63 protein-coding genes and 2 riboswitches (1 of these 65 cut by a window edge) are annotated in these 56,445 nt (G+C 41.7%); of the genes, 34 read left to right on the top strand and 29 right to left on the bottom strand.

Annotation, left to right across the window (positions count from 1 at the left end; all coding sequences use genetic code 11):
• Positions 1-128: 128 nt before the first annotated feature.
• Positions 129-284 (bottom strand): hypothetical protein, encoded by a 156-nt coding sequence (locus J7I80_RS18525; RefSeq protein ID WP_214740250.1) that lies wholly within the window; start codon positions 282-284, stop codon positions 129-131.
• A 67-nt stretch (positions 285-351) separates the two neighbouring features.
• Entirely contained in the window at positions 352-831 is a 480-nt protein-coding gene (locus tag J7I80_RS18520; RefSeq protein WP_214740248.1) for a hypothetical protein, read from the bottom strand.
• Between the two features lie 138 nt (positions 832-969).
• Here J7I80_RS18520 and J7I80_RS18515 point away from each other — a divergent pair, with 138 nt between their 5' ends.
• A complete protein-coding gene (locus tag J7I80_RS18515) occupies positions 970-1,782 on the top strand; it encodes a DUF2935 domain-containing protein (protein WP_214740246.1) in 813 nt (270 codons plus the stop codon).
• Positions 1,783-1,870: 88 nt separating this feature from the next.
• Here the strand turns inward: J7I80_RS18515 and tenA are convergent, their stop codons facing one another.
• Positions 1,871-2,542, bottom strand: a complete 672-nt coding sequence (tenA, locus tag J7I80_RS18510; protein WP_214740244.1) for a thiaminase II — start codon at positions 2,540-2,542, stop codon at positions 1,871-1,873.
• An 81-nt stretch (positions 2,543-2,623) separates the two neighbouring features.
• A riboswitch (TPP riboswitch) is annotated at positions 2,624-2,733 on the bottom strand.
• Positions 2,734-2,907: 174 nt separating this feature from the next.
• Here tenA and J7I80_RS18505 point away from each other — a divergent pair.
• On the top strand, positions 2,908-3,123 hold the full coding sequence (locus tag J7I80_RS18505) for a hypothetical protein (RefSeq protein WP_214740242.1): 216 nt from the start codon (positions 2,908-2,910) through the stop codon (positions 3,121-3,123).
• A gap of 209 nt (positions 3,124-3,332) precedes the next feature.
• On the opposite strand, the gene qoxD is transcribed toward J7I80_RS18505, so the two are convergent.
• The 5 genes from qoxD to J7I80_RS18480 all read right to left on the bottom strand — a co-directional run bounded on the left by qoxD (position 3,333) and on the right by J7I80_RS18480 (position 7,675).
• The gene (gene qoxD, locus J7I80_RS18500; protein WP_214740239.1) at positions 3,333-3,632 is read right to left on the bottom strand and encodes a cytochrome aa3 quinol oxidase subunit IV; all 300 of its coding nucleotides are present in this window, start codon (positions 3,630-3,632) and stop codon (positions 3,333-3,335) included.
• A 1-nt stretch (position 3,633) separates the two neighbouring features.
• Complete coding sequence (gene qoxC / locus J7I80_RS18495) at positions 3,634-4,239, bottom strand: cytochrome aa3 quinol oxidase subunit III (RefSeq protein ID WP_214740237.1); 606 nt, start codon at positions 4,237-4,239, stop codon at positions 3,634-3,636.
• Positions 4,229-6,208 carry a cytochrome aa3 quinol oxidase subunit I gene (gene qoxB, locus J7I80_RS18490; protein WP_214740235.1) on the bottom strand — a complete coding sequence of 660 codons (1,980 nt, stop codon included), beginning with the start codon at positions 6,206-6,208 and terminating at the stop codon, positions 4,229-4,231. Before qoxB ends, qoxC begins: the two co-directional genes overlap by 11 nt.
• The gene (gene qoxA / locus J7I80_RS18485; RefSeq protein ID WP_214740233.1) at positions 6,198-7,223 is read right to left on the bottom strand and encodes a cytochrome aa3 quinol oxidase subunit II; all 1,026 of its coding nucleotides are present in this window, start codon (positions 7,221-7,223) and stop codon (positions 6,198-6,200) included. The genes qoxB and qoxA overlap by 11 nt, the downstream gene beginning before the upstream one ends.
• Positions 7,224-7,510: 287 nt before the next feature.
• Positions 7,511-7,675 (bottom strand): hypothetical protein, encoded by a 165-nt coding sequence (locus J7I80_RS18480; protein WP_214740232.1) that lies wholly within the window; start codon positions 7,673-7,675, stop codon positions 7,511-7,513.
• A 123-nt stretch (positions 7,676-7,798) separates the two neighbouring features.
• On the opposite strand from J7I80_RS18480, the gene J7I80_RS18475 reads away from it, so the two are divergent.
• From J7I80_RS18475 to J7I80_RS18435, 9 genes are all read left to right on the top strand, one after another.
• Complete coding sequence (locus J7I80_RS18475) at positions 7,799-8,554, top strand: alpha/beta hydrolase (protein WP_214740231.1); 756 nt, start codon at positions 7,799-7,801, stop codon at positions 8,552-8,554.
• Between the two features lie 21 nt (positions 8,555-8,575).
• Complete coding sequence (locus J7I80_RS18470) at positions 8,576-9,469, top strand: oxidoreductase (RefSeq protein WP_214740230.1); 894 nt, start codon at positions 8,576-8,578, stop codon at positions 9,467-9,469.
• Positions 9,470-9,656: 187 nt separating this feature from the next.
• Positions 9,657-9,884, top strand: coding sequence for a hypothetical protein (locus J7I80_RS18465; protein ID WP_214740229.1), 228 nt, complete (start codon positions 9,657-9,659; stop codon positions 9,882-9,884).
• A 106-nt stretch (positions 9,885-9,990) separates the two neighbouring features.
• Positions 9,991-12,594 carry a bifunctional acetaldehyde-CoA/alcohol dehydrogenase gene (adhE, locus tag J7I80_RS18460; RefSeq protein ID WP_214740228.1) on the top strand — a complete coding sequence of 868 codons (2,604 nt, stop codon included), beginning with the start codon at positions 9,991-9,993 and terminating at the stop codon, positions 12,592-12,594.
• A gap of 196 nt (positions 12,595-12,790) precedes the next feature.
• Positions 12,791-14,194, top strand: coding sequence for a M28 family peptidase (locus tag J7I80_RS18455; RefSeq protein ID WP_214740226.1), 1,404 nt, complete (start codon positions 12,791-12,793; stop codon positions 14,192-14,194).
• A gap of 233 nt (positions 14,195-14,427) precedes the next feature.
• A complete protein-coding gene (locus tag J7I80_RS18450) occupies positions 14,428-14,862 on the top strand; it encodes an Hsp20/alpha crystallin family protein (RefSeq protein WP_214740224.1) in 435 nt (144 codons plus the stop codon).
• Positions 14,863-14,877: 15 nt separating this feature from the next.
• The gene (locus tag J7I80_RS18445; RefSeq protein WP_214740222.1) at positions 14,878-15,072 is read left to right on the top strand and encodes a hypothetical protein; all 195 of its coding nucleotides are present in this window, start codon (positions 14,878-14,880) and stop codon (positions 15,070-15,072) included.
• 1 nt (position 15,073) lies between these two features.
• Positions 15,074-15,430 carry a hypothetical protein gene (locus tag J7I80_RS18440; RefSeq protein ID WP_214740220.1) on the top strand — a complete coding sequence of 119 codons (357 nt, stop codon included), beginning with the start codon at positions 15,074-15,076 and terminating at the stop codon, positions 15,428-15,430.
• Between the two features lie 14 nt (positions 15,431-15,444).
• Positions 15,445-15,735: a hypothetical protein gene (locus J7I80_RS18435; protein WP_214740218.1), complete on the top strand. Its 291-nt coding sequence runs from the start codon at positions 15,445-15,447 to the stop codon at positions 15,733-15,735.
• A gap of 33 nt (positions 15,736-15,768) precedes the next feature.
• Here the strand turns inward: J7I80_RS18435 and J7I80_RS18430 are convergent, their stop codons facing one another.
• From J7I80_RS18430 to J7I80_RS18415, 4 genes are all read right to left on the bottom strand, one after another.
• Positions 15,769-16,467: a YetF domain-containing protein gene (locus J7I80_RS18430; RefSeq protein ID WP_214740217.1), complete on the bottom strand. Its 699-nt coding sequence runs from the start codon at positions 16,465-16,467 to the stop codon at positions 15,769-15,771.
• 289 nt (positions 16,468-16,756) lie between these two features.
• Positions 16,757-17,002: a hypothetical protein gene (locus tag J7I80_RS18425; RefSeq protein WP_214740216.1), complete on the bottom strand. Its 246-nt coding sequence runs from the start codon at positions 17,000-17,002 to the stop codon at positions 16,757-16,759.
• Between the two features lie 182 nt (positions 17,003-17,184).
• Positions 17,185-17,385 (bottom strand): cold-shock protein, encoded by a 201-nt coding sequence (locus J7I80_RS18420; RefSeq protein ID WP_192471120.1) that lies wholly within the window; start codon positions 17,383-17,385, stop codon positions 17,185-17,187.
• A gap of 169 nt (positions 17,386-17,554) precedes the next feature.
• Positions 17,555-19,135, bottom strand: coding sequence for a bifunctional metallophosphatase/5'-nucleotidase (locus tag J7I80_RS18415; RefSeq protein WP_214740215.1), 1,581 nt, complete (start codon positions 19,133-19,135; stop codon positions 17,555-17,557).
• A 226-nt stretch (positions 19,136-19,361) separates the two neighbouring features.
• Here J7I80_RS18415 and J7I80_RS18410 point away from each other — a divergent pair, with 226 nt between their 5' ends.
• From J7I80_RS18410 to J7I80_RS18405, 3 genes are all read left to right on the top strand, one after another.
• Positions 19,362-19,544, top strand: coding sequence for a hypothetical protein (locus J7I80_RS18410; RefSeq protein WP_214740214.1), 183 nt, complete (start codon positions 19,362-19,364; stop codon positions 19,542-19,544).
• An 18-nt stretch (positions 19,545-19,562) separates the two neighbouring features.
• A complete protein-coding gene (locus J7I80_RS23550; RefSeq protein WP_285289157.1) occupies positions 19,563-19,688 on the top strand; it encodes a hypothetical protein in 126 nt (41 codons plus the stop codon).
• Between the two features lie 347 nt (positions 19,689-20,035).
• Positions 20,036-20,620: a GNAT family N-acetyltransferase gene (locus J7I80_RS18405; protein ID WP_214740213.1), complete on the top strand. Its 585-nt coding sequence runs from the start codon at positions 20,036-20,038 to the stop codon at positions 20,618-20,620.
• A gap of 76 nt (positions 20,621-20,696) precedes the next feature.
• On the opposite strand, the gene bioB is transcribed toward J7I80_RS18405, so the two are convergent.
• From bioB to J7I80_RS18390, 3 genes are all read right to left on the bottom strand, one after another.
• Positions 20,697-21,692, bottom strand: coding sequence for a biotin synthase BioB (bioB, locus tag J7I80_RS18400; protein ID WP_214740212.1), 996 nt, complete (start codon positions 21,690-21,692; stop codon positions 20,697-20,699).
• Positions 21,693-21,706: 14 nt separating this feature from the next.
• The gene (locus J7I80_RS18395; protein ID WP_214740210.1) at positions 21,707-22,297 is read right to left on the bottom strand and encodes a biotin transporter BioY; all 591 of its coding nucleotides are present in this window, start codon (positions 22,295-22,297) and stop codon (positions 21,707-21,709) included.
• A 301-nt stretch (positions 22,298-22,598) separates the two neighbouring features.
• Positions 22,599-22,907, bottom strand: a complete 309-nt coding sequence (locus tag J7I80_RS18390; RefSeq protein WP_214740208.1) for a hypothetical protein — start codon at positions 22,905-22,907, stop codon at positions 22,599-22,601.
• A 165-nt stretch (positions 22,908-23,072) separates the two neighbouring features.
• On the opposite strand from J7I80_RS18390, the gene J7I80_RS18385 reads away from it, so the two are divergent.
• The 3 genes from J7I80_RS18385 (at position 23,073) to J7I80_RS18375 (ending at position 25,554) form a co-directional block, all read left to right on the top strand.
• Positions 23,073-24,038: an alpha/beta hydrolase gene (locus tag J7I80_RS18385; protein ID WP_214740206.1), complete on the top strand. Its 966-nt coding sequence runs from the start codon at positions 23,073-23,075 to the stop codon at positions 24,036-24,038.
• Positions 24,039-24,047: 9 nt separating this feature from the next.
• Entirely contained in the window at positions 24,048-24,908 is an 861-nt protein-coding gene (locus J7I80_RS18380) for an MBL fold metallo-hydrolase (RefSeq protein WP_214740204.1), read from the top strand.
• Positions 24,909-25,101: 193 nt separating this feature from the next.
• Entirely contained in the window at positions 25,102-25,554 is a 453-nt protein-coding gene (locus J7I80_RS18375; RefSeq protein ID WP_214740202.1) for an SRPBCC family protein, read from the top strand.
• A gap of 32 nt (positions 25,555-25,586) precedes the next feature.
• Here the strand turns inward: J7I80_RS18375 and J7I80_RS18370 are convergent, their stop codons facing one another.
• Positions 25,587-25,892: a hypothetical protein gene (locus J7I80_RS18370; protein WP_214740200.1), complete on the bottom strand. Its 306-nt coding sequence runs from the start codon at positions 25,890-25,892 to the stop codon at positions 25,587-25,589.
• A gap of 128 nt (positions 25,893-26,020) precedes the next feature.
• Here J7I80_RS18370 and J7I80_RS18365 point away from each other — a divergent pair, with 128 nt between their 5' ends.
• Positions 26,021-26,731 carry a DUF2161 domain-containing phosphodiesterase gene (locus tag J7I80_RS18365; protein WP_214740198.1) on the top strand — a complete coding sequence of 237 codons (711 nt, stop codon included), beginning with the start codon at positions 26,021-26,023 and terminating at the stop codon, positions 26,729-26,731.
• A 390-nt stretch (positions 26,732-27,121) separates the two neighbouring features.
• Here J7I80_RS18365 and J7I80_RS18360 read toward each other — a convergent pair whose 3' ends face one another.
• Positions 27,122-27,991 (bottom strand): TetR/AcrR family transcriptional regulator, encoded by an 870-nt coding sequence (locus tag J7I80_RS18360; RefSeq protein ID WP_214740196.1) that lies wholly within the window; start codon positions 27,989-27,991, stop codon positions 27,122-27,124.
• A gap of 182 nt (positions 27,992-28,173) precedes the next feature.
• On the opposite strand from J7I80_RS18360, the gene J7I80_RS18355 reads away from it, so the two are divergent.
• From J7I80_RS18355 to J7I80_RS18335, 6 genes are all read left to right on the top strand, one after another.
• On the top strand, positions 28,174-29,712 hold the full coding sequence (locus J7I80_RS18355; RefSeq protein ID WP_214740194.1) for a DHA2 family efflux MFS transporter permease subunit: 1,539 nt from the start codon (positions 28,174-28,176) through the stop codon (positions 29,710-29,712).
• 74 nt (positions 29,713-29,786) lie between these two features.
• The gene (locus tag J7I80_RS18350) at positions 29,787-30,125 is read left to right on the top strand and encodes a nuclear transport factor 2 family protein (protein WP_214740193.1); all 339 of its coding nucleotides are present in this window, start codon (positions 29,787-29,789) and stop codon (positions 30,123-30,125) included.
• 255 nt (positions 30,126-30,380) lie between these two features.
• Positions 30,381-30,785 carry a DUF3231 family protein gene (locus J7I80_RS23685; protein WP_353050138.1) on the top strand — a complete coding sequence of 135 codons (405 nt, stop codon included), beginning with the start codon at positions 30,381-30,383 and terminating at the stop codon, positions 30,783-30,785.
• Entirely contained in the window at positions 30,680-31,384 is a 705-nt protein-coding gene (locus J7I80_RS23370; RefSeq protein ID WP_353050137.1) for a DUF3231 family protein, read from the top strand. The genes J7I80_RS23685 and J7I80_RS23370 overlap by 106 nt, the downstream gene beginning before the upstream one ends.
• A 21-nt stretch (positions 31,385-31,405) precedes the next feature.
• Positions 31,406-31,777 carry a hypothetical protein gene (locus J7I80_RS18340; RefSeq protein WP_214740191.1) on the top strand — a complete coding sequence of 124 codons (372 nt, stop codon included), beginning with the start codon at positions 31,406-31,408 and terminating at the stop codon, positions 31,775-31,777.
• Between the two features lie 29 nt (positions 31,778-31,806).
• Positions 31,807-31,956, top strand: coding sequence for a hypothetical protein (locus J7I80_RS18335; RefSeq protein WP_214740189.1), 150 nt, complete (start codon positions 31,807-31,809; stop codon positions 31,954-31,956).
• A gap of 25 nt (positions 31,957-31,981) precedes the next feature.
• Here J7I80_RS18335 and J7I80_RS18330 read toward each other — a convergent pair whose 3' ends face one another.
• Positions 31,982-32,818: a GDSL-type esterase/lipase family protein gene (locus tag J7I80_RS18330; RefSeq protein ID WP_214740187.1), complete on the bottom strand. Its 837-nt coding sequence runs from the start codon at positions 32,816-32,818 to the stop codon at positions 31,982-31,984.
• A gap of 173 nt (positions 32,819-32,991) precedes the next feature.
• On the opposite strand from J7I80_RS18330, the gene J7I80_RS18325 reads away from it, so the two are divergent.
• Positions 32,992-34,359, top strand: coding sequence for an MATE family efflux transporter (locus J7I80_RS18325; RefSeq protein WP_214740185.1), 1,368 nt, complete (start codon positions 32,992-32,994; stop codon positions 34,357-34,359).
• 80 nt (positions 34,360-34,439) lie between these two features.
• Here the strand turns inward: J7I80_RS18325 and J7I80_RS18320 are convergent, their stop codons facing one another.
• Positions 34,440-34,871 carry a DUF4395 domain-containing protein gene (locus tag J7I80_RS18320; RefSeq protein ID WP_214740183.1) on the bottom strand — a complete coding sequence of 144 codons (432 nt, stop codon included), beginning with the start codon at positions 34,869-34,871 and terminating at the stop codon, positions 34,440-34,442.
• A gap of 171 nt (positions 34,872-35,042) precedes the next feature.
• Between J7I80_RS18320 and J7I80_RS18315 the strand changes: the two genes are divergently transcribed.
• From J7I80_RS18315 to J7I80_RS18305, 3 genes are all read left to right on the top strand, one after another.
• On the top strand, positions 35,043-36,056 hold the full coding sequence (locus J7I80_RS18315) for a VanW family protein (protein ID WP_214740181.1): 1,014 nt from the start codon (positions 35,043-35,045) through the stop codon (positions 36,054-36,056).
• A gap of 110 nt (positions 36,057-36,166) precedes the next feature.
• The gene (locus J7I80_RS18310; RefSeq protein WP_214740179.1) at positions 36,167-36,322 is read left to right on the top strand and encodes a hypothetical protein; all 156 of its coding nucleotides are present in this window, start codon (positions 36,167-36,169) and stop codon (positions 36,320-36,322) included.
• A gap of 35 nt (positions 36,323-36,357) precedes the next feature.
• Positions 36,358-36,708, top strand: a complete 351-nt coding sequence (locus J7I80_RS18305) for a hypothetical protein (RefSeq protein ID WP_214740177.1) — start codon at positions 36,358-36,360, stop codon at positions 36,706-36,708.
• 26 nt (positions 36,709-36,734) lie between these two features.
• On the opposite strand, the gene J7I80_RS18300 is transcribed toward J7I80_RS18305, so the two are convergent.
• From J7I80_RS18300 to J7I80_RS18265, 8 genes are all read right to left on the bottom strand, one after another.
• Entirely contained in the window at positions 36,735-36,953 is a 219-nt protein-coding gene (locus tag J7I80_RS18300; RefSeq protein WP_214740175.1) for a hypothetical protein, read from the bottom strand.
• 64 nt (positions 36,954-37,017) lie between these two features.
• On the bottom strand, positions 37,018-37,863 hold the full coding sequence (locus J7I80_RS18295) for a hypothetical protein (RefSeq protein WP_214740173.1): 846 nt from the start codon (positions 37,861-37,863) through the stop codon (positions 37,018-37,020).
• Complete coding sequence (locus J7I80_RS18290) at positions 37,853-38,347, bottom strand: sigma-70 family RNA polymerase sigma factor (RefSeq protein ID WP_251027855.1); 495 nt, start codon at positions 38,345-38,347, stop codon at positions 37,853-37,855. Before J7I80_RS18290 ends, J7I80_RS18295 begins: the two co-directional genes overlap by 11 nt.
• A gap of 285 nt (positions 38,348-38,632) precedes the next feature.
• Entirely contained in the window at positions 38,633-42,085 is a 3,453-nt protein-coding gene (gene metH, locus J7I80_RS18285) for a methionine synthase (RefSeq protein ID WP_214740169.1), read from the bottom strand.
• Positions 42,066-43,928: a bifunctional homocysteine S-methyltransferase/methylenetetrahydrofolate reductase gene (locus J7I80_RS18280; protein ID WP_214740168.1), complete on the bottom strand. Its 1,863-nt coding sequence runs from the start codon at positions 43,926-43,928 to the stop codon at positions 42,066-42,068. Before J7I80_RS18280 ends, metH begins: the two co-directional genes overlap by 20 nt.
• Complete coding sequence (metC, locus tag J7I80_RS18275; RefSeq protein ID WP_214740166.1) at positions 43,928-45,106, bottom strand: cystathionine beta-lyase; 1,179 nt, start codon at positions 45,104-45,106, stop codon at positions 43,928-43,930. The genes J7I80_RS18280 and metC overlap by 1 nt, the downstream gene beginning before the upstream one ends.
• On the bottom strand, positions 45,103-46,218 hold the full coding sequence (locus J7I80_RS18270) for a methionine biosynthesis PLP-dependent protein (protein ID WP_214740164.1): 1,116 nt from the start codon (positions 46,216-46,218) through the stop codon (positions 45,103-45,105). Before J7I80_RS18270 ends, metC begins: the two co-directional genes overlap by 4 nt.
• A gap of 174 nt (positions 46,219-46,392) precedes the next feature.
• Positions 46,393-46,505, bottom strand: a riboswitch (SAM riboswitch).
• A 748-nt stretch (positions 46,506-47,253) separates the two neighbouring features.
• Positions 47,254-48,885, bottom strand: a complete 1,632-nt coding sequence (locus J7I80_RS18265; protein ID WP_214740162.1) for a M4 family metallopeptidase — start codon at positions 48,883-48,885, stop codon at positions 47,254-47,256.
• Between the two features lie 253 nt (positions 48,886-49,138).
• Here J7I80_RS18265 and J7I80_RS18260 point away from each other — a divergent pair, with 253 nt between their 5' ends.
• The 5 genes from J7I80_RS18260 (at position 49,139) to J7I80_RS18240 (ending at position 54,240) form a co-directional block, all read left to right on the top strand.
• The gene (locus J7I80_RS18260) at positions 49,139-50,881 is read left to right on the top strand and encodes a carbon starvation CstA family protein (RefSeq protein ID WP_214740160.1); all 1,743 of its coding nucleotides are present in this window, start codon (positions 49,139-49,141) and stop codon (positions 50,879-50,881) included.
• Between the two features lie 59 nt (positions 50,882-50,940).
• Entirely contained in the window at positions 50,941-51,204 is a 264-nt protein-coding gene (locus J7I80_RS18255) for a cory-CC-star protein (RefSeq protein WP_213367584.1), read from the top strand.
• Between the two features lie 11 nt (positions 51,205-51,215).
• Positions 51,216-52,181: an ArsA family ATPase gene (locus J7I80_RS18250; protein ID WP_214740158.1), complete on the top strand. Its 966-nt coding sequence runs from the start codon at positions 51,216-51,218 to the stop codon at positions 52,179-52,181.
• Positions 52,182-52,296: 115 nt separating this feature from the next.
• A complete protein-coding gene (locus J7I80_RS18245) occupies positions 52,297-52,974 on the top strand; it encodes a hypothetical protein (RefSeq protein WP_214740156.1) in 678 nt (225 codons plus the stop codon).
• A gap of 66 nt (positions 52,975-53,040) precedes the next feature.
• Positions 53,041-54,240, top strand: coding sequence for a thermonuclease family protein (locus J7I80_RS18240; protein ID WP_214740154.1), 1,200 nt, complete (start codon positions 53,041-53,043; stop codon positions 54,238-54,240).
• 157 nt (positions 54,241-54,397) lie between these two features.
• On the opposite strand, the gene J7I80_RS18235 is transcribed toward J7I80_RS18240, so the two are convergent.
• The gene (locus J7I80_RS18235) at positions 54,398-55,177 is read right to left on the bottom strand and encodes a hypothetical protein (protein WP_214740152.1); all 780 of its coding nucleotides are present in this window, start codon (positions 55,175-55,177) and stop codon (positions 54,398-54,400) included.
• Entirely contained in the window at positions 55,167-55,337 is a 171-nt protein-coding gene (locus J7I80_RS18230; RefSeq protein ID WP_214740151.1) for a hypothetical protein, read from the bottom strand. Before J7I80_RS18230 ends, J7I80_RS18235 begins: the two co-directional genes overlap by 11 nt.
• Positions 55,338-55,463: 126 nt before the next feature.
• On the opposite strand from J7I80_RS18230, the gene J7I80_RS18225 reads away from it, so the two are divergent.
• Positions 55,464-56,445 carry the 5' portion of an ATP-binding protein gene (locus J7I80_RS18225; RefSeq protein ID WP_214740150.1) on the top strand. 269 nt of this gene lie beyond the right edge of the window, so 982 of the gene's 1,251 nt are visible here — the first part of the coding sequence; the start codon lies at positions 55,464-55,466; the stop codon falls past the right edge of the window.

Below are 56,445 nucleotides of genomic sequence, written 5' to 3'. Positions count from 1 at the left end.
GTTCCCCGTGAATAACGGTGTAAAACTTAAATTAGGAACAAATTTTAAAAAGGTATATTAGAAATTTTATGAAAGAAGAAACTTGTATTATGAAGAAAAGACGCCCAGATCATCTGGACGTCTTTATTTTACTTTTTATTCACTTGTCTGCCGCTTTTTTTCTGGCTCTGCGATTTCGTATTTCCGACCTGGAATTCTGAGCCCAGTTCGATATCATTTCTTTTATCATGCTTTTCAATTTGTTCTCTTGTTTGATCTTTGTTGCTCATACCTTGTCTGGCCATTCTTTTCAGCTCACTTTCCTTCGAGGTATCTAATAAAGCCTTATTATTATGTTCATTTAACAAAGAATTATTGATTGGTTATATCTGATTCTCTTCGTATTACTTTGTCATAAAAAACCTGGAATCCATATAAAACTAGGGTTTTGAATAAAAACACAATCGAAAGTTGGAATTTTGTTAACCGTACCAATGAGACATAGCCAAATTTCTTGAAGATGTCCAGTCCGTAATAAGTGAACATTGAATCAATTAGGATATTGACCAATAAATAAAGGTTAAATTTTTTATAGGTGTATTTCATGATCCAAAATGACCCTATAAAAAATGGTCCCCAGATTAAGGGCATTTCACCTAATACGTTTGGTTTAATTTTAAACGGAAACCACCACCATTTCCTTTTTTCAGCCAATCTTCCTTCAAACATCAGGTAGATTCCCATGAACAATGTACCGGGCAGGAATTTCCTGAACGTTTGTTTACCAAGCAGAGGCAGTGAAAGCCAGGGCAGGACGGCCATTAAAAATATGTAAAGTTTTAAATTCTTCATAAGCAACTCCTTTTGGAATTGATTTTTTTAGTATCTCCACATCAGGATAAAAGATGAATGATATTAAAAATTTCTATCGATCATCATTTCTTCCTCTTCTGAACAGTAAGTATAAGAAGGAAAAGGAGGGGAAAAGGGATGATTTCTCTTTGGGATGAACATTCATTTTGGCTGGAAATGCTCCAGGATCACGCTTATTTTGTCAGGGACGGTTTGTCTCCGAATGAACCGGAGTATGTAGAAATTGCGAGGCAATTTATAGGGTTATATGACGAACTTTTAGGCGAGTTACAATCGATTCCTCGTCATGCTGGCTACCAGGACAGTCAAATGATTGAATTTTCAAGAAAAGCATGGCAGGTTGTTAAAAGCTATTATGATTTTGAAGGGACACTGCAGTCATTGCGAATTGATAACAAAGTTAACCTTAACCTGTCACCAACCTATTTAAACGGTACACTAAGTGAAAATCAGGAATATTTACGGATATTGAGCTATCTGGCACAAGGCCAGGAACCAGTACGGTTGTCCGTTACACAGGTTATGGACCTTTGGCTTGAAGATCAGCTTGGCCACGCGGTACTTTTTGAAAATCTTCTCGATCCAATTGAAGTCGAAGCTAACATTGCAACGCAGGAGTACAAACGAAGATTCCAGTTATACATTGTGCAAAATCACCATTTGAAAAATTATCTGCGGGTAAAACAGCCAGGCTTTGCCCGTCAGCAGGAATTCATCTATGAAGTAGGAAAGACGACGCTGGAAATGAATCAATATATTAGAAAGATGGTGGAAAAGTACAAGAGTAATACACTTTTGAATAAAACAAATCTCCGCTTTCTGGAGCATCACTTTCCAGAAACCTGTTACTTTCTTGCCAGTTTAAGCTATTATGAACCAAGGCTGCAGGCAGAAGTCGGCAATTGTTCCTTGTCAAAGCCCTCTTTTTAAGCGAAAAACAAAAGAATGGTGTGAATCGACTGGTTTCATCCTGAATTAAAAACAACGGGAAGAATCCCGTTGTTTTTTACGTTCGTTTTTACAATGCGACAGGCCATTTTTCTTGATTGTAGGCCATGTCCCAAAACATGAATTCATACTGGCTGCTGATGATAAAATGCTGTTTCATTTTTTCTTTTTCCATATTTGACGCTTCCATTGCCAGTTGATCAAGTCTGCTTAACTGCTCATTTACCAATTCACTGAACCATTCTCCGCCATATGCTTGAATCCATTCTTGATAAATTTGGACATTTGGCGTGGATTTCTTTAACGATTGTCCAATTTCATGGTAAATCCAGTAGCATGGCAGGATGGCTGCTATTATTTCGGCCAGGCTTCCGGAAGCAGCAACCCGATAAAGATGGGAAGTGTAAGCATAGGCAGTCGGAGAGGGGATAAACTCCGCTAGTTCTTGTTTTGTTACTTCCAGTTGCTTTAGAAAATTTTCATGCAAACCAAGTTCAGCCTCATAAGTACCCATCGAATGGGCTGCCATTCTCGAAGTGGTGAACAAATCAGCTGCTCTTGACGCTCCGATTGCCTGTATCCTGGCAAAATGGGAAAGGTAATAGGAATCCTGTAAAACATAATAACGAAAGGATTCCAATGCTAAATTACCGTCTGCAATTCCCTGTACAAAGGGGTGATGAAAATTTGCCCGCCAGATTGGATCAGCCTGTTTCTTTAACTCATCTGTAAAACTCTTCATTAAAAAGCTCCTCCTCTTCCTATTTAGCCCAATAAAAAAACCACTTTCGGAAAGAAAGTGGTTGTATTGGCACAACAAAAAATGTCCCAAGGTCCACTTTCCTACGCTGGTGTAAACCAGATCAGGTTCCAAGGGTCTCAAAGTTTCACTTTAATCTCAGCCTTAAATTAAAGGCACCCCTAGTGGTAAAAAACGGATATTAATATTTCATCTGTAATCATAATAGCATGGCTGTTTAAGAGTCAAGAAATTAAGGAAAAAATAAATTGTGAAAAAATTTGGTGCTAATTGTGAACATTATGTGACATTTGTTTATAAATTCTGTTAATATAAAAAATACATACGAAAAAGTGGGGGATTGAGAAGTGGGAAAACTTCTTATGTATTTTTATTTAATCGTTGGATTGTATTGTCTGGTAAGCGGATTCCTGGCATTGATGTCACACGGATTCCAGCATGCAGTATTATCGTTGTTTCTGGCGGCATTTAACTTCGCGATGTTTTCTTTATTCAGGAAAGAAGGTAAGCTGCCACGATTGCGTTTGATAAAAGGACGGAAAAGCGAGATGGCTAAAATTTAATTCATCCCGATAATTGAAGGTTGGTTGAAGTAGAGTCTGGTTCGGACAAAATGACTTTCGCTCTAGCAAAAGTTGTCCGAAGTAAGGGAAAGTTCGGACAAAATCTAGCTACCTCAACCGAAAGTTGTCTAAATCAACATCAATTATTCAAAATGAGCCCACAAAAAAACCAGGTCACCCCCCTAGAGGATGCCTGGTTTCATTTCATATTAATGTGAGTGTCCAGAAGTCATGACCCAGATGGATCCTGCAACAATGACGACTGCGATAAAAGCTGAATAAATGATATTGATATTATTGGTTACTTTATCATCGCCTTCATTAATGTGCATAAACATGTATAGCTGGATTCCAGCCTGTGCAACTGCCAGTGTGCCGATGATCCACATGACTGCCTTCATTGAAAGTGAGCTCTGAAGGGCAATCCATGCTGCACCGAACGTCAGGACGAGTGACATGAAGAATCCGATGACATGGCTGATTAGGAAGCCTTTTGAATGCTTATCCATTTTACATCACCAACCCTTGTAAATAAACAAATGTGAAGATGAAGATCCATACGACGTCAAGAAAGTGCCAGTACAGTCCGAAGATGAATGCTTTGCGTGCTGTAACAGGTGTCAATCCTCGCTGCAATATCTGGATGATCAGCAGGATAGCCCAGCCAATCCCTATGGTGACGTGCAATCCGTGTGTTCCAAGCAGAACGAAGAAGCTTGATAGGAACGCGCTTGTCTGCATCGTAGCACCTTCATGGACATAATGGATGAACTCGCGTATCTCCATGAACAGGAAGCCGCCGCCCAGCAATAATGTGAATACGAGCCACATCAGCATGCCTTTCATATTGCTTCTGCGCATTTCGAAGATCGAGATTCCCATTGTAAAACTGCTTGTCAGCAGCAGGAATGTCTGGATCATGACGTCTCTGACAATAAAAATATCTTTTTGTGTAGGACCGCCTGCATATCTTTCACCGAGCACTCCATACACTCCGAAAAGGGTAGCAAAGAGCACGATTTCAGCTCCGAGGAAGACCCAGAAGCCGAGGATATTCATCCTGTTTTGTTCTGTCTGGTATTCAAGCGGTAAAGCTGCATTGACTTTAGCTGACATGGTTCTTCACTCCTTTGTTCGCGCCTTTTCTCCATTTGCTTTCTGTCTCAAAGATTTCATCCTTGTGCACATGGAAACCTTCATCATAGTCAAATGAACGGAAGGCAAGGCCTGCAAGAATACCAAGTGCGGCAACTCCGGCTGCAATCGTCCATTCGAACACAAGCAAGAATCCAGAAATTCCGAATATAACACCCATATAAATCGGGATCCATGTGTTGCTTGGCAGATGGATTTCTTCAATCTCATCTTCTGCCAGCGGTTGAAGCTGCTCGTTTTTTTTCATATGCCAGAATGCATCAAGTTTTGTAACCTCAGGGAGCGAAGCAAAATTATAGTGCTGTACAGGTGTTGCAGTAGCCCACTCAAGTGTTCTTGCATCCCATGGGTCATTGCCGATATTGCGGTCAGCGTTACGTGCGCTCCAGTAGATATTGTATACAAGAGCCGCAAAGCCTGCCGCAAGAATCACTGAACCAACAGCAGAAATCATCATCAATGGACCGAACCCAGTTTCAGCTGAGTAAGTGTTCGCGCGGCGGACCGCACCGTCAAGTCCAAGGAAGAACATTGGCATGAACGTTACGTTAAACCCGACAACAAACAGCCAGAAGTGCCATTTGCCGATTTTTTCATTGAGCATGTAGCCAAACATCTTAGGCCACCAGAAGTATAGACCGGCAAAGATCGGGAACACAACGCCCGGAATCAATACATAGTGGAAGTGTGCCACCAGGAACAATGTGTTGTGATACTGATAGTCTGCTGCGGCCATTGCCAGCATGACTCCAGTAACACCGCCGATAACAAAGTTAGGAACGAACGCCAGTGCCCAGAGCATGGCAGTTGTAAACTTGATACGGCCTTTTCTCATCGTGAACAGCCAGTTGAACACCTTTACCCCGGTCGGGATGGCAATTGCCATCGTTGTGATCGAGAAGAACGAGTTCACGCCTGCACTGTTGCCCATTGTGAAAAAGTGGTGAACCCAAACGAGCATACTTAGAACTGAAATCATCACGATTGAGATGACCATTGATTTATAGCCATATAAAGTTTTGCGTGCAAAGGTTGAAATAATATCTGACAGCATCCCGAATGCTGGCAGAACTACGATATAAACTTCAGGGTGACCCCATAGCCAGAACAGGTTCGCCCAGAGCATATCCATACCGCCGCCGGAGATGGTAAAGAAGTGGGTACCGAACGTGCGGTCAAAAGTCATCAATGCCAGCGCTACTGTGAAAATAGGGAAGCTGGCTACGATAATGATTGATGTGATGAAAGATGTCCATGTGAACATCGGCATCTTCATCAAAGTCATGCCTTTAGTTCTCATTTTTAACACTGTGACAACGAAGTTAATACCTGTCATCAAAGTACCGGCACCCGCTATTTGCAGGGCAACTGCGTAAAAGTTGTTCCCGATCCCCGGACTGAATTCTTTACCAGCAAGAGGGAAGTAGGATGTCCATCCTGCGTCAGGTGAGCCGCCAATGATGAACGAAATATTGAACAGCGCTGCGCCGCTCACAGTCAGCCAGAAGCTAAGGGCATTCAACTGTGGGAAGGCAACGTCACGGGCGCCAATCTGCAGCGGAATCACAAAGTTCATAAGACCGATCAAAAGCGGCATCGCAACAAATAAGATCATGATGACGCCGTGTGTTGTGAATACCTCGTTATAGTGCTGTGCGTTAAGGAAGTCATTTTCCGGTACTGCTGTCTGGCCCTTCATCATCAGGCCATCGATGCCGCCGCGGAGAAACATCACGACGCCAAGCAGGATATACATAATCCCAATCTTCTTGTGGTCAACCGTTGTAAACCACTCTGTCCAAAGGTAATTCCATTTTTTAAAATAGGTGAGACCGGCTAATGCACCAACTAATGTCAGGGCAATCCCGATTTGTGATGCGAAAATTAATGGATCACCAGTTACGAAAAATTCATCCCACTTAATGCCCACTGTGGTCACCCCCGTGTGAATCTTCAGTTTCAGATTCTTTATGGTTCATATCTTCATTGTTTTCGTGATTAGAATTCTCATTGTTTCCATCTTTAAATTTGTAATTGTCTTTGTCCTCAAAGATCTTTCCTGGCCAGCCATGTCCTCTGTCGTACATCTCTGGATTCGTGTAGTTCTTTGAATGCGGATCAGAGTGGTCGACCCAATCAAGGTGCGTATTTGAGAATGTCTTGCGGCCAAGGTGGGAAGGCTCAAGCATCTTCTCATATTCCTCTAGCGTCATTTTTGGAGCCGTTTCTTTTACGTCTTTGATCCATTGATCAAAATCTTTTTGTGTTTGGGAAAGCACTTCGAACTCCATGCCTGCATAACCCTGGCCGTTAAAGTTCGTGTTCTTGCCAACATACGATCCTGGATTATCTGCAACCAGGTAAAGCTGGGTTTCAGCTTTCGCCATCGTGTACTTTTGCCCCGCCAGAGCAGGGATCCAGAAGCTTTGCATCGTGCCTGCTGAGGTCAGTCTAAAATCAATCGGACGATCCTCAGGAATATTTACATAGTTGACGGTTTCGATTCCCTGTTCCGGATAGCTGAAAATCCATTTCCAGTCAGCGGATGTAACGTTGATGACAAGAGGTTCTTTATTTTCATAGCCTTTTGGGATTTCATCTATTGCATAAATTGTTTTGACTGTAGGGATTGTCAAAGCAACGATAATTAAAATCGGAATCACAGTCCAAATAATTTCCAATACTGTGCTGCCGTGTTCTTCAGGCGGCTCATAATCCATATTGTCCTTCCGTTCACGGTATTTCCAAACGATGAACGCGAAGAGTCCGAAAACGACCACGGTAACAAGTAACATCAGAGCAATCGAAAAGTTGATTAACTCAAGAATTTGCCTTGCGATTGGTCCCTCCGGATTGAATACCACCATATTGTTTTCACAGCCGCTAAGCAACAGCACAGCTATGATCGAGGTGAGGGAGACCAAAAATAGTTTTGATTTCTTCATCACTGCAGCTCCTTTCAAATATCAACCTTGTTCATTTTATCACAAACTTATGTTCATTTGTTCACAAAGTTGTCGAAAGTAACCCGGAAATGAACGGTAAGTTGTGGCAAAAGGTGTGATAAATATCACACTGCTTTATTTGTAATCATTCTAACATGGAAATTGTTACGGTTTTGAAGACAAATGTGAACAAATTATGAAAACAAATATTGTCATCTTAGTGAATTAAAATTAAAATCCATTGACGAAAAAGCAGGGCACTCGAATTGAGGCCCTGCTTCGTAAGATTAAGATACTTTAATTCTTTCTATATATGTTTCCAGTGCTGGATGAAATTCTTTTTCATAATGGCCAGCCGGACAAGCTTTAATTATGATCGCCTTGCAAGAAGGATTATCTTTGACTTCCAGCGCGGTTTTACAACGTGGACATTTTTCAATAAAAAACTTCATTCTAATATCCCTCCAATAATTCCTATGTGTTTAGTATGGATTATATTATAATTAATTTCAATGGTTAATAAGACCAATTGTGATAACATTGAAGATATTGTTAATACCGAAAGGAGTTACCCAATGCAACAAGCAGTTTCTCTTTTACATAACAACCAGGTGATGAGAGGGATGGCGCATATCCCCCTGACAGACCATAAGGAGGCTCCTGCTGTCATTCTTCTGCATGGCTTTACCGGCAGCAAATTAGAGCCTCATCGTTTCTTTTTGAAAATCTCAAGGGAACTCGAAGTTCTTGGAATTGCTAGTTTCCGTTTCGATTTTTTAGGAAGCGGTGAGAGTGATGGCAATTTTGAAGATATGACTGTTTTGAATGAATTAGCAGAGGCAGAAACAATACTTGATTATGTACGCTCACATCCCAGTATTAATAGCGAAAAAGTCATTGTCCTTGGTTTTAGCATGGGAGGATTAGTTGCCAGCCTCCTTGCTGGCGATCATCCAGAGAAAATCGAGAAGCTTATTTTACTCGCTCCGGCTGGTAATATGGCAGAGAAAGCGAAAGGCATGGAGAAAAATTCTACTTATATAAAAGATGTGAACGCCTACGACATTGGCGGGAATTTAATAGGGAAAGATTTTATTGCTCAGCTAAAATCCATTGAAGTATGGGAAAGGGCTAAATACTTTGAACGGGATGTTCTGATCATCCATGGGTCAAAGGATGAAGCTGTTTCTATTGAAGAATCCAAAGATTATCAGGAGAAATGCTACCAGGGGAAGGTGACGCTCCGCATTGTGACAGGAGCAGACCATACCTTTAGTTCGTATCAATGGGAAAAAGAAGTTATTGAAAGCATTTGTAGCTTCGTAAAATAGACTCCATGGAGGTGCATCAACATGTTAAAGGATAACTTATCAGGACAAACCGTTATTATTACGGGGGCAAATAGCGGGATTGGCTATGAGGCTGCCAGGAAGCTCTCTGAAAAGGGTGCACACGTCATCCTTGCTGTGAGAAATGAGCAAAAAGGCAAGGCAGCTGTAGATTCCATTCTACAAGGAAATAGTAATGCTTCAGTAGAAATGATGAAGCTGGATCTGGCAGACCTTACAAGTGTCCACAATTTTTCATCAACTATTATCGAAAAATACCATCAACTACATATATTGATCAATAACGCCGGGGTGATGATTCCTCCATATGGCAAGACAAAGGATGGGTTCGAGCTACAGTTCGGCAGTAATCACCTTGGACATTTTGCGCTAACAGGCCTTTTACTGCCGCTTCTGAAAAAGACACCAGGTTCTCGGGTAGTTACTTTAAGCAGTATCGCTCACCGGGGTGCTGCAATTAATTTTGACAATCTAGACGGTTCAAAAGGCTATAAAGCTATGAGATTTTACGGACAGAGCAAGCTTGCAAACCTGTTATTCGCAAAGGAGCTTGATAACCGTTTTAAAGAGCATGGAATCGAAACAATCAGTGTCGCCTGCCACCCGGGAATATCCAATACAAATTTATTCAATTTAGGGAAAGGTGAAACTCCGAAATACCTGAAAGGGTTGATGAAATGGTTTTCCCAGCCCGCAGCAATGGGTGCTCTGCCAACCATTTATGCTGCAGCAGATGACAGCCTGACCGGCGGAGAATACATTGGTCCAGACGGGAGGGGAAACAGAAAGGGATATCCTGCGATCGAAATCCCGGCCCCGGGAGTCTTTAAAGAAGAAACCATGACAAGGTTATGGACTGTATCTGAAGAATTAACGGGGGTAAAGTATGATTTCTAGGGACTCTACTTGAGAGTCCTTTTTATTATATTGATATAATGTAATTAATGTAAGCGATTTCAAAATATCACTCGACAGGCTTTTAAATATTAGAGAAAAATAGTTCATATATTGTTCAACATTTCACAATAAATTATTCCATTTATGTGATAATCTTTAATTAGAAAAGGAAAAGGAGTGATTCAAAATGATGTATTGCGAATTTAAACCCTTCTCAACCGATACTGAGACATATACTCAGGAAATGCTCGAGGAAGTCATTGGTGATGAATTCGAAGCGATGATGTATAAGGATGATAAAGAAATACCAGCATACATCTGGACAGTTAACTTTGTCGTCATAGTTAAGAGAAGTACGAAATTTTTAACGGACATCAGCTTTGAAAAAATACCTAGAAATCCAGTTTGCGAGTAAATTATTTTTTGATTAATCATGTGAAAACATTCACAAATTAAAAATGAAAACATATGAACTACATAAACACAGCAGTCAACACTAAAACAATAGGGAGGTCCTGAAAATGGGGACAGTTGAAAAAGTGGTAAAAGAGCAATCATCCGTTACAAAAATGGTTGATAATCTGTTGGATAAAGGTTTAAAAGCGTTAGCTCAAATGCGGGAGCTTGATCAGGAAACTGTGAATAAAATCGTAAAGGAAATGGCGCTGGCAGGACTTGATCAGCATATGCCGCTTGCAAGGATGGCAGTTGAAGAAACAAAACGAGGAGTTTATGAAGATAAGATCATCAAGAACATGTTTGCTACCGAGTATGTATACCACAATATCAAATATGAAAAAACAGCTGGCATCATCGACGAAAATGAACATGAAGGCATGATCACGATTGCTGAACCAGTGGGTGTGATTGCCGGAGTCACGCCGGTGACGAATCCGACCTCAACGACCATGTTCAAAGCATTAATCTCGATTAAGACTAGAAACCCAATCATTTTCGCTTTCCATCCATCTGCCCAAAAATGCAGCAGTGAGGCCGCGAGAATTCTCCGTGACGCAGCCGCTAGAGCTGGGGCACCAGCAGATTGTATCCAGTGGATTGAAAAACCGTCCCTCGAAGCCACACAATCTTTGATGAACCATCCGAAGATTTCACTGATTTTAGCGACTGGCGGTGCCGGGATGGTAAAATCAGCGTACAGTTCAGGAAAGCCGGCATTAGGTGTTGGGCCTGGTAATGTACCTTGCTATATTGAACGCACTGCAATTGTAAAACGGGCAGTCAATGACCTGATTTTATCTAAGACTTTCGATAACGGGATGATTTGCGCTTCTGAACAGGCAGTCATCATTGATAAAGAAATCTACCATGATGTAAAAACAGAAATGATTGCGAATAGCTGCTACTTTTTAAGCGATGAAGAAAGGTCGAAGGTTGAGAAGCTTGTCATCAATGAGCACTCATGTGCTGTTAATGCAGATATAGTCGGGATGCCAGCTCATAAGATTGCGGAAATGGCAGGTGTGTCAGTACCTGAAGAGACTAAAATCCTTGTAGCTGAGCTGAAGGGAGTAGGCCCGCAATATCCTCTATCAAGGGAAAAGTTAAGTCCGGTACTGGCTTGCTATAAAGTGAACGGTACAGAAGAAGGACTTAAGCGTGCTGAAGAAATGCTTGAATTTGGCGGACTCGGCCACTCTGCTGTTATCCATTCCACCAGTGATGAAGTAATTAAAGCATTCGGTTTAAGAATGAAGGCAGGACGCATCATCGTAAATGCTCCTTCTTCCCAGGGAGCAATCGGCGATATCTATAACGCCTACCTGCCATCCTTGACCCTAGGCTGCGGAACTTATGGCGGGAACTCTGTTTCAACCAACGTAGGTGCGATCAACTTGATCAATGTAAAAAAAGTGGCAAGAAGGAACGTGAATATGCAGTGGTTTAAAGTGCCATCAAAAATTTACTTTGAAAAGAATTCAACGCAATATTTAGCGAAAATGCCTAAAATCTCGAAAGCATTTATTGTCACGGATCCTGGAATGGTGAAGCTGGGATATGTTGATCGAGTCCTGTATCACTTAAGGAAGCGTCCTGATTACGTACACTGTGAAATCTTCTCTGATGTAGAGCCGGATCCATCTATTGAAACGGTCATGAAAGGCGCTGAAATGATGGCGAGCTTCCAGCCGGATGTCATCATTGCTCTGGGGGGCGGCTCTGCGATGGACGCAGCGAAGGGCATGTGGTTATTTTACGAGTATCCTGAGGCTGATTTCCACGGCTTGAAGCAAAAATTTCTTGATATTCGCAAGCGGATTGTTAAATACCCTCAGCTTGGCCGCAAAGCCCAATTTGTAGCAATCCCGACAACATCAGGAACAGGATCTGAAGTGACCTCTTTCTCTGTTATCACTGATAAAAAGGCCAACATCAAATATCCGCTCGCAGACTATGAGTTGACCCCTGATGTGGCGATTGTCGATCCGCAGTTTGTCATGACAGTGCCAAAGCATATTACTGCCGATACTGGAATGGATGTTCTGACGCATGCTATTGAAGCGTATGTCAGCTGTATGGCCAATGACTATACAGACGGCCTCGCGATTAAAGCCATTCAGTTAATATTTGAATATCTGCCAAGAGCTTACCGAAATGGCCAGGACGAAGTGGCTCGTGAGAAAGTCCACAACGCGTCAACAATTGCCGGGATGGCCTTTGCCAATGCATTCCTTGGAATCAACCACAGCCTTGCCCACAAGCTCGGTGCAGAATTCCATATCGCCCACGGCCGTTCTAATACAATTTTGATGCCGCATGTCATTCGTTATAACGCGACTAAACCGAAGAAATTCACAGCATTCCCTAAGTATGAAAGCTTCGTCGCTGACCAGCGATACGCCGAAATCTCGCGCATACTCGGCCTTCCTTCCCGCAATACAGAAGAAGGAGTTGAAAGTCTTGTCCAGGCGATCATAAAGTTGGCGAGGGAAATGGATATTCCAATGAGCATTGAAGCAAACGGTGTTGAAAAAGCAGAATTTGAAGCCAAGGTCGACCAGCTTGCCGATCGCGCATTTGAAGACCAGTGCACAACAGCCAATCCTAAGCTTCCATTAGTGTCAGAGTTGGCTGAAATCTATCGATTGGCTTATAAGGGAGTTTAATAGACAAAAGGGATGGAATCTTTGGGTTCCATCCCTTTTTATCCTTTTAATAAGCAAATTGACCTATTATAGCGGCAACTGAGTTTAAAATTGTCCTAATTACCTACTGAAAATAGTAAAAAATTAACTAGTTTGTATTTTTAGAATATTATATTATTTATCCCGGATAACTATTTTACTAATCCGGGAGGTAATTATGAAGAAGAAGCCTTATCTATCAATCGCATTAGCAGCAGGTCTTGCAGTTAGCACCTTAGGAGCGCAGGCCAGTTACGCAAAGCCGGCAGAAACCCCGCAACAGGTTCAGCCATTAAATGTTTTTGACAACAAGGTATTGGACAAGATCAATGTTGAAAATATCTACAATAACATTGAATACCTTTCAAGGACACCTCGTGTTGCCGGTACAGAAGCCGAGCACAATGCGATTCAGTATGTCAAAGAGCAATTTGAGTCATACGGTTATGAAACAGAGCTTCAGGAATTTACTTTCTATGGCTACACAGCACCGAATACAGTCGAGCTGACAGTAGATGGCTATCCTGGTGAAATTCAGCCGAAATCATTTACATACGGGATGGATGGAACTGCCTCAGGTGAACTGGTCTATGCTGGACTAGGACAAGCTGGGGATTTTGAAGGCAAAGATGTTAGCGGCAAAATCGCTTTGATTAAACGAGGAGCAATTTCATTTGCTGATAAAGTCTTGAACGCAGCAGCTAACGGTGCGGCAGGAGTCATTATTTTTAACAATGCAGCAGGAGACCTGAACGGAACATTCGGTTCCCCGAATGATGCCTATGTACCGGCTGTGGCCATTTCCCAGGAAGTTGGACAAGCTTTAGTGGACCAGCTGAACAATGGAGATACTCTGACAGGATCGATTAACATTGAGGGTGCAGCTGCCGGAATGAGGACTTCTTACAATGTCATTGCCACCAAAGCACCAACGAATAAAAATAAGGCAAAAGACACCATTCTCGCATTGGGTGCCCATCATGATTCAGTTCCTGGAGCCCCAGGTGCAAACGACGATGCATCAGGTACTGCAATGACACTCGAGCTTGCCCGCGTTATGAAGGACTTGCCGACGAATATGGAAATGCGCTTTATTACTTTTGGTGCCGAAGAACTTGGGTTGATTGGTTCACGTTATTATGTCAGCCAGCTTTCCGAGGATGAAAAAGATCTCTTTGCCGGCTACTTTAATATGGATATGGTAGGAAGCCGGGATGCAGGAGATTTGGTCATCAATACACCGGACGGAAACGAAAACATTGTTTCCCAAACTGCCCAAGCTTCCAGCGCCCGCTTAAATGGAGAACCAACTCCGATCCAGCCAGGCGGGAGCAGTGACCATGTTTCGTTCTTTGAAGGCGGCATTGCATCAGGCTCATTTATTCATAGACCGTTAGAGCCATGGTACCATACACCTGAAGATACAATTGACAAAATCAGCAAAGAAAAACTGCAGGATGTCGCAGAAATTGTGGGTACGGCTGTCTACGATATCGTCCGTCCGGAGAATCAGGGACCAAAAGCTAATAGAGGAAAAGAACAAAAAGTTCCACACTTATATTATGAACAGGAAATAAAGTAACTACAAAATTACCAGGTTCACCGGTTTATGGGTGAACCTGGTTTTTGTCTGCCTACTTGCTGTAAGTCCCTTTTATGATGAACAGTAGACATTATGAAGAAAAGTGAGACAGGGAGAAAGACGCGGATAGACAAATAACATAGTTAAAAAGAACTCTAAGACTTTTTCATAAGGTCTAATTTCAACACGTGAAAATATATATATACAATAACTACTTATTGCCTGGAGGAATTATGAGCCGGAAGAAAAGTGTGGATTCGATGGCAGAGGCCAGGAGGATTCTTGGCCACGATTTTTTTGAAGCGGTCTCTGATATCCTACCGCTGGTGGGACCGAGAATCGATATGTTCCAGGGAGATCAAGAACTGATTATTGTAGCCGAATTGCCGGGTCTTGTTTCACAGGAAGACGTAAATCTCTCGCTGGAAGGCTATAATTTAGCTATTAAGGGAGAATTGAAGCGACCTTACGTGACAGATGAAGATCAACTGCTAATCAATGAACGCTCTGGCGGTCCTTTTGAGAGAATCCTGAAAATTCCTCCTCAATGTTCCCTGGATCGGATTCAGGCCGACTTTTTCAATGGTCTTCTTTTCGTCCGTATTCCGTTCGTTCACCAGCATTCCACACAAAATCGCGAGTCAATCCAAATTAACTTCCACAGCTGACATGGAGATGATGATATGACTAAAATAAAATTCAAAAATATTGATATAAACAACATCACCAATAGCTCAGGAGTCCATACAGGCGTTAACATACCACACCAATGGAAAAGCCATGTAAGCAGCTCCGAAGGTTTCGGGTATGTGGAAGGGAAATCAAACAAGATATCTAATAATGTTTCCTTTTCTGATCGTAAAAATAGTGAGGATTGACATGGACAATCAAGAAGTTATAAGAATGATTCAAAAACTCAATGAAAAAATTGATTCAATTCAGAATAGAGAATTTCACTTTCATATTGAAAAAGTTACAGTTGAACACCTTCAATTAGAGGAATTAGCCTATCATTTGGATAAAATTGATATTAAAGAACTTAGCGGAATGATGAATTTGGGAAATTCCTTTAGTCCCCATATCGAGACAATAAAATCTAAATCAAAAAAATCGACGGTAAAGAAGCCTGAAAATGAACGTGATGAAACTTCATATAGCAGCAAATCCCAAGAAGGCGAGAGGATCGAACCGGCTTTAAGCGTAATAATCAATGGGAAAGAAATTTTGTCAGAATGAAGGGGGGAGTTATATTGAAAACACTAAGCCCTGCCTTTTATATAGGTTCCATACAGATTGGGACTGTCCAGGATGCATCCTGTGTTAATTTTGGGAACAGCTTTCCAAAGGATTTTACAAGCCAAAAAAATCAAAACCAGGGATTCGGGAGTATCAGCGGGGACAATAATGATATACATGACATTATTTCAAGACTTGCACAAAGAAATATAGCTGAAATTTTTGGTGATCCCGCAGGAACTGAACAGCCAGATTGGCTCGAGGGTCTATTGAAATCCCAACAGGTACAGATGGAACAAGAATGAAGAGGCCCTTACTTTTACAGAAGGACCTCTTTTTTAATGCAAAATATCATTTCGTTTATCTATATATAGATTTCCATCCGGCTGAACTTCTGCATAGAAAACATCGTCCAGTGATTGAATTCCAGCCTGTTGCAGCTGTTCATCGAGCCAAGTTCGATCCTTTTTCACTTTGTTAAGGTTTTGAACATTCACTCGTCCATCAGATACCAATTCTGTAGAAAGTGGAACAAAGGTGCCAGAAGACTTGGCTATATTCATGTCACTTTTCGTAACCGTTTGTTTGCTTTCCTTTTTCATGACCGAAAGTTTTCCATCCGTTTCGAAGATGGCATAATCAACATCACTCATAGAAAAAATGCTTTTCTGCCGCAGTAATGCTTGCAATGAGTCAGCATCCATACGCACTTGTCTAAGTGCATCCTCCATTATTTTCCCTTTTTTAATAACGATAACCGGGTCACCCATTAGCAACTTTCTGGCTTTTTTAGATTTCAAGTGAATTTGGTCTGTTATCACCGTGAGAGCAGCCCAGCCGAGTAATGCTATTATTCCATTTAAGATGCTTACATTTGGATTGAGGGCAAGTGTAGCCGCTATTGAACCAAAGGCAATAGCGGAGACTAAGTTGAAGAATGTCATTTGGCTGATTTCTTTTCTACCAGCCCATCTTGCCATTGCCAATAACACAATAAAAGCAATAGCAATTCTGAGAATTACTTCGAACTGATTCATTTTTTATCCCGCCTTTTCTTTTATCAAGTAAATTATTTGCGTGTGAGCGGGATATTATTCTAAGTTACAGTCTTTATGACTTCTATTTCATTTTCATCCTTGACAAAACTTAAGTTGCGGAACAGTGCATTATCATCACCAGTTACAGAAAATCCATTGTTTGATTTGGAGGTTGAAAGAAAATTCGTATTCACATTTGTCCCGAAAAATACGCCGGATGAACTGTTGATACTATTGACATTTATATTTCTAAAAGTAATTTTAACTGAATTCATAGCTACTACAGACGTCAAAAAGCCTGTGCCTGGCTGGTAGGCTGAATATCCGGATCGGCATTAGGCTGGTCAATGCCATCATTATCGCTAATCAAGTGCATGTTGCCAAAATAAACATTACCTTGGCCGGTGCCAAAAATGCCGTTGTTCTGCTTAGTCGGTGAATTCCAACCAGTTTGGGCGTTTCCACCGATGAAGACTCCAGCATTACTTTGCATCGAATTGACATTTATAGAATTAAATAAAACGCTGTTTGCCATTTTGTTCCCTCCCAGAAAAGCAACCCTTTAATACTTTTATTCGCTAAGCGGAGGATTTGTGAATTGAAGGGGGCAGTGGGGGAAACTAAAGTTGCGAAAACAGAAGGCCAAAGGGAATTGGTTAGGTAGACATAATAAAAAGAAGGTTCCATAGGAACCTTCTTCTTTAAGCAAAACTAATATTATAGTTTGTTTACGTTAGCAGCTTGTGGTCCGCGAGCGCCTTGCTCAACGTCGAAAGATACTTTTTGACCTTCGTCTAATGATTTGAAACCTTCAGATTGGATAGCAGAGAAGTGTACGAATACGTCGTCTCCACCTTCGCGCTCGATGAATCCAAAACCTTTTTCTGCGTTAAACCATTTTACTGTACCTTGTTCCATTTCTTGTTACCTCCCAGTGCGTTAGCACATTATGTTACTATCCTTGCCCAAAGTGATCATTAAGACGAAATAATTTCTATCCTTTACACCGAACAAAAATAATTCTATTTCATCATAACAGATACTGGAATCAATAGCAAACAATATTGGGAGATTTGATACTAACGGACTATTTAAGAGATAACACTCTCCAATTTTTGTTGCATTCAGCCTCAATTCTCTTGTGTCTTTGGATATAATTCGCTAGTAATTCGGTCATATCTGTCTGGATTTCTTTTTTTACGGGCTTATTTTTGAACATTTGGAAGTTCCCGCCTCCGCCAGCACGATAATTATTGACCACTATGTTGAATGGTTCATTAAGTTTTAGTGGTTCTCCCTTATATTTGAGGTGTGTAACTCTGTTCCCGAGGGGCTTGGAGATATCAAAATGATACTCTATTCCTTCCCACATATCATAGTTATAATGCTGTGGTTTAGGAGACTCAAAGGATGGATTAACCTGGATATCTCCTTCACCATTCAAAATAAAATACTCTGCCGATTTTTCGAGGGCATCTTTAATATCCTGTCCAGAAACGGTAATCACTTTTAAAGTATTGGGGTAAACATAGTTGGATACGATATCTCTCATGGTTACCTTATTCGAAAATCCAGGGGCACCATTATGGAAAAGAGCTGTTGCAGAAATATCCACTCCGGCAGCATCCATCTGAACGCTATTAATAAACTCAATGAGCGGATGGTCTTTTTTTCGGACTTCAAGGGGTGATTGGACACGCATATCCCCGACGATTTCTCCCAGTGGCTCATCCAGCCAATTTTGTGTAGAGTCTTCATATACATTGGTTAACTCCACAATCTTTCCATCTGGTTTCGTGTTTTCATCTATCGCTATAATTTCTGATGCCTTTTCAACAATAGTCCAGCTTCCATTCAACTTTTCAAGTTTGATCGATACCTTTGAAAAAGCCTGCCCTATATGACCTGGCTGTGCAACCAGGACACCGTTTAGTTGTGTGGAAAGCCGACGATGCTGGTGACCGGTCAGAAGAATATCGATTCCGGCAATTTCCATGCACATCCGATAGGCCTGATTTTCGCCAGTAAGCTGTTCAGTCGGATTACCAGTCTCAAGGTCTCTCTCAAAACCGCCATGATAGGAAACGATAAGCAGGTCATACTGCTCGTTTATTTGTAAATGCTCAACCCACATATTCAGCGTTTCAAAAGCATCCAGGAATTCAAGCCCCGCAATGTTATCATGGTTTTCCCAGTTTGGTATGTAATGTGTTGTCACTCCAAGCACTGCGATCCGCAAACCATTATGGAAGGTTTTGATAAAATAAGGCTTACCGAAAGCTGGTTCTTTAGTTTCCTTTTTCACTATATTAGCGGATAGCCATGGGAATGTTGATTCTTTGATGGCTTTCTTCAATAATCCTTGCCCATAATTGAATTCATGATTGCCAATGACCGCTCCATCGTAACCGAGTTCATTCATCACACTGACAACAGGGTTACTTAACTCGTTTATATGTTTCGCGAAATGATACGTAAGGGGAGTGCCCTGGATAACATCACCGTTATCAATCAGCAGTGTGCAGTCGCTAGTTTTTAAAATATTTTTGAAAACACTTGCAAGTTTGGCCAATCCCGAATTTGTCGGTTTATTATTACCGTAATTAATAGGTAAAATATTTCCATGAATGTCGCTTGTTTGCAGAACAACAAGCTCGCACTTTTCCATCTACTCACCTCCGTTCACAATTAAAATTACATATTCAATCCTTCCCATTTATATTAAAAATTAAAAAAACGCTTAAAAATCAAGCGAGCCAATTACTTCCTAAAAACCATCTCTCCGGCAGCGTAGGCAGTTTAAGAAGTTCCTCAGAACTAGCTTTAGTTACACTTTAACTTGAAGAATGATACATGATGGTTTTACAAATAGTAAGAAAAAAGGAGGGAGTATTATGGGTAAATGGAATGAAGAAGGAGCTGCCAACAACAATCTTTCTGCTGAAACAATTGCGAGTTCTAAGCTGGTGGGAAAACCGGGACTCCAGGAGCATGAGTTTTCGGAAGAGCTTGCTGATGGGGGAGAGAGGGATAAGGCGATTGAGAAGCAACTAAAGGGGCATCAACCAGGTATGTAATAGAAAGGGGAATTATTAATGAACAATAAAAACAATTACCTCGACAAAAGAGGAGATTTCACAGCTCCTCCTAAAGGTACTGCTGAATATCCAAAGAAACCGGATCACAGGAAAATTGAACAGGATAATAATAAGAGGAAATGAACTGAGGGTTGTCTTGTGTTCATTGCCAGCTTGGCATGACTTCGGACAAGTTTAGAGGAAAAGCAAGAACAGTCGTCAGAACTGAACTCAAAAAATTCACTTTCCTTTTTCCTTGTTCTTTTGTATCATATTATTGTAAGGAAATTTAAGGAAATGAAGGAGGGGATTAAAATGATAGCTGTTAAAATTATAATGCAAACCTATACGATGGTTTATTTCCCCTCATATGATGTATAAGTAACAAAATATGATTTTCATGACAAGACCTTCGTAAAATACGGAGGTCTTTATTTATGTTTTGGTATTCCTTCCTTACAAAATAATATGGATCTAAGGAGCAACAATATATGGAAATTAGAAATTATATGAGTGAAGATGAAATTGGTTGGGTTCGTTGTAGAATACTTTCTTTTTTAGATACAGCATATTTTGATAACGTTTTAAAGAAAAAAGAAAGATATGACAATCCATCAATTGAGTTAGTAGCAGTGATTGATAACAAAGTTGTAGGTTTATTGGATATTGAATATGAAACAGAAGAGCGAACAGTATGTTCCAGAGGGAAGGGACTTGGCGGAATGTTGTGGCATATAGCAGTCCATCCTGATTTTCGTCGAAGGGGAATTGGCAGGAGTCTCCTTGTGAAAGCTGAAAGAATATCTAAAGATCTTGGTTTGAACCGGATTGAAGCATGGACAAGGGATGATGATTGGGTAAATAAGTGGTATGAGAATAACATGTTTGTAAAAGCAGAATCATATTTTCAAGTATTTATCGATGGTGAAGAATTAAGTGGAACGATCAAATCTGAAATTCCTGGCTTATATCCTGTTCAAACATTTTCACATTATGTTGGAGAGAACAGGGAGTTGGTTAAGAATAAATTTAAACGAGTCCACGAATGCAATTGTTATGAGAAACAATTGTTTTAGTTTCAAATTTTAATATAAAGTATTTGAAAAAGAACAAGAACGCCTGGGTAAAATCCAGGCGTTCTTGTTTTTGAAGCTAATTAACAGTAATCTCTTCTTTCGTAAATTCAATTTCAAATCCCAAATCTTCGAGCATTTTATGATCAGCAGTCGTTTCTTGTCCTGCTGTTGTTAGATAGTCTCCAACAAAGATGGAGTTGGCAGGGTAAAGACCGAGAGGCTGCAGGCTTCGTAAATTAACCTCTCTGCCGCCGGAGATCCTGATTTCTTTTGTTGGGTTGATGAATCGCATCAGGCAAAGGACTTTTAGACAATATCTAGGATTCAGTTCATCGGTTCCTTCAAGAGGGGTGCCGTCAATCGCGTGGAGGAAATTGACTGGAATTGAATCGGCATCTAGTGCCTTCAGGCTCCTGGCCATATCGACCACATCTTGCTTTGTTTCTTTCATTCCTATAATTACTCCGGAGCATGGTGAAATCCCCGAACTTTTAACAAGCTCTACAGTATTGACCCGATCTTCGTATGTATGTGATGTCGTGATGGCCTCATGATGGTTAGAGGAAGTATTAAGGTTATGGTTGTATCGGTCTACACCAGCAGACTTGAGCCTTTCTGCTTGTGAAGGTTTAAGAATTCCAAGACAGGCGCAAACTTTAATGCCATATTTTGCTTTGATTTCCTCCACTGCCGAAGTAACAGTATCAATTTCCTTTTCACTTGGTCCTCTTCCGCTGGCAACGATGCAATAAGTGCCAGCATTCAGGTTAAACGCTTGTTCTGCACCCTTTAGGATCGTGTCCTTATCCATCATTCGATACTTTTCAATAGGGGCATCGGAGACACTCGATTGCGCACAGTAACCGCAATTTTCCGGACACATTCCCGATTTTGTATTGATAATCATATTTAGCTTAACCAGATTTTCATAATAGTGATGGCGTATCGTGTATGCTGCCTGTAGCAGTTCGAGCAGATCCTTGTCGGGACATTCAAGTATACTTAAAGCGTCTGCATCTGACAGCTCGTTCCCATCAAGTACGCCCTGCGCTAACTCCTTCCAGTATCCCATTGATTAATCCCCCTTTAAGCTGCTTTTCTTAAGTGTTTGAAGCTGCCCTTAGACAAAACAGATTTTTCTAGTCTATGCCCCATCATTCCGGCGAATACAGCAAGGATAATGTCTTTTGGAAGAGGGACAACCATCCATAGCCAGGCCATTTTATAAGTAAAGCCTTCTGGTGCAGCGGCCCAGAATTTATAAGCAAAGTACATCCAGTTCGTTCCGAATACATAATTGATAACAAGACCAATTAATGATGCAATGATAAACGCTGATAAAGTACGGTTCTTTTCAACAACTTTACCTGCAACATAGGCTGTTAGGATAAATGAAAGGATAAATCCGAATGTTGGGCTGATGAAGGTAGACACGCCAGCGCCGAACTTGGCAAACACCGGTACACCCACTAATCCTACTAGTGCGTATACAGTCATTGAAATTGCTCCCAGCCGACTGCCAAGGATAATCCCTGCCAGAATGGCAAAAAAGGTTTGGAGTGTAATCGGTACCCCGCCAACTACCATAAACGGCACAAACGAGGTAATGTTCGCCCCAATAGCCATTAGGCCCACGAACATGGATGCTAGAGTTAAATCAAGTGCTTTAAACTTCATGTAAATTGCTCTCCTTTTCTGTAATATAAATTCAGAATAAACTTTTTGAATATTTTATGTCAACTTAAAAATATTTAAGTTAACAAATATTAATGAATAAACCATAGAGTTTAGGTGAATTAAAGTTATGTAGGGAAATAAACTAGTAGATTTTGAGATAGCTGGTTGTACAGAGGAAAGTTATCATCGTTTTTAAACAAAGGCTGTTTTCGTATAGATTGTTGTTAAAATCCTAAAGCCGATTTAGCAGTTGGTCATTAAAAATAAGCAAGGTGCACGGGGATAATCCGTGCACCTTGTATCATCTTACGCGATTGTTCATTGCTCGTTCAGGCAATGGACGATCTATATCCTTGTTTTTATCAGTTTCTAATGCGGGATTTTCTGTTGGGTCATCCTTGTAATCTTCAAAAGCGGGTTCACCCAAATCCAGCTCGCCTGGACTGAAGGCATTCGTTGGATATTCTTTGGTCAACTTCTTTTCGACATTATAGCCTGAAATGGAACTGTTGACAGGATGATCTTTTTCATCTTTTATCTTCTCTATTGATTCTATTGCTTCTTTTTCATTTTTGTATGATTTAAGGATATGCTTTTTCTCAATTTCCATTTCGATCAGCCTCCTATCGGTTTTATTTACTTATACCCAACATATAATACAGACTAACTTTTACTTTTTTTCCATGCCTGGTCTTTTTAGACTATCTTTCTGGTAAAATATTTTTAATACAAAGATGTTATTTGCATCTAAATTGGATAAAGGGGATTTTGAATTGTGAGGAAAAAGATCATATGGATAGCAAGCGGAACCATCCTGGCAATCTTCATCGGACTGACTGCTGCTGGGAATTACTTTTATAATGTCGCCATAAACCGGAGCCAGGAATCTGTGGAACTCCATGGTGGCGGGGAAAGTGTCACAGCAGCCAAACTGTTAAGTGAAGAAGAGGAGCAGAAGAAGCTGGAGGAAATTACAGCCTGGACAAAGAAACAAAAATTTGAAGTGGTCGAAATAAAATCAGTAGATGGATTAAGGCTGAAGGCTCGTTTATTAAAAAATGATCAGCCCTCTGGGAAAGCTGTGATTCTGGCTCATGGTTATAAAGGGAACAGTGAACAAATGCCAGGAATCACGAAGTTTTATTATGAGCAGGGGTATGATATTCTTAAGCCTGATGCTAGGGGGCACGGCCTTAGCGAAGGGGACTATATAGGTTATGGCTGGCATGATCGCAAGGATTATGTACGGTGGTCAGAATTCTTGGCTGAAGAAGCTGGGGCTGATGAAATTTTCCTTCACGGATTTTCCATGGGAGCTGCGACTGTCCTGATGGCGAGCGGGGAAAAACTGCCTGAGCAGGTGAAGGGAATCATTGCTGACAGTGGCTATACGACGGTGCTCGAAGAACTAAGCCACCAATTGAAATACATGTATAATCTTCCTGCATTCCCGGTTATGCAGGTTACCAGTGTGATCACCAAAATAAGGGCAGGCTACACATTTGCCGAAGCCTCTGCTATTGACAGTGTCTCGAATAATAAACTTCCATTACTCATCATTCACGGGGATAAGGATGCATTAGTCCCGACTGAAATGGGAAAACGTATTTTTGAAAAAGCAAACAGTGATAAAGAGCTTTGGATTGTCCAAGGCGCGGGCCATACGGAGGCATATACTATCGCTGAACAAGAGTATCAAGAAAAATTAAAGGCCTTCTGGACGAAAGCCATTGGAAAATAGGTGAATTTAATGCAAACAATCGAAAGAATAGGCGAGCGTTTTTGGTATATGACGCCTGTTTCTGAGACAGACAGGCCGATCCTCGGTATGGTTGCAGGCAAAGAAAAAACACTGATGATTGACGCCGGAAACTCTGAAGCGCACGCCACTCTTTTCATGGATATGGTTAAAGAGCAGGGTGTAGATGTGCCCTCTTATGTGGTTTTGACACATTGGCATTGGGACCATATATTCGGACTGTCTGCGCTTGGTAATACTATATCCATTTCTTCCGGGAAAACGAGGAAGGAAATTGATAAGCTGCGCCATTTATCCTGGTCTAATGAGGCAATAGATCAAAGGGTAGAAGAAGGAACAGAAATAGAATTTTGCGCGAATGCTATAAAACAAGAATATCCCGATAATCGGAATATTACAATAACCCTGCCAGTGATGACCTTTGAAGATGAAATGGAGATTGATCTTGGCGGAATTACTTGTATCATCAAGCATGTTGGTGGTGACCATGCTGAAGATTCGGTCGTCATTTATGTCAAAGAGGAAAAGATACTGTTCCTGGCTGACAGCATTTATCCGGATATCTTTTCTGTTCAAGATAACTACTCAAGAGAGGGAATAAGAGACTTGCTCTGTAAAATTGAAGTCTTTGATGCTGACACCTATATACTGTCACATTCAGGGATACATTCTAAAGAAGAATTCAATCAGGAAGCGAATCTCCTAAGATCTATCGCTGATTTAACTGAAAAGCATCGCGGAGATTCTAAATTGATGATTGAGGACTATAGAAAAAAGGTTAACAGAGACCTTGCAGAGGAAGAACTGGAAACAATTGAATACTTCGTCAATGGATTTGAGTTGAGATTTTAAACACACCCAATAAGGTGTGTTTTTATTTTTACTAGGGTAAATACGAATGGGGTGCTGTATGTGATTGATTTCAGGCGGCCTCCATCTCAGCGAAAACTGCAATTGTATATAAGTGATTCGCAGGGGGACAAAGTATAAATCCGTTTGAAAAACATATATCTCTTAAAGGATATTCATCAAAGGAGGAGAGAGCATGCCAGAAGGAAAGCACGATATCATTATTGATGTGCCGATCGAACAGGTCTGGGATTTCGTGAAAGACATGGACAACTGGGCACCTTTATTGCCTGGGTATATTAGCCATGAGAAGCTGAATGAAAAGCAGTCTAACTGGACCTTTAAGGAAACGGTCGGTGTATTGAAAAAGAAAATCAGCTTACAGGTTACGATCAGGGAGTGGATTGAACCAACTAGAGTGACTTTTGAATTGAAGGGAATTAATGAAAACCTAACTGGAAATGGTTATTTTAACGCAGAAAGCCTTGGCCAAAACCGGACAAAGATGACTGGTTATCTACAAATGACAGCAGAAGGTGCACTTGCACCAGTAATGAATGCTGTAATGAAGAATTCACTTCCGAAAAGCGGCCAGGAGCTAACCGAAGCAATCGCCGAAAAACTTGAGCAAAGAAAAGCAATTCGGTGAAAATTGCAGGGAGCCTGCAAAACGCTGGCTCCCTAGTCTATTTTCTCGATTTTCACTGGTCCATCAATCCGTCCGCTTTTGTCAAAATACAGAATAACAGCATCACCATTTTTTATTTTTTGGTATGCTGCCACTTTTTCTTTGTTAAAATAAATGCTTTTACCATCTGCGCTTTCCCCATAATATCCAGAACTGTCAACCTTATTGATAGTATATTCTTCAGTAAAATACACTGTTTCAAGCTCATTGGAAACTTGTCGCGCTTCGTCCATTTCAAACTTCAGGAAAATCATCATTCCAAGAAGAAGAGTCAATAATAACAGCAATAATACCCTCATTTGTTTATCCTCCACTGCATAATCCGTAAACATTATATGTAGCTGGCTTGTCTAAATGACTTAAATCATTGAAAAAGTTTGCTATAATGATAGGAAATAATCGAAGGAATGACAGAAGGGTTTGACACATGACGAAACTATATGAAGCCGATTTATATGAGCCAATCCAAAAGCATTTTTCAAAACAAGGCTACCGAGTCAATGGCGAGGTAATCGATTGCGATTTAACGGCTGTTAAGGATGAGGAACTCATAATCGTCGAATTAAAACTGAACCTGAATATTGACCTTTTGCTTCAGGCAACGAGAAGACAGCGCCTGACAGACCTCGTATATATCGCGATTCCAAAACCCAAGAGGATATCAAGGAAACGCTGGAACGATATTACCCAGTTAGTGAGAAGGCTTGAACTGGGCCTGATTATTGTATCGTTAGCTGGTAATCGGAAGAAGATTGAGTTCAAGGTTCACCCGGAACCATATAAGCGCATGACCAGCAAGAACACCAGGAAGAAAGCAGCCTTGATTAAAGAAATAGAGGGAAGAAGCGCTGACTATAATATCGGCGGCAGCAACAAAACCAAGATCATGACTGCCTACAAAGAAAATTGCATTCAAATCGCCTGTTACCTTGAAAAACTCGGACAAATGTCTCCGAAAGCGCTCGTTGCTCTCGGAACTGGGGATAAGACGCCCTTGATTCTTCAGAAAAACTATTACAAATGGTTTGAACGAATGGAGAGAGGTATTTATGTCATAACTGAGCAAGGAAAGGCCGATCTTGAAGAATATCCTGAACTTGTAGAATATTATTTAGGTGGGCTGAAAACGGAAGAATGATTTTGAGCAGCGGGAGAGAATAGGGTTGCTGTTCAACAATATATGAAACTGCAAATTAAAATCACTTAGAAAGTATTCAAATCTCATGTTAACTGGTAAAAATCGCTGAAAAAATAAAGAGGTGCATTTCGCCAATAAAAAGATATTATCGCCAATAAAGTTGTGAAAACGGCCAATAAACATTGCTTTAATAATAAAAGTGCTAATTTGACTTAAATGAAAAATGCAAGGAACTTTTGCTTACATTGATATCGTACATGTACCAATACAGCGAGAAAAAACCAAATTCCGGTTACATATAAGCAAAACAAATAGACCACCGCCAGCATAATCTTCACATTAAAATAAAAAAACGGGGAGGAAACAATTAAACTGTTTTCTCCCCGTTTTTTATGCCTTCTCAAGCAGATTTTCGTCTAACAGCGATTGTAATTCATCAAGTTCACTTTTATCGACCGTGTTCATTGATAACAGAACACTGTCAATCAGGAATTTTCTTGGAGAAGATGAACGAAGGATTTCTTCCTCGATGAAATCCAGCTTTCTTAGAGAATCACTATTATTGCAGTCCAGCTTTTTCAGGCGGGATACGACTGATTGAACTTTCATCCTCCAATCAAGGGACTCGGTTGCATATACCGGAAGCCAGTTATCAATAATTTCGGGGGGCAACAATTGGTCCCCGGATAGCGCGAGCTCTTCAAGCATATTCAAAATTCGGTTTACACTATACTGGACAACCGGGCGTAAACTAGCTGCTTCTCCGTGAGCTTTACGATGAAATCTGATATTCTGAAGCAGGATTCCATTAAGCATAATGGCCGCATCGAGAAGGTATGGCTGACAAATTTCATCCGTTATGTCTCCAAGCCGATCTGAAAACCAGCGAAATATTTTCATTTGTCCAACTTCAATAAATTGCTTGAGTTCTTTATCTCCGGAAAAAAATACTTCTTCAAATAGCGGGACAATCTTGTTTTCACGGTTTGCATTCATCTGAAATTCAATTTGGCTAATAAAGATTTCCGCGTCTCCAGGATCCTGGCCAAGCAGCAATCCATTGCGATCAATCTCCATCTTTCTGAAGGCAGTTTTAAAAATATCCATAAGTAATTGATTCTTGGATGAGAAATAATTATAGAAGGTTCCTTTTGATATTCCGCTGTAATCGAGGATATCCTGAATAGAGGTAGCCTGGAATCCTTTTTCTATGAATAGCTGATGTGCTTTTTCAATAACATGCCGTTTTCTGTCGTTCATTTCATCACCCCGACCTTTTGTACCGATTGTATAAAAAATATACTACATTAAATTTTCAATCTTTACAAACCCCTTTGTTAAGGTAATTTAAAAACGTTGCAAAAATTGTACCGTTGGTATATGCTAATGTCTATGCAATTACATTGTTTACAAATTTGTGAACAATTTTAGGGGGATATAGAATGGAACAAAATATGAAAACACCTGACAAACCGCCCTATGGAATATTGGCGGTATTAATTGTTGGGGCTTTTATCGCATTTTTAAATAATACATTGCTTAATATTGCTTTGCCTTCGATCATGACTGACCTTGAGGTAGAAGCAACGACAGTCCAATGGCTGACAACCGGGTTCATGCTCGTCAGTGGAATCATGATTCCTCTTAGTGCGTATTTGATCCAAAAGTATTCGGTAAGGAATTTATTTTTGACCGCAATGGGTTTATTCACATTGGGTACGATCCTATCAGGAGCTGCGCATATATTTCCGATATTATTGGGAGGGCGGATGATCCAGGCTTCTGGTACAGCGATCATGATGCCGCTGTTGATGAATGTCATGCTTATAAGTTTCCCGATTGAAAAACGCGGGACCGCAATGGGAGTATTCGGTTTGGTGCTTATGTTCGCACCCGCTATTGGTCCAACACTTTCAGGCTGGCTGATCGAGCATTACGATTGGAGGATGTTGTTCCATTTTGTAACACCAATCGCTGCCACGGTCTTGTTACTCGGATTCTTCCTGTTAAAAGATAAAAAAGAGAGAGTGCGTATGCGTTTGGACATCATTTCTTTATCACTATCGAGTGTAGGATTTGGCGGACTCCTGTACGGTTTCAGCTCTGCCGGTTCGAAGGGATGGGACAGTCCACATGTATATCTAACTTTAGCGATAGGCGCAGTTTCACTTATTACCTTTATACTTCGTCAGTTACGCCAAGATAATCCGATGTTGAATTTCAGGATTTATAAGTATCCAATGTTTGCTTTATCTTCAGTGATTTCGATGATCGTGACAATGGCAATGTTCTCTGGAATGCTGCTTCTGCCAATTTACGTGCAGACAATACGTGGAATTTCACCATTGGATGCGGGCTTAATGCTGTTGCCAGGTGCGATTGCCATGGCCATAATGTCTCCGATTACTGGAAAATTATTTGATAAGTTTGGCGGCCGTGCTATGGCTGTCATTGGTCTGATCATTACGCTTGTGACGAGCTACTATTTCAGCAAGCTTTCAATGGAAACAACTTATACTCAGCTGATCATCCTTTATACGGTCCGAATGTTCGGCATGTCGATGGTTAATATGCCTGTTAACACAAATGGACTAAATCAGCTGCCAGCTCGTTATTATCCACACGGCACAGCAATGAACAATACGCTGCAGCAGGTATCCGGTGCAATTGGAACAGCCTTGTTGGTTACGGTAATGTCAATGCGTGCAGAATCCTATGGAAAAGAATTAGCAGCCTCAGCACTAAAAGAAGCTGCAGCAGCAGGCAAAGCTGTTACCCCAGCTGTACAAGCCGAAATGGAGCAGCAGATTGCGATGCAAGCGATGCTGCACGGAATCAATGACGCATTTTTTGTCACTGTATTCTTATCAGCGATTGCGTTGGTGCTTGCTTTCTTTATCAAACGCGCAACACAGGCGGAGGACACAATTGGCAAAAAAGCTCCTACCAAAAATACTTCTCATAAATTAGTCAATAATTAATTACTTCCCCCTGGATACCAGGGGGTTTTGTATAATAAAAAGTATACAAATTTTAATTGATAGGGAGAACATCGATGGGAAAAATCTCAGAAATGCTCGCGCAAAAGCAGCTTGACGCTTATAACAAACAAGATTTAGAACAATTTTTATCTGTTTATAGTGATGATGTAGTGATTTTCGAGTTTCCTGGTGATAAGGTGACTACTCGAGGTATTGATGAAATGCGAACCAGATATGGCAAACTTTTTACAGACCATCCCAATAATCATGCGGAATTATTGGCCAGAATTGTACATGGCAACAGGGTTGTTGACCATGAACTCGTGACAGGCAGGGAAAACTCCGAACCAAAAAAAGCGGTGGCCATATATGAAATTGAGGGCGAGAAGATTGTGAAGGTTTGGTTTTTATAATCATGGCAACTAGAGAGCCAGCACCAGTTCGATAAGGTGCTGGCTCTCTATTTGCGTGTGAATAATACAGTCCTACTGGTTAAAAGAAGTTGTTGCATGAAATGGGGTAAAGATTGCAGCTGATAATGAACTAGTTTGCAACGAATATCAGGTAAAAAAACTGTTAATGCAGACCATAACCGGTGGAGTTATACCATTATAATTTCGTTGTTAAGGGGGATTCTATCCTTAAATACACAGAAGGGTTTGAAAGAAGTGGCGAAACACGAAAACATCCAATTGACATCTGCCGAATTGGCAGCACTTCATCAAAATTATCTTGGAGATACAATGTCTATATGTGTTTTTGGGCATTTCCTTGAAACAGTGGTTGATCCAGAGATTAAAATAGTGGTGGAGCATGCATTTGACATAGCAGTACAACATGTAGAAGATATCAAAGAAATATTTATAAAGGAAAATATTCCTGTTCCCATAGGTTTTACCGAACAGGATGTAAATAAGCATGCACCAAGGTTATTTTCAGATGCATTCTACTTAAGTTACATTAAGCAATGGCTAGAGGGGGCCTGGCTATTTATGGTTTCATTCAGCCCCATGTATTCAGAAGTGATGTTTTATCTTTTTATACTAAATGTTTACAGTCAACAATTGAGTTGAACAATGAGACGACAAAATTATTACAGCAGAAAGGGATAGCAGTCCGGCCCGCATATATCCCTTATCCTGATAAAAATGAATTCATTCAGAAAGATTCCTTTTTATCAGGCTTTATGGGTGATAAACGACCTTTGACCGCGATGGAGGTAACTCATCTGTACGCGAATATACAAACAAATAAATTAGGAGAAGCACTTTCCATCGGTTTTAGTCAGATAGCGCAGTCCAAGCAGGTTAGAAAATATTTACTGAGAGGGAAAGAGATTTCTGAAAAACACATCAAAATATTTTCTGGGTATCTTCGTGACGAAAATCTTCCAGTACCAATGACTTGGGATCATGAAGTTACCAAATCACAGGAACCTCCTTTTTCGGATAAATTGCTGATGTTCCATTTTAGTCTTATGAATTTTTCCGGCAGCGGCAACTACGGAATGTCTGTTGCGGCCAGTCAAAGGAAGGATATTGCAGCGATATACGCCCGGTTAAATGCAGAAGTTTTATTATTTGCTGAGGATGGGGCTAATATCATGATCGATGAAGGCTGGCTTGAACAGCCACCAATAGCAGCAGACCGTAATGACTTAAGTAAGAAATAAGCTAAAATAAGTGGTGAAACAATGAACGACCAAAACAAGATTGTTTCTATAGAAAACTCAAACCTCTCTAGAGAAATCACCGGGATGAGGTTCACCAAGAATTTTCGTTCTGCCTCAGCAGAAGAATGGTATGTATTTATCCCAGGTTTTAAGGATCCGGTTAGCGGGGGAGCTGCGGGGAAGGCGATAATCCATTACAATCTATACGGCAATAAGGAAATATTTATCAATACAACAGTCATTTTTGATGATCCTGATCTTCATGAGGAAGGAATTTATCAGCTTGTTTATGGACTGGCAGAAGAAATTGTTAATGTGCTGGTGGGGTATGCAGACACACTGTTGTCGGTACATTCCGGGCGCAACTCCTATCAGGCGGAATATCGTTCTTAGATAAAATACTTGAACGGAGGTGAACGTAAATGAAAAAAGATACAGAAGGCAAGGCCTACGAGAGTGAAGTAGCCAAATTATTTGGACTCGATGAAGAAACCAGTCTGCAATCCGTCAATTTTGCCACAACAGAAAACCCTTTATTAAATGAACAATTCCAGGAGGATCAGCAAAAATAAATAAAAGCCAGGCACAGGGCCCAGCTTAATTTTGGCGGTTTGCCAGGACGGCATCCGCTTTATGCTGTTGTTGGAACTGCTGAAGAATCTGAGTAGATATGGCTGTATTTCCAGAAAAGTTCGGATGCACTCCATCACTAGACAAATATTCCAAATTATCGCTGTTGATGACATTCGTCGTTTGTACCACTATCGATGACGAAGTCCCTTTTGCTGCTTCATAAATCATTAAATTCCATTTTGGAAGAAGCTTATCTGCCAGGGAATAGAATTGGTGGTCGGCTGGCATCGGGTTATACAGCTCTAGCAGTACGATTGTCGCTGAAGGATTCAGTTCACCAATTTTCGTAGTAATTTCAGCAAGGTTTTGTGAAAAATCTTTTTGCAGACTGTCAAATGATTTTAAAGCGCTGTAAATATCGCTCTTTTTTACCAATTTAAGAATATCATTTCCGCCAACGTTAACAGTTATAAGGTCGGCCTCTTTGATCGCTTCGTCATACAACCCATCCTGAACGTACTGGTTCAACCTATCGCTTGTTATCCCAATCACACCAACGTTATTCGAAATGACTTGTTTCCCAGTTTCTACTTCAAGCTGGCTGGAAAACTGACTGACGAAATTTTCTTCCTCTGGAATATTGTAGCCGCGAATGATGGAGTCCCCGAGAGCTAGATGATTGATGGTACTGCCTGGAATTGTTTTGTAATAATCTATATAGGTAAGCTTATTGGTATTCTCAACTGTTGGTGCATTTTCCTGTTTGATTTTATTGATTTGGTATTGGGGATAGTAAATCCACGCAGAAAATGACAGGACGGCAAGCAGGGACGATAGCAGTAGAATTTTTATGATTTTCATGTTGATTCACTCCTCGATATACTTCTATTGTATCAAGGATTTTGAAGGAAATAATTAGGGGGGTATTTCCAATTTTTAAAATAATGATAATATTTAGTGATACGAAAAAACTTCCGTTTAAGCCAAGATATTTTGTTATAATTATATAATTAATATATTCAAGGAGTACACAGATGTACCAGACTTATTCGACAAAAGAGAAAATTAAACAGATTTTTGTCATGTTGATCCCAATCTTGATCACTCAATTAGGAATGTTTTCTATGGTCTTTTTCAATACGATCATGTCAGGAAAATATAATTCTACAGACCTTGCAGGTGTGGCCATTGGGTCATCGATTTGGAGCCCGGTCTTCACCGGACTCAGTGGAATTCTTCTTGCGGTTTCGCCGATTGCCGCCCAGCGGTTTGGTGAAAAGAAGGGAAAAGAAGTATCTTCAATTCTCACTCATGGTATTTATTTGGCATTAATAATTGCAGTACTTGTTATCGTTTTGGGTGTTTTTCTGCTGAATCCTATCTTAACAGCGATGAATCTTCCAGAAGGTGTGCACGACACGGCCTTTCGCTATCTGGCCGGATTAAGCTTTGGCATTATCCCTTTATTTATTTTTAATGTATTAAGGTCATTCATTTATGCGCTCGGAAAAACAAGAGTGGTCATGTATATATTGTTGATGTCCCTGCCAATCAATTTCTTCTTAAACTATGTCTTGATTTTCGGTCACTGGGGTTTTCCTGAATTAGGTGGAGCCGGAGCTGGTTATGCAACGTCGATTACCTATTATGTAATCGCGGGAATGACTGCTGTTGTCATTATCAAGCAAAAGCCCTTCTCGGATTTTGTCGGGCTGGAATACTTCAAGGAGTTTTCCGGTGCGAAAGTGAAGGAGATCCTGAGTATCGGTGTCCCGATGGGATTATCGATCTTCTTTGAAACTAGCATGTTTGCCGTCGTCACCATTTTGATCAGTAAATTCAATATCACTACTATTGCCGCCTATCAGTCAGCTCTGAATATCGTTTCCTTTTTATACATGATTCCAATGAGTATATCGATGGCGCAAACGGTTCTGGTCGGATTTGAAGTCGGGGCTGGCCGTTATCATGATGCAAAAGTCTATAGCTGGATGGGGATTTATCTTGGAGCTATTATTGCGGTTGGAGCGGGACTGCTAGTGGTGCTTTTCCGATATGAGGTAGCTGGATTTTATTCGAATGAACCTGCCGTGATCGCCTTAACTGGCCAATTTTTGATTTATGCCTTGTTTTTCATGATATCTGACGCAATCCAGGCCACTGCGCTCGCAGCATTGCGCGGCTATAAAGACGTGAATATATCCTTTATCATCACCTTGATCGCATACTGGCTCATCTGCCTTCCGGTTGGCTACCTGCTGGCCCATAATACCGGACTGGGAGCTTCGGGATATTGGGTAGGACTGACAATCGGATTGCTCGCAGCTGGTATATCCTTATCATTAAGACTGATATTTATCCAAAAACGTCGTTTTAACGCTAATTTGGCAGAAGTTATTTAATATGAGTGAGGTTCCAAAAGGAATCTCGCTTTTTTTGTTGGGGAATCAAAACAAAGAAGAGACCTAATGGAAGGTCTCTCTTAAGAGTTAACTGTATGTTTTTTGGGTTTGTATTTAGACCATTGAAAACGAATGAAGCAGCCTATGCAAAATCCGAGGATTGCTATAAATGCGGCTAATGCTACCATTATAGTAAATATATTCCCTAACAACGTTAGACCATTGGCATAGGCAATGAGTCCGCCAGCTAAGCAGACAACAGCGATTTTTTGATTGAACTGCTGTTGATCCCATTCCTCCGGGATATAATCCGATTTTTTCTTTCCAAGGAAGCTGCTCGCTATTCTCATTACTGGATTATATCCGAATAACAGCCCTGAAATCCCAGCGAGAAGCGGTAGAGCCAAAATCCATTCTAAACCTGTTAACCAGGTGCTAATTACACTTATGACTATGAACCACTGATTTGTTCTAACCAGGGGCCGAGGAATTGTGCGAATTTCGGTAGACATTTTAATTCCGACCTTTCATATTGGTTTATTTGAATTTTAACTTTTTTTCCTTGAAAAGTGAAGCCTTAGGTATTTATTTTATTTTTTAGAGAACTTGCGGAAATATGGAAAAGTATCCCTGAATATAATGGAATGCTGGTTTTTAATATATAGAAGAATGATGGGGGTAACATGGGGAGAAAATTGAGGATTATTTGGCTGTTGATTGTTGCGGTATTTATTGGATTAGCTGGGTGTTCGGAACCTACTGCAAAAAAAGCTGAGAAAGAGAATAAGGTGATTGAACAGGAGGGTGAGCAAGAAACAGAAAATGCAGAGGAAGTAAATGAGCCTGTTGAAGAAGAAGAAGATGCTCAACCAATTGTAGTGAATGTGATCGAGCCTGACACCCAAGAAGTGATTCGATCACTTACACCGGCGGATATGGGTTATGGAAATGACGATGCAAAGTATAAAGAGGAACTGGAAAAATGGGCTCGAGAATTGGCTCGCGGGACGGTGACCACTCCTGGATACGACCAAAGGATGATTCCGGATAAGCTTGGTCCGAATGGCCAGGTGATTAAAGGGAGTCCTTTAATTGTTTTGGAAGAAGCGGAGCTGGTTGAAAAGGTCATCAATGCTTCAGAAATAGGGGGAAATGTGGAGCTGCCACTTTATGTAACGGCGAGTGGTTACCAACTCAGTGATGCTGCCCAGCTAGGCGAGGTGGTTGTCGGAAAATACTCCACCTATTTTAACGCTTCCGTTGCAGGGAGGACGAAGAATATTGAGCTGTCAGCTGAGGCTATTAATAATGTTATCTTGGGCATTGGGGATGTGTTTTCATTTAATACGACTGTCGGGCCAAGCGATGAAGCCCATGGCTATCAGCCTGCTGAAGAAATAGTGAACAAAAAGCTGGTCATGGGGATAGGAGGAGGCATCTGCCAGACTTCGTCCACTTTATTTAATGCAGTTGATGTACTTGGTGTTGGATATGTTGAAAAACATCATCATTCCTTATCTGTAGGCTATGTCCCAGAAGGAAGGGACGCAACGGTTTCCTATGGAGGCAAAGATTTCAGGTTCGAGAACACAACAGGCGTGCCACTATTGCTGAAAGCAATAGTGGGAAAAGGGTCCTTGACCGTAGAAGTGAGGACCTCCAAAGAGTACGAAGCGCAAATGAAGAAAGGTATTTAATGGTCTTAAACTGATTCCGCCAAAAGATGTAGGAAGAATCAATCTGATGGTGAATGTTTCCATTATTAAATTCCCTTATTCTTAAATTAAGAACAAGGGAGGCGAACGATATGGAAATGAATTATTTAACATTAGAATATATATGGAATACAAAGAAGGAAGAAATGAAGCGGAAAGATGATTTTAGGGAAACTTATAAACTTTATCCAGAGCTTACTAGGTTTCAGTGGATTAATTCTTTAAGGAGGGAGAATAAATCAAAGTAATAAAATATTTAATGTATACGGCAGGTTTCATCATTTTGCTGATTGTTATTGGTAACCTTCAGCAAAGCTTTGAGAATATTGGAAGGGAGACGTTTAGGCTCTATCCTTGGAGCATCCTTGCTGTTATATTATATTTTCCTTTGGGTGTTTATCTCGGAATCGCGGGAATTATGAAGGAATACCAAAAGGATGGAAGATGGAAATTCAGCTGGTATAAAAATATTTTCATAACCCTGCCGCTGATCTATTTTTCGTTCTTCTGGTTCATTCCGATCTCTTATCCGGTACCGGATTTGATTGTAGGATCCTATTCAACGTTTAAACTGGCGATGATGGCGTCAGGGTTTGTTTTCATGAATAGCATCACTAAAGAAAACAGCGGCTGATATTGAACTGTGCCGCTGTTTTTCTATTAGGACGTCCGTCTCTTTTCATTTGAATTCACCAATAGCCCGCGTTTGACCCAATATTCAAAGTTATCCACCGGAAAAACACTTCGATTCTCCGCGTTGTTCATTTTGATGATTACGCTGCTGTTGGAAACCTCTAAAATCTTTAATCTGTCTGAGTTATACATATTGGGCAAAAAGCCATTACGAATTTCAAATTCCATGTTATTTTGATAATCCATAAAAAAACCTCCCAGATTTCATTATGAATATAATATTTGTCAAAAAAAGTTTAATTATCCATTTTTAAAAGCCGAAATAAACATCAATAAAATTCTGCAGCTCAGCTGTTTTGTCGCCATCACCTTGGTAGGAGAATCCATGAATTTCTCCTTTTCCGTCGTGATTGATCGTCATATCGAGGTCATTCAGTAATTTTTGTAAATATACTACTGACTGACTCATTTCTTCTGAAGGTTCCTTCCAGTATTTATGGGCATCAAATTTGCTGACACCTTCGAGATTGACGCCATCTAACCGCTTTCCTTGTTCCTCTTGAATCATGATAGTCAAGCTATATAGATTATTAAAGTCTTTTTCTATATCTGTTCCTTGGACTTTTATTATATTTAGTCCATTTTGCAGAGACATTGACTCTAAATAATAATAGTACATATCATCAAAGCCTCTTTGAGTTAGTTTGGAATCAGCAGCGGGCTTTGTTTGGATTGATCTATTAGCACTTGCGATATAAGCCCTTGCATTGGTCGGCATATCATAATGTGCTCCTTGTTCAAGGACAGTTACATCTTTCCATTCTTTCTCATCTAACCCTTGGGTCGGCTGCTCTTCTTCATTAGCTATAGTGGTAGTTTCTCTAGTTGTTTCCACCACAGCTCTGTCAGAAGGAGATGTTTCTGCCGAACGGTTATCCGGAAAAAGATTATAATATGTGAATGAACCAATAGTGAGTAAGAAAACCATCGTTACTGCTACTGAAAGAATAGGACCAAGCAAATTCTTATTTTTCTGTGTATAGCTTTTATTGATTGCTTGTTCTGATAAACGCTTTTTTTCCGCTTGACTCATACGGCCGTTCTTTAAGACAGTATGATTCATGCTCGAACGCAAGTTCTTTAATTTATTCTCCATCCAGTTCAACCCCTTCGTACATTTTACGAAGCAATGATTTGGCACGCCTTAATCTTGTTTTGACAGTATCTAAGTTTATATTACTCAACTCACTTATTTCTCGGATGTTTAAATCCTCGTAATAGTATAAAATAATGACCTCCCGATATTTTGCCGGCAGCCTTAGCACCTTCTCTGAAAGAATGTATTCATCATTTTTTTCTATGACTTCATCTTCTGGCGATGCTTTCATTCCAGAAAACAAGGACCAAGTGAAATCAAAAGGAACAATCGATCTATACCATTTGCTTTTTAAGTAATCCTTGGATTTATTCACAGTAATTTTAAATAACCAAGTTTTATATGAACTCTCAATCCGGAACGAATCCAGATTCTTATAGCAGGAAATGAACACTTCCTGGGTAATATCCTCAGCGGCTTGCCAGCTTTTTACATACGTATATGCCAATCGTTTCACACGTTCTGAATATTGACCAACCAACATCTCCAATAATTCCTCATTAGTTATAATTCTTCTGTCAGGCTCCAACTTTCCACCTCTATTCATTTTGCTCATATTTAGACGATTTAGGGGACATAAAAGGTTCATATGCAAGGAATTATACACTATGGTTTTTAGAAAGATTTAAAGAGTATATAAATAAGTAGAGAATGCTATTTTCGAGTTTATCCATTGTATGTTGATGGCCGATAGGATAAATGTTCAGAAGTTTCCTCTTAAACAGAAAAAGCAAGAGGGGATATCCCTCTTGCTGAAATATTCAATCTCCTAATTCTTCAACACATTGAAATACCTTGCTTCTGGATGGGAGAAGACAATAGCCGTAACTGATGCCTCCGGTTCCATCATGAATCCTTCGGTCAAATTAATTCCGATATCTTCTGGCTTGATCAAGTTGAAAAGCTTTTTTTGATCTTCCAAATCTGGACAAGCCGGATATCCGAATGAGAAACGCTGACCTTGATACTTGGCGGCGAAACGATCCTTCATTGTCATATCAGGTGTGTCCGGGAATCCCCATCGATCACGGATTTGGCGATGGATCAATTCCGCGAACCCTTCTGCACTTTCAAGAGCAAGTGCCTGGAGGGCATGGCTTTCCAGGAATCTTCCTTCTTTTTTCAACTGTTCTGCTGCCTGGCGAATTCCTGTACCTGCTGTGACTGCGAACATTCCGATGTAATCCTTTTCGGAATCACTGACAGGGCGGACAAAATCTGCCAGGCATAACCCAGGTGAAACCTCTTGTCGCGGAAAATCAAATGTCTCTACAATTTGATCGGTTTTTTCAGGATTATATACATACAGCCTGTTTCCATCTGACTGGGCAGGAAAGAACTGATAAACGGCAGCAGGTTTAATCCAATTATTTGTCTTGGATTCTTTTAAAAGAGACTGGACAACTTCCTGGAGCTTGACTGCCTTTTCATTGCCATCAGCCAGCATTCTTTCTACCTTTCCCTTTAGTCCAAGGTGATGCCCCAAAAGCATTTGCTGGTTTATATAGGGCTCAATATGGGACAGGGAGTAGGATTTTACAAGGTGCCTCTTTGTATCCTGCGGGGTGAATACCTGTGCTTTTGCTATTACCTTTGGACGTTCTAAAACGGTTGTGGCAGAAGTTCTGCCCGTTGCCGTATATTCTTGCTTAATTATCGCTGCTTCTTGCTTAGCCTTTTGTTCCGTTAAAAATTGTTCGTACCCATCCGGCTCCTGCAGTTGATTCGCGATCGACAGCCCGTTCATCGCATCTTTTGCATATAAAACAAGTCCGTCATACTCTTTAGCGATTTTAGTATCAGTGAATTTCCTTGATAATGCAGCGCCGCCTACAAGGATGGGAGTGTCGATACCTGCTTGCTTCATATCATGGGCAGTCAGCACCATCTGCTGTGCAGATTTAACAAGCAGTCCTGATAGGCCAACGATATTTGGTTTTTCCTTTTTAATCGCCTCAATCAGGGCAGTCGGTGTCACCTTGATTCCCAGGTCGACAACATCATAACCATTATTGCTGAGGATAATATCCACCAGGTTTTTGCCAATATCATGGACATCGCCCTTTACAGTCGCGAGGAGTACCTTCCCCTTTGCTGCCGTTGAATCATTTTTCTCCATATGAGGCTCCAAATGGGACACAGCGGCCTTCATGACCTCTGCACTCTGAAGGACCTCGGCCACAATCAACTGGTTGTCATTGAAAAGCCTGCCAACTTCTTTCATCCCGTCCATCAATGGACCATTGATAATATCCAGCGGTGCAGGGTAGGTCCCCAGTGCCATGTCAAGATCTTGCTGAAGGCCTTCTTTCGTTCCTTCAACTACATAGTAGGCAAGTCGTTCTTCAAGTGTCATATCAGGCAGTGCGCTTTTTGTTTCCTTCTTTTTATCCCGGTAAAAATCGGTGAATTCCGCAAGTGTCTTATCAGTTGTACTGAATAACAACTCTTCAGCCATTTTAACTTCTTCCGGACTAATCGAAGCAAATCGTTCAAGCTTTTCTGTATTCACGATTGCGTAATCAAGACCTGCCTGAGTGCAGTGATAAAGAAATACTGAATTCAACACCTCACGGCCGACAGGAGGGAGGCCAAAGGAAACATTGCTGATTCCAAGAATCGTTTGTGTTTTAGGGAGGGTTTCTTTGATTCTCCTGATTCCATCCACGGTTGCTTTTGCCGAGCCAATATATTGTTCATCCCCGGTGCCGACAGGGAAGACGAGCGGATCAAAAATCAAGTCCTGTGCAGGTACTTTATATTTGTTGACAAGCAGGTCATATGAACGTTTGGCTATTTCCAATTTTCTTTCAGCGGAAACACCCATTCCTTCTTCATCAATCGTTCCGACGACTACAGCAGCACCATATTTATGGATAAGGCGTGCCACTGACTCAAACCGTTCTTCGCCATCCTCCAGGTTAATGGAATTAATAATTGCCTTTCCCTGCGAATAACTCAATGCTTTTTCAATTACCTCATCATCAGTAGAGTCAATCACAAGCGGCGCTTTCACCTTTTTAACAACTTCCTTAATGAATCCTTCCATATCTTGAAGTTCATCACGGTCCGGGTCAGCCAGGCAGATATCGATGACGTGTGCTCCATTTCTAACCTGAGCCCTTGCAATCTCAGCTGCTTCTTCCAGTTTGCCTTCTGAGATCAGACGTTTGAATTTTCTGGAACCGATAACGTTCGTCCGTTCACCAACCATAATTGGCCTTAGTGTTGGATCATCATAGATGAAAGGCTCAATCCCAGAAACCATATGCAGATTGTTATCTTCCGTCTGCCTTGGCAGGCGCTCTTGCATTTTTTCCGAAATCGCCTTTATATGTGCAGGTGTCGTACCACAGCAGCCTCCGACAATATTCAGCCAGCCTTCACGGGCAAAATCGGCGAGCTTTTGGGCGAGCGTGTCTGGCGTTTCATGATATTGACCTTCCTCATCAGGCAGTCCAGCGTTCGGATAGCAGCTGACAGCAGAAGTCGAAAGGGAGGAAAGGGAGCGCAAATGCTCCTGCATGAATTCCGGTCCGGTTGCGCAATTCAATCCAATCGCAATCGGATTCATATGCTGGACTGAAATATAAAATGCTTCGATTGATTGGCCGGCTAGGGTCGTGCCCATTGGTTCAATTGTGGCAGAAATCATGAGAGGCAGTTCCTTGCCACTTTTTTGGAATGCACGCTGGATTCCTGTATAAGCCGCTTTAACGTTCAGCAAATCCTGGCTCGTTTCGAGCAAAAGCAAATCGACATTGCCATCGATCAGTCCAAGCGCCTGCTCTTCGTAGGAAGCAGACATCTCTTCAAAGGTTGAACCCCCCGTCACGCTAAGTGTTTTGGTAGTCGGACCCATTGACCCAGCCACAAATCGTGGCTTGGAGGGAGTGGATGCCTCGTCAGCCGCTTTTCTGGCAATAAGAGCCGCTTCTTTGTTGATTTCGTAAGCTCTGTGGCCCAGTCCATATTCATCAAGGACCAGGCTTGTGGCACCGAAAGTATTGGTCTCAACGATGTCTGCTCCAGCTTCGAAGTATTCACGATGAATCTTTTCAATTACTTCCGGCACAGTTATATTCAGGATTTCGTTACAGCCATCATATTCTTCACCGCCAAAATCTGCGGGGGTCAAGTCTGCCTGTTGGAGCATCGTTCCCATCGCTCCGTCCATAATCAGGATTTTTTTCTTCATCTGTTCAGTTAACAAGGTTGACATTCTGTTTCCTCCTCTTTAGAAGGCTGCTGTATTCATTAGCGTAGCTCGATAACTCGACACTCATCTCATAATTCATAAAAGGTGTGATGATATAGATTCCATTAAATAGTTCTGCTGCAGCCTCAATCAAACCTTTTGTAATCGCGATGCCTTCCTTTTTCGATTGCACCGGTTCATTATTGAATTTCGCCATGATATCGAGTATTTCCTGTGAAATCTTAATGCCGGGAACTTCATTATGAAGGAATTCAGCATTTCTGCTGCTCGTTAGCGGCATTAGTCCGATATAAACAGGGGCATCAATATGCTTTGTTGCTTCATGGACCTCCAAAAGCATTTTTTCGGAGTAAACAGGCTGGGTGATGAAATAATCTGCACCAGCGCAAATTTTCTTTTCCATCCTCATGACAGCCTTTTCGATGGAACGAACATTTGGATTGAAGGCAGCGCCAATCGAAAAAGCACCTTTTTGGCCTAAGTCTTTTCCAGAATAGGAGAGACCTTCATTAAACTGCTTGATCATCTCTATTAATTCAAAGGAAGAGACATCAAAAACAGATGATGCACCAGGAAAATCACCAACTCGGGCAGGGTCACCCGTTACTGCTAACACGTCATGCAGCCCAAGTGTATGCAAACCCATTAAATGTGACTGCAGTCCAATGATGTTTCGGTCACGGCAAGTCAAATGTACGAGGGGGCGCATACCGATCTTTTCCTTTACGAGATGGCCAATTGCCGAATTAGAAATCCTGGGTGAAGCAAGTGAATTATCTGCAAGAGTCAGAGCATCAATACCAGTATCCTTTAATGCTTTTGCTCCTTCAAAAAAACGTGTTGTATCCAGTTTTCGCGGTGAATCAAGCTCAACGATCACAGAGGGCCGTTCTTTCACCACTTGATGCAGTGAAGCTAAAGGCCTTTTTATGTCAGCGGGTTTGACTGCAATCTTCGCCTTCTTTGCAGGAATTTTCTTATCCAAAACAGGTGGCAATCCTTTTAGCTCATCAGCAAATGCTTTAACATGTTCAGGAGTCGTACCGCAGCATCCTCCAATCAGCCTGACTCCCTGGTCACGGAAGCTGCGGGCAGACTTGCCGAAGTACTCAGGATTGCCTTCGTAATGGAATTTACCATCTGTGTAAGCAGGTAACCCGGCGTTGGGATAGGCGGAAAGGAATGCCTTTGAAGGCAGCTCTATCTGCTCAAGACTGGAAATCATATGATGGGGACCAAGTCTGCAATTCAGACCCACAAGATCAGCGCCAAGATCCTCTAGTCTATTGAAAACCTCCTGAAGCGGGGTCTGGTCCTGCATGATTCCAATCTCCTGGAGGGATACCTGGGCGATGATCGGCAGGTCGGTTTCCTTTCGGGCAATCTCGAGCACCGTCTCGATTTCTTCCATATCATAAAATGTCTCCAGCAAAAGTCCATCAACCCCCTCCAGGAGAAGACAGTAGAGCTGCTCCCTGAAGCTTCTTTTGATTTCCTCAATCGGGATGGCGGAAGGCCTGATTCCCCGGTTCCCGCCAATCGTGCCGAGGACATATGCATCGGTACCTGCTGCCTGGCGAGCGAGTCTTACTGCGGCACTATTAATCTCTTTCACCTGATCCTCAAGTCCATATCTTTCAAGTTTTATATAATTGGCGGCATATGTGTTCGTCTGGATAAGATCAGCACCGGCATTTATATAGGCTTTATGGATCCTAATGATGTCATCAGGATGTGAGATGTTCAACTCTTCAAAACAGGTTCCGGCTCCATAAGAATGGAGGAGAGTACCAATCGCACCATCCGCGATTAAAATTTCATTTTCCAGGCGTTTCAGGAAACTCATTAGACTTCCTCCTTTTGTGCTGCTAAAGTTCCTATGTAATTCAAAGCTTGCTCAAAGTCAGCGATCAAGTCGTCGGCGTTTTCCAGCCCGACAGAGAGTCGAAGGAGGCCGTCAGTGATTCCGCGCCTTTCCCGTTCTTCCTTCGGCATGGCCGCATGTGACATTTTTGCAGGATAAGAGAGAATGGATTCTACTGCTCCAAGACTGACTGCAAAAACTGGGAGTTTCACTTGTTCTATGAATCTGGTTAAAGCCTCTGCATCCTCAAGCTCAAAGGACAGTACCGCTCCGGGTCCATATGCCTGCTGAATCTGAAGGTCCGACTGCGGATGATCCGCAAGGCCAGGGTAAAAGACATTCTTGATTAAAGGCAGTTTCTTTAACAATCCAGCGACTTTCTTTGCACTTTCCTGAGATTGGTTCATTCTGACAGACAAGGTCTTGATACCTCTCATAACAAGCCACGCATCCTGGACTCCCAGGACTGCCCCGAAAGAATTCTGCAGGGAATAAAGCCTGTTGGCCAGTTTTTCATCCTTAACCACCGCCAGACCTGCGACTGTATCACTGTGACCGGACAGAAACTTTGTGGCGCTGTGAAGGACAATATCAGCTCCAAGTTCCAGCGGACGCTGCAGGTAGGGAGTCATGAATGTGTTGTCGACAAAGGTAAGAGCGCCGTGTTTCTTTGCAATTTCGCTGACAGCATTTATGTCAGTGACCTTCAATAACGGATTGGAAGGTGTTTCTGCATATAGCAACGCAGTGTTTGGCCTAATCGCATGCTCCACCGCTTCGAGGTCGGTCATATCCACAAAAGTGTGCTCAATACCAAAACGGTTCAGTACCTGTGTAACCATCCGGTAAGTACCGCCATAAACATCCTCGGTTACGACCACGTGGTCACCTTGAGAAAGAAGCAAAAAGGCAGTTGAGATGGCGGCCATCCCGGAAGAAAAAGCAAAACCCCGGACACCGCCTTCCAGCTCGGCGATTATTTCTTCAAGTGCCTCTCTGGTAGGATTAAGGCTGCGGCTGTAATCATATTTACCAAATTTGTCTGCCGACGGCTGGTGGAAGGTTGAGGCGTGCTGGATCGGTACGCTTACTCCACCGGTTGCAGGATCGAACTTATGCTTGTTATGGAGCAGATGGGTTTCGAATGTATATCTGCTCATATTGCTTCTGCCTCCTGGCTTGCCTTTTGGAAAGCTGCATCCAAATCTTTTATCAGATCTGCAACATTTTCAATCCCCACAGAGAATCGCAGCAGTCGGTCACAAACACCGGTTTGTTCGCGAATTTCAGCTGGGATATCAGCATGTGTCTGAGTCGCAGGGTAGGTAATGAAGCTTTCGACTCCACCAAGGCTTTCAGCAAAAGTAATGGTTGATAGACTTTTTAAAAACGGATTGACCATGGCAGGAGAGTGTACCCTGAAAGAAATCATTCCGCCTCTGCCAGGATATAAGACATCCTTCACTGCAAGATGATTCTGTAAATAATCCACCAGCACCCTGGCATTTTGCTCGTGGCGTTCCATCCTCAATGCCAGGGTTTTCATCCCGCGGATGAGCAGCCAGGAATCGAAAGGACTTAACACCGCACCGCCGCCATTATGATGTAGGGAGAGGGAATCACATATCTGCTGTCCCCTGGCAACGATAAGCCCTGCAAGGACATCATTGTGACCACCAAGATATTTAGTTGCACTATGGATCACGATATCTGCACCTAATGTCAATGGTTTTTGCAGAAGGGGAGTATAGAAGGTATTATCAACAATCAGCAGAATGCTGTTCTCTCTTGCGACATTTGCGATGGCTTCAATATCCGCCTGCTCCATCAGCGGATTTGTCGGCGTTTCTACAAAAAGAGCCTTTGTCCGATGATTGATTGCGGATTTGATTTCTTTTAAATCGGCCATGTCAGCATATGTACTTTGTAATCCCCACTTTTTGAAACCCTGCTCCAGAAGCCGGTAAGTTCCCCCGTATAAATCCTTTGAAACAATCCATTCATCTCCATACTCGAATAATGAGAGAACTGTCCAGATTGCTGCCATTCCGGAGCTGCAGGCAAAACCGCGGTCACCATCCTCCAGGTCTGCAATCGCCTTTTCAAGGATTTCGCGAGTAGGATTGCCCGTGCGGACATAATCATAGCCGCTGGATTGTCCAATCCCTTCGTGGCGGTAGGCTGTCGTTAAATATATTGGTGGATTGACCGCACCTGTTGATGATTCACTCCTGTTGCCAAGCTGTGCTAGCTTTGTATCGATTTCAGCCAATTTATTCACTCCTAATTTTATAGTCAGATGGCAGTTTTTTGTTTTATGAGAAAAGACGAGGTAATCGACTTAAAAAGGGACTTGATCGACAATGATCCAGAAAGTCAGTGTGAGATCCCTAATAAAACAAAAAAAGCCTTCTTAAGAAGAAGACTTTACAGTTAGTAGCCAGTCTTCTTATCTGCCAAGTTTCAAGAACTTGCTGGAATTAGCACCTTTTCAACAAAAAATAATTGAAGGTTGCTGAAGCTTCACAGGGCCAGACCCTCAGCTTCTCTGGATAAGATTTCATATTATTGAATTATTAAATTTCTCTAAATATTACATCGGTTATGGAAGGATGTCAATCATTTTATTAAAGCGGTGAAGTATCTAAGCAGAAGATTCCTGCGATGTAAGATTAATTTAAGTATTTGTCATGGAATAGTGATTCTTTTTTGACAGGTTTTCTGGATACGAGGGCAAATCTGTCAAGATTACGTTGTTATTGTGACAACTTTTCATGATCCGAAGCCAAAGCTGTCAAGATTCCATTGGTTTTGTGACAGCTTTTCATGATCCGAAGCCAAAGCTGTCAAGATTCCATTGGTTTTGTGACAGCTTTTCATGATCCGAAGCCAAAGCTGTCAAGATTCCATTGGTTTTGTGACAACTTTTCATAATCCGAAGCCAAAGCTGTCAAGATTCCATTGGTTTCGTGACAACTTTTCATGATCCGAAGCCAAAGCTGTCAAGATTACGTTGTTATTGTGACAGCTTTTCATGTTTCGAAGCCAAAGCTGTCAAGATTCCATTGGTTTCGTGACAGCTTTTCTGGATACGAGGGCAAATCTGTCAAGATTACGTTGTTATTGTGACAACTTTTCATGATCTGAAGCCAAAGCTGTCAGGATTATTCATCCTCAATCCAGCTTACTCAAAACCTTAATACTCATTCTCTCATTTAAACCAGAAATCGAGAGATCAGCAGCAGTATAAAAAAACTGGCTCACAATAATAAATGAGCCAGTTTGTCTAAATATAAATATAAAGCTATTAATATATCCCTACAGCATCAAATGCTGCATTGACAGCTCCAACTTCTGCGGAAGCCGCGCCGTACAGGTCTTTTGCTGCTTGTACAGTTGCTGCTCGTGCCTGGCTGAAATTAGTGGAAGATGTGTAATACACTGTGTTTGCACGATAGAAGATCGCTCCCATTTTCTCCGTACCGATTCCTAGGACCGATACTCCATAATGTGATCCGCCTTCACTCAGAAGGTAGGCAGCTTTATTTATAATACCGCTGTTAATGTGAACTCCGCCATTGTCGGAAGTTCCAGTGTAACGCTTGGAGTAGTGATCAGGATCGCCGTATTTAGTTGGGTCACTCATAGAACGAAGGGCATCTCCAGCTGTGTTTGGTGTATAGATGTCTTCGCCGATTTCAAAATCAGGATCATTGTTGTCATGGAATTCAGCTAGTGTTCCGAAAATATCGGAAATCGCTTCGTTCAATGCACCTGATTCATACTGGTAAACCAGGTCCGAACTGAAATCCGTTACAGCGTGAGTCAGTTCATGAGCCACAACATCAAGACCGCCGGATAGCGGAATGAACGTTGTGCCATCTCCATCACCATACACCATTTGCTGGCCATTCCAGAATGCATTGTTATAACTTCTGCCGTAATGGACAGTCGACTTCAGCGCTGCGCCATTGTTGTCATATGAATTACGGCCAAAAGTGTTTTTATAGTAGTCATAGGTGAGACCTGCATAGTAATGAGCATCTACTGCGGCTCCATCATAAGCTGCGTTCAGGTTATTATCCGTATCCACCCATAGGGAGCCTGGCGTTCTCTGGCGGTTCTTGGCATCGTAGGTGAATACCCCATTTCCGCGAGTATTGTCCTGTAAATAATAAGAGCCATTTGAAAGAAGCGTGTTCAACGTCTTCGTGTCACCAAGCACTCCGATACCTGATCCAACCGTATCTGTTCCGTTTAAAGAAGGATTGTTTTTGCCAGCAGTATGAATGGCGTTGTATTTATTAATAATTTCACCTGTAACAGCGTTGATAAAGTACTGGTAATTGCCTGGTTCAGGGCTCAGGAAGTTCAGCGTGACATGGTAAGCGTACACTGCTTGATCCTCACCAGGGTAAACGACCAATTCAGCCGTTGGGGTTGCTTCATAATCAGGCTTATAGCCTAAATCCGCTTCTGCTGAAGCAATTGCATCTCTCTGAGATTTTTTGCTGGAGACTTTTACAAGCTTGTCGCCCAGTCCCTTGCTGACAGTTCCGCTAAAAACCTTAAGAACGCCGTTTTCGTCAACTCTGGCAGCCTGTGTTGCTCCCCAGACAGGAACGCCATTATAGGCCTGCTGCAGGCGGACAACATCTCCGCCCAGCTTGTCTGCTTCCTGAGATTTAACAACGAAACTATCATTTGTGCCCAGATTGTATTTTTCTTTCGAAGCTTTCAGGTACCCAAGGACAATATCCTTTGCTGATTTCTCTGATGGATTTGTCAGCTTGCCGGCAACAAATTCAGGTGCGCCATGGCTTTTCGTAAACTTCTTTGATGGTGAATCTGCTGATGGGGCGGCAAAGCCTGTTGCTGCAACCAATCCGCTGATTGCAAGGCTGGCTGTCAAACTTAAGGAAACGACTTTCTTCTTCAAATAAACTCCTCCTAAAATCAAATTCTATCTAATAGGAATTAGTAGATTATAATATTTATACTCTAATAGTCTGAACATTTCAACAACTAAGTCAAAAATTGTCGAATCTGTATGTTGGGAAATTTTTATAGGCAGGAGTGAATGCTTGGAGAAAGGATTTTAAGAAAAGTAGTCAGAATTTATTGACTAATCCAGCAATATATTTTTATTATTAAGTTGTAATACCAACTCATAAAAAAGGAGGTTTATAAAAATGAATTCTTTATGGTTAGCCGTGATCGGAATGATTGTCTTTGCGATTGGCTATCGCTTCTATTCCAAGTGGGTAGCAGAAAAGATTTACCGTCTCGATCCTAACTACGTTACACCGGCACACCAGTTTTCGGATGGGGTGGATTTTGTCCCAACGAAGAAAATGATCTTATGGGGCCACCATTTTACCTCTGTTGCCGGAGCTGCACCGATTGTCGGGCCAGCAATCGCTGTATACTGGGGATGGCTTCCAGCATTCCTGTGGGTTACTTTGGGGACGGTCTTTGCGGCAGGTGTCCATGACTTCGGAACTCTTGTCCTTTCAGTCAGGAATAAGGGACAGTCAGTAGGTACCATCACAAATAAGCTGATTGGCAAACGTGCGAAAATCATGTTCTTATTCATTATTTTAATACTTGTTTTGATGGTCAACGCCGTTTTTGCATGGGTCATCGCGAACTTATTTATCAACTTCCCGGCAAGCGTCCTGTCCGTATTCCTGCAAATTCCGCTCGCAATCTGGATTGGCTATGCTGTTTATAAAAAGAAAAAAGGGATGCTTCTGCCTTCATTGGTCGCACTTGCGGTCATGTATGGTGCCGCAATCCTGGCCAGCCGTGTACCGGCATTGCAGATTGATCTTGTGAAATACTTTGGCGGAGCGGATAACACCGTCATGTTTGGCCTGAGTGGTGTATCAATGGCTTTCTTAGTCTGGATTATCGTGTTGATGGTTTACGTGTACATTGCTTCAACACTGCCGGTCTGGAAGCTCCTTCAGCCTCGTGATTATATCAATTCACACCAGTTGGTTGTAGGTTTATTCATTTTATATGCTGGGTTAGTTCTCCTTCAGCCAGAAGTTACAGCTCCGGCGATGAATGCTGCGGCTACCGATGTTTCCTGGTTCCCGCTATTGTTCATCACAATTGCCTGCGGGGCGATTTCCGGGTTCCATGGACTGGTTTCTTCGGGGACTTCCTCCAAACAGCTGGAAAAAGAAACGGATGCCCGTTTTGTTGGTTATCTTGGTGCAGTTGGGGAAGGGGTTCTTGCACTGATCGCCATCATTGCAGTTGTCACTGTATTTGCGACAAAAGCTGATTTTACTGCTGCGTATTCAAGCTTTGCGGCTGCAAGTTCAGGCGGCCTTGGCAACTTCATCAATGGTGCTGCCCAGCTTGCGACTGGCATTTGGATTCCTGCGGACATCGCAAGGACAATTGTTTCCATCATTGTTGTCAGCTTTGCCGCTACAACTTTGGATACTTCAGTCAGATTGATGCGTTATATCATTGCTGAGATCGGAAGCGAATATAATGTCCAGGCTTTGACTAAAACCCATGTAGCGACAACTGTCGCAGTTGTTTCCAGTGCAGCGCTTGTACTTTTGCCAAAAGGTCCTAATGGATTCGGTTCTGGCGGATACCTGTTGTGGCCGCTGTTCGGAACAAGCAACCAGCTATTGGCAGGGGTAAGCCTTCTGCTCGTTTCCATCTGGCTAAAACGTCAGGGAAGGAATTATCTCGTTACTTTCATCCCAATGGTGTTCGTTTTCTTCATGACACTCTGGGCTATGATTCAACAGGTCGTTTTCCAGTGGTCTGGATATGGGGGCGGCGAGCTGAATATGCTGCTCTTTGGTATCGGCGGACTGATCCTGATATTTGTCTTCTGGATCATCATCGAGGCAATCGCAGCCTTCAGCAGGAATAATCCACCGCCATTAAGCAAGGAAATGTAATGAAATGGAGGCCGGGCGACCGGTCTCTATTGTCATTTTTAGAAAGAGAGGTAATCATGATGGGTTTTTACGAACAATTCAAGCGTGCTATAGCTGTCTATGATGAGATTCTCAGGCAGCCGCACAGGACCGAAATAGCACGTGAATTGAGAGATGAAGAAGACCTGTTTATGCTGTTATGCTTTTCAGAGATGCTTGGCCTGCCCAACCCGGCATTTTACTATACGCTTGAACTCTACCCTGTCATCATCGAGCGTTTTCATGATTGGCATTTGCGGGCAGGAATGGAAAAATCCCCGCTCGAAGGAATACGCTGCTGTTAGGAGGAACTGATATGGCGATGCTGGACAAGAAGATTTATTTTATCGGTGGAAAAGGCGGTGTTGGCAAAAGTACAACATCTGCAGCCATGGCGCTCTTACTTGCGCAAAAAGGGAAAAGGATCCTGCTGGTTTCAACCGATCCCGCACATAATACAGGGGATCTATTCCATCGGAACTTCCGTGGAGGAAAAATTGAAAATGCCACCCGGAATCTCGATGTACTGGAGATTGACTCGGAGCAGGAGTCCAGGAACTATATCAATGGTGTAAAAGGCAACTTGAAAGGCCTGGTAAAAGCGACGATGCTGGAAGAGGTCAACAGGCAGATTGACATGGCAGCATCCTCGCCTGGGGCAGAAGAAGCAGCGCTGTTTGACAAAATCACTTCATTGGTTCTGGAGGAAATAAGAAATTATGATGCCATTGTCTTTGATACAGCACCGACAGGGCATACAATCCGGCTGCTGACACTGCCGGAATTAATGGGCGTTTGGATGGACGGGCTGTTGGAAAGGCGCAAAAAGGTGAATGAAAATTATGCACAGTGGATGAACGATGGTGAAATCGTCGATGACCCTTTATATGACAAGCTGAATGAACGGAAAAACCGTTTTAAGCGCGTACGAGAAATACTGCTTGATGGTACACAAACGGAGTATGTATTTGTACTTAACGCGGAGCGCCTTCCTATCCTTGAAACGAGTAAGGCAATCGAAACACTGCACCAGCATGGCATACATGTAAACTCAATCGTTGTCAACAAAGTCATCCCCGAAGAGGCAGATGGTCGGTTCATGGCGCAAAGAAGAACGAACGAGCGATTGTATCTTGATGAAATCAAGGATAAATTCAAGAATCAGAGGAAGGTTTTACTGCCGCTCCTGGAGCATGATATTTCCTCGCTTAGCACACTGGAGTTCATTTCAGGTCTTTTGGGAAAACAAATCGATTCAATCTTGAACCATAGTCAAAAGTAGCGTTTTCATCTTGCTTATTAGGGTTATATGAATACATGGATAATTTTTTGAGTTGTATGGAAACTAAAGCTAATGATGAGCGGAAGGAATCTGTCATACAGAAAGGGGCACGAAAATGAGGCGGATCTATGCCGGTTCGATTACATCTTATAGTCAGTTCGGACATTTGAAGGTCCCAAAGGGTATTAAAAATATCTGTCCAGTATGCAAGGAAAAAGTTGAATTCGTTCTTAAGTCGACGTACCAGAGCAGCAAACATGGACTAATGACTGAAAGTGCTTGTCCCTCATGCAAACATAGTGTGCCGTTTGTTATCATTACAAGGGACAACGAAACACAGCCCGATGTGTACATATATGATCCACAGAGCTCCACAGATCCGACAAGCCAGATACAGCATATTCCCAAAATACCCGAAGAATTGGTAAGGGCATATAAATCGGCAGTCAGCGTTTATCTTTCAAAAGAGAATACAGCCACTGCGGTACTGGCCAAGCGTGTCATTGAGAATGTTCTAAAAAACTTTTTGGGTGACAAGGCAAAGGGCATGAGCCTTGATCAGCAATTCGAGATCCTTCCAGACCATATTAATTTAGTAAACCCGGTTACCTCATTAAGCCCTTTGATGAAACCTGAAGGGGGACTCCATAGGATGCTTGAGCTGGAAACGGACATGGATGATGAAATGACAGAATTAATAATGGATTTACTGGAAGATTTGATTCAATATCTGTTCGTATTGCCGGGAAAAATTGAAATGACCCGGGAACAAATCGAAAAGAAATTAAATTGACTTCAAGCAGCTTCCACGGGAAGCTGTTTTTTTGGTATATTAGGAGGGGTAAAAGGGGGAGCCGCAGTGAATTACATAAAAAAATGTAGTGTGATATTTGCCATCCTGATGGCATTTTTTATTTTACCTATCTTGGCCTCGGCGCATAATGGCTCGCGGGATGAACTGGGCGGACATTTCCGCAATGCAGATTGCGTATATATCCTTCATGAGCCTACTTCGATTGCCAAAAGCGCAGCCAATATTGGCGAGCTAATCCGATTGATTGATCAATATAACAGTAATTCTGATTGTGCAGCCGGACTCAGTGAGGAAAAAATAGATTTGGAGGGGTATACTTTATCAGGGGCAGGAAATGTTGCGCCAGAATCTAATCAGGCTGCAGGCGAAATGCCTAAAGCTGAAGTTTCTATCGGCAAGTTTCAGCTTGGAAAAGTGTATGAAGCAGAATTGTCAGATTGCACTGACGGGGATACGGCTGTGTTTACGATCAACGGAAAAGACTATAAAACGCGTTTTCTCTATATTGACACCCCTGAAAGCACAAGGACGAAGGAACCATTCGGACCTGAAGCGGCACAGTATACATGTTCCTTTTTAAAGCAGGGGAATATTAGACTTGAGACGGATGGCGGAAGCCTTTTCGATAAATATGATCGACTTTTAGCATGGGTTTGGGTAGGAGACAAGCTGCATCAGGAGGAAATCACGAAGGCAGGACTGGTCGAAGACTTTTACGATTATGGCAGCTATAAGTATGAAAATCAAATCTGGTCTGCGATGGATTATGCAAAAGATAATGGAAAAGGCATATATTCAGCTACGGATGCTCCAGAAGAGAGAAATGAACAATCACAAGAGCAACCTAAAGAACAAGATGATCATACCGACCAAGAGCAGCAGCCCAAAAATGATAGGGAAGAAAATCAACAAGAAAGTCAGCCTGAAAACAAGGAAGAAGCTACCGAAGTAACTGACCAACAGCGTGAATCGAAGCAAGAATCCGATCAGGGTGAAACTGCTGACGAAGAATTTGGTTGCAGCTTTTTAAGCGGCCTGTTGTACGCCATGTTATTTTACCTCACACTTCCAATAAAGAAGGCGATGGGGAAGCGGACGCTGATCGCTCACAGGTTGTGGAGCAAAAAATGGCCTCTTAATCTGTTACTTGGCGTAATTTATGCTTTTCTATGCTACATTACCTTGCTGCTGTTACTAGTGGAAGTGCTCCACCTTTTCAAAAATAAAAAGCGCAGGCGAAAATGACGGACACTACTTGATGGGAAATCGAAAAAACTGTCCGTCATCCAGGTTATGATGGACAAATTGTAATGGTGAATCGGAAAACTGAACGCCATCCTTTATGGATGGCGTTTTCCATTTTTTTGAAATACTTTCAGCACTAGTGGCTGCTATTTTTCAGTTACGGTGAAGCGATCTTCAGCATTTTGAAGAAATCATCTCGATTATATGCCTCGTAAAGCAATCTTTCATGATTGAAAATGGCGTAATACGGCAGCGAATCGATTTTTAAATCAGGGAATTGCCGGCGTGCTTCCTCAATGTTGTTAACCTTCAAGGAATGTGCCTTATGTACATATTTGTTATTTACCTGTTCGAGGGCCCAATTTGCCTGCATCTCTTCTGGTTTATACAGTTCAAGTACAGCCAGGTAGCCTGGTTCTTCGGCAAGTTGTGCCTGATACGCAACCACCTCTTCAATGATTAATGGAAAAGCATAATGATAGACTTGATCTCCACTGGAGGCCTGGATGATTACTGTACTTTGGCCAGCCACATTATTAAAGGTATAGGTATCATCAAAAACTGTTTCCAGCGGAAGGTTCCCCATCTCTAAATCTTCTTGTCCCTCTGAGCGGTAAACAGATATACTGTCAATTCCTGCTTTTTCGGGAAAAGTAATCTTCATTTCGCTGAACGGCTTCACACTGACAGGCAGCAAATCATGGAACAGGATTGGTGGCTCATCCTGGTCGATGACAGGTCCGGTGCCTTTTTCTACCCAGGCAAATGTGCCTGATTTATATATAACTTCCTGGTCTCCAACGGTGATTTCTGCTTCTGGAATATCGAAAGAAGATTCTTTTTCTTTATCCGGCATAAGCGTACGGTATCTATCTATTGTGAAAACCAGCAATATCGCGAAGAGAAGTATTCCGTATGAAAGCCATTTACTTTTCATAGTTAGTATTCTTTGAAGTTAGCATCTTTTCAATTTCATCATCTGTTGGTGGCGGTGCCAATGGGTTTAGATGAGCATTCAACTTATCAATCTTCTTGTGCAGTCTAACAACATCAATGAGTATGAACAACAGTAAAACAAAGATTAACCACATTAACAAATCAAACACCTCTCTTTTTTCAAATATAAAACAAATGGCATGGAATAGAAAGGTGAAAATGGATAAAATTTGCGCTGCGCACTGGATTATAATACTATCTTAGTGAGTACAAATGGTGGTGTTGCAGTGGAAATTACAAAGCATTTATTAATGAATCTCTCTCTTCTTCTTGTCCTGTTGTTTTTTACACAATTAATCATTGAAAGGCAAGTGAAGGAAGAGAGCCGAGAAAGATATCAATTATTCTATTTCATTATATCGATTTTTACATGTTATATTTTTTCAGTACAAGTTCAGGATGGCATTCACTTTGACCTTCGACAGGTGCCGATGATTCTTGGAAGTCTCTATACTGGATATAGTTTTCTGCTTGCAGGCGTCACGATCCTTATGAGAGGTTTTTTAGGGATAAACGATGGGTTCTGGGTCTCGGTGGGGGTCTTTGCAGCGCTTGCCATCCTTCTCAAATGGATTCATCCCTGGTTCAACAGGCTTACTCTGAACAGCAGAGTCGGTATTTCTGTTTTATTGACCGTAATCACTTCGTTTTTGCTGATGCAAATGGTCAACGTAGTTAGTGAACCAATCAGACACCCGGAAGCCTGGATCAGTTTCATTTTGATTCCCGCGCTAACCTCAGGTCTTGTCAGCTATTCAATAGAGACAATTCGTCAAACATTTATTATCCGGCAAAGACTAGCGAAGGCCGATAAAATTGAAGCCGTCAGCCATTTAAGTGCGGCTATTTCTCATGAAATCCGCAATCCACTTACAACTGTGAAAGGATTTCTGCAACTGCTCGGTGAGAAAGATTATCCTGATGAAAAGAAAAAGGAATTCATAGATATTGCAGTCCAGGAATTAAATCGTGCTGAAGAAGTCATTAATGACTATCTTACTTTTGCAAGACCTGCTTTTGAAAAGGAAGAGCAAATCGAAATCGATAAGGAATTGAATCAGGTCCTTAATGTACTAAATCCATTGGCTAACCTTAATGGTGTGAAAATAATCAAAAAGTATAGTCCGGGATTAGTCATATCAGGGGACCGTTCGAAATTCAAGCAAGGGTTCATCAACCTGATCAAGAACGGTTTGGAGGCTATGCCAA

Origin of the sequence: Bacillus sp. ISL-41, assembly GCF_018613235.1 — a bacterium.
Classification (GTDB): domain Bacteria; phylum Bacillota; class Bacilli; order Bacillales; family Cytobacillaceae; genus Mesobacillus.
This window is presented reverse-complemented; position numbering and strand designations above follow the sequence as displayed.

Excerpts from the sequence above, each read along its gene's own strand:
- J7I80_RS18365 (WP_214740198.1), top strand. The coding sequence starts at position 26,021 with ATGACGAAACTATATGAAGCCGATTTATATGAGCCAATCCAAAAGCAT.
- J7I80_RS18320 (WP_214740183.1), bottom strand. The coding sequence starts at position 34,871 with ATGTCTACCGAAATTCGCACAATTCCTCGGCCCCTGGTTAGAACAAAT.
- J7I80_RS18325 (WP_214740185.1), top strand. The coding sequence starts at position 32,992 with ATGTACCAGACTTATTCGACAAAAGAGAAAATTAAACAGATTTTTGTC.
- adhE (WP_214740228.1), top strand. The coding sequence starts at position 9,991 with ATGGGGACAGTTGAAAAAGTGGTAAAAGAGCAATCATCCGTTACAAAA.
- J7I80_RS18390 (WP_214740208.1), bottom strand. The coding sequence starts at position 22,907 with ATGGAAATTGAGAAAAAGCATATCCTTAAATCATACAAAAATGAAAAA.
- J7I80_RS18315 (WP_214740181.1), top strand. The coding sequence starts at position 35,043 with ATGGGGAGAAAATTGAGGATTATTTGGCTGTTGATTGTTGCGGTATTT.
- J7I80_RS18445 (WP_214740222.1), top strand. The coding sequence starts at position 14,878 with ATGACTAAAATAAAATTCAAAAATATTGATATAAACAACATCACCAAT.
- J7I80_RS18450 (WP_214740224.1), top strand. The coding sequence starts at position 14,428 with ATGAGCCGGAAGAAAAGTGTGGATTCGATGGCAGAGGCCAGGAGGATT.
- J7I80_RS18470 (WP_214740230.1), top strand. The coding sequence starts at position 8,576 with ATGTTAAAGGATAACTTATCAGGACAAACCGTTATTATTACGGGGGCA.
- J7I80_RS18475 (WP_214740231.1), top strand. The coding sequence starts at position 7,799 with ATGCAACAAGCAGTTTCTCTTTTACATAACAACCAGGTGATGAGAGGG.
- J7I80_RS18340 (WP_214740191.1), top strand. The coding sequence starts at position 31,406 with ATGAACGACCAAAACAAGATTGTTTCTATAGAAAACTCAAACCTCTCT.
- J7I80_RS18440 (WP_214740220.1), top strand. The coding sequence starts at position 15,074 with ATGGACAATCAAGAAGTTATAAGAATGATTCAAAAACTCAATGAAAAA.
- J7I80_RS18330 (WP_214740187.1), bottom strand. The coding sequence starts at position 32,818 with ATGAAAATCATAAAAATTCTACTGCTATCGTCCCTGCTTGCCGTCCTG.
- J7I80_RS18255 (WP_213367584.1), top strand. The coding sequence starts at position 50,941 with ATGGGTTTTTACGAACAATTCAAGCGTGCTATAGCTGTCTATGATGAG.
- metH (WP_214740169.1), bottom strand. The coding sequence starts at position 42,085 with ATGTCAACCTTGTTAACTGAACAGATGAAGAAAAAAATCCTGATTATG.
- J7I80_RS18310 (WP_214740179.1), top strand. The coding sequence starts at position 36,167 with ATGGAAATGAATTATTTAACATTAGAATATATATGGAATACAAAGAAG.
- metC (WP_214740166.1), bottom strand. The coding sequence starts at position 45,106 with ATGAGCAGATATACATTCGAAACCCATCTGCTCCATAACAAGCATAAG.
- J7I80_RS18480 (WP_214740232.1), bottom strand. The coding sequence starts at position 7,675 with ATGAAGTTTTTTATTGAAAAATGTCCACGTTGTAAAACCGCGCTGGAA.
- J7I80_RS18380 (WP_214740204.1), top strand. The coding sequence starts at position 24,048 with ATGCAAACAATCGAAAGAATAGGCGAGCGTTTTTGGTATATGACGCCT.
- qoxA (WP_214740233.1), bottom strand. The coding sequence starts at position 7,223 with ATGAAGAAATCAAAACTATTTTTGGTCTCCCTCACCTCGATCATAGCT.
- J7I80_RS18430 (WP_214740217.1), bottom strand. The coding sequence starts at position 16,467 with ATGAATCAGTTCGAAGTAATTCTCAGAATTGCTATTGCTTTTATTGTG.
- J7I80_RS18395 (WP_214740210.1), bottom strand. The coding sequence starts at position 22,297 with ATGAAGTTTAAAGCACTTGATTTAACTCTAGCATCCATGTTCGTGGGC.
- J7I80_RS18420 (WP_192471120.1), bottom strand. The coding sequence starts at position 17,385 with ATGGAACAAGGTACAGTAAAATGGTTTAACGCAGAAAAAGGTTTTGGA.
- J7I80_RS18405 (WP_214740213.1), top strand. The coding sequence starts at position 20,036 with ATGGAAATTAGAAATTATATGAGTGAAGATGAAATTGGTTGGGTTCGT.
- J7I80_RS18250 (WP_214740158.1), top strand. The coding sequence starts at position 51,216 with ATGGCGATGCTGGACAAGAAGATTTATTTTATCGGTGGAAAAGGCGGT.
- J7I80_RS18425 (WP_214740216.1), bottom strand. The coding sequence starts at position 17,002 with ATGGCAAACAGCGTTTTATTTAATTCTATAAATGTCAATTCGATGCAA.
- J7I80_RS18370 (WP_214740200.1), bottom strand. The coding sequence starts at position 25,892 with ATGAGGGTATTATTGCTGTTATTATTGACTCTTCTTCTTGGAATGATG.
- J7I80_RS18235 (WP_214740152.1), bottom strand. The coding sequence starts at position 55,177 with ATGAAAAGTAAATGGCTTTCATACGGAATACTTCTCTTCGCGATATTG.
- J7I80_RS18520 (WP_214740248.1), bottom strand. The coding sequence starts at position 831 with ATGAAGAATTTAAAACTTTACATATTTTTAATGGCCGTCCTGCCCTGG.
- J7I80_RS18300 (WP_214740175.1), bottom strand. The coding sequence starts at position 36,953 with ATGGATTATCAAAATAACATGGAATTTGAAATTCGTAATGGCTTTTTG.
- qoxC (WP_214740237.1), bottom strand. The coding sequence starts at position 4,239 with ATGTCAGCTAAAGTCAATGCAGCTTTACCGCTTGAATACCAGACAGAA.
- J7I80_RS18350 (WP_214740193.1), top strand. The coding sequence starts at position 29,787 with ATGGGAAAAATCTCAGAAATGCTCGCGCAAAAGCAGCTTGACGCTTAT.
- J7I80_RS23370 (WP_353050137.1), top strand. The coding sequence starts at position 30,680 with ATGGCTAGAGGGGGCCTGGCTATTTATGGTTTCATTCAGCCCCATGTA.
- J7I80_RS18355 (WP_214740194.1), top strand. The coding sequence starts at position 28,174 with ATGGAACAAAATATGAAAACACCTGACAAACCGCCCTATGGAATATTG.
- J7I80_RS18295 (WP_214740173.1), bottom strand. The coding sequence starts at position 37,863 with ATGGAGAATAAATTAAAGAACTTGCGTTCGAGCATGAATCATACTGTC.
- J7I80_RS18465 (WP_214740229.1), top strand. The coding sequence starts at position 9,657 with ATGATGTATTGCGAATTTAAACCCTTCTCAACCGATACTGAGACATAT.
- J7I80_RS18360 (WP_214740196.1), bottom strand. The coding sequence starts at position 27,991 with ATGAACGACAGAAAACGGCATGTTATTGAAAAAGCACATCAGCTATTC.
- J7I80_RS18415 (WP_214740215.1), bottom strand. The coding sequence starts at position 19,135 with ATGGAAAAGTGCGAGCTTGTTGTTCTGCAAACAAGCGACATTCATGGA.
- J7I80_RS18410 (WP_214740214.1), top strand. The coding sequence starts at position 19,362 with ATGGGTAAATGGAATGAAGAAGGAGCTGCCAACAACAATCTTTCTGCT.
- J7I80_RS18290 (WP_251027855.1), bottom strand. The coding sequence starts at position 38,347 with ATGTTGGTTGGTCAATATTCAGAACGTGTGAAACGATTGGCATATACG.
- J7I80_RS18515 (WP_214740246.1), top strand. The coding sequence starts at position 970 with ATGATTTCTCTTTGGGATGAACATTCATTTTGGCTGGAAATGCTCCAG.
- J7I80_RS18245 (WP_214740156.1), top strand. The coding sequence starts at position 52,297 with ATGAGGCGGATCTATGCCGGTTCGATTACATCTTATAGTCAGTTCGGA.
- J7I80_RS18375 (WP_214740202.1), top strand. The coding sequence starts at position 25,102 with ATGCCAGAAGGAAAGCACGATATCATTATTGATGTGCCGATCGAACAG.
- tenA (WP_214740244.1), bottom strand. The coding sequence starts at position 2,542 with ATGAAGAGTTTTACAGATGAGTTAAAGAAACAGGCTGATCCAATCTGG.
- J7I80_RS23550 (WP_285289157.1), top strand. The coding sequence starts at position 19,563 with ATGAACAATAAAAACAATTACCTCGACAAAAGAGGAGATTTCACAGCT.
- qoxD (WP_214740239.1), bottom strand. The coding sequence starts at position 3,632 with ATGGATAAGCATTCAAAAGGCTTCCTAATCAGCCATGTCATCGGATTC.
- J7I80_RS18335 (WP_214740189.1), top strand. The coding sequence starts at position 31,807 with ATGAAAAAAGATACAGAAGGCAAGGCCTACGAGAGTGAAGTAGCCAAA.
- J7I80_RS18525 (WP_214740250.1), bottom strand. The coding sequence starts at position 284 with ATGGCCAGACAAGGTATGAGCAACAAAGATCAAACAAGAGAACAAATT.
- J7I80_RS18260 (WP_214740160.1), top strand. The coding sequence starts at position 49,139 with ATGAATTCTTTATGGTTAGCCGTGATCGGAATGATTGTCTTTGCGATT.
- J7I80_RS18455 (WP_214740226.1), top strand. The coding sequence starts at position 12,791 with ATGAAGAAGAAGCCTTATCTATCAATCGCATTAGCAGCAGGTCTTGCA.
- J7I80_RS18280 (WP_214740168.1), bottom strand. The coding sequence starts at position 43,928 with ATGAGTTTCCTGAAACGCCTGGAAAATGAAATTTTAATCGCGGATGGT.
- bioB (WP_214740212.1), bottom strand. The coding sequence starts at position 21,692 with ATGGGATACTGGAAGGAGTTAGCGCAGGGCGTACTTGATGGGAACGAG.